Source organism: Rhodococcus sp. NPDC056743 (assembly GCF_042790355.1).
Classification (GTDB): Bacteria; Actinomycetota; Actinomycetes; order Mycobacteriales; family Mycobacteriaceae; genus Rhodococcus_F.
Genome location: NZ_JBHTZI010000008.1, coordinates 226,965 through 283,810, shown reverse-complemented (window position 1 = coordinate 283,810; position 56,846 = coordinate 226,965). Strand labels below are relative to the sequence as shown.

The following is a 56,846-nucleotide window of genomic DNA, read 5'->3' as shown; positions in this document are numbered from 1 at the left end:
ACCGACGGCGCGGGTGAGGCTGTTCCCGTCGAAGGTGTTGCCCGCCAAGAAGGTCGGAGCGGCGAACAGAGCGAGGAGGAGCACGGCGGCAAGAACGCCGAGGGCAAGTACGCGCAGGCCTGCGGATCGCGGTGGGGATGCGGTGTGATGCACGGAAATTCCTTCCATCGAGCGTGCCTGTGGCGGCTCGTCGGCCGTGCACCAAGCCTAGAAATCCGCGCTCGCGCCCACATCGGGCGACGGGAGGAACTTCCCTCGGTTCGATCTCCACCTTTGGTCGGAGAACTTCCTCCTCACGAAGGAGTGCCGAGCCCAGCAGAAACAGCCACCTCCACCGGGTAAGGGTGGAGGTGGCTGGCGATGAAGCTGCGAAACTTACAGAACTTCGGTACCGACGGTGAAACGCTCCATGACGTCCTCGCGCGGCGTCACTCCGAAGCCGGGGCCCTGTGGCACGGCGATATGGCCGTCTTCGATGACAAACGGCTCGGTGATGTCTTCCTTGTAGAAGCGATCGGACGCCGAGATGTCGCCGGGCAGCGTGAAGCCGTCCAGGGCCGCGAGTGCGGCGTTGGCGGCGCGGCCGATTCCGGTCTCGAGCATTCCGCCGCACCACACCGCAATACCGTGGGCCGAGGCGAGATCGTGAATGCGCTTGGCCTCCAGATATCCACCGACCCGGCTCGGCTTGATGTTGATGACCGAAGCGGCGCCCAGTGTGATCGCGTCCGCCGCGTCCTTTGCCGATTCGACAGATTCGTCGAGGCAGATCGGAGTCGACAGAGACTGGGCAAGCTTGGCATGCTGCACCAGATCGTCCTCAGCCAACGGCTGTTCGATGAGGAGCAGTGCGAATTCGTCCAGGCGACGCAGCAGCTGCGCGTCGACGAGGGTGTACGCGGCATTTGCGTCGACCTGCAAGGGGACGTCGTAGCCGAACTCCTTGCGCACCGCCGCCACGGGAGCGATGTCCCAGCCCGGCTTTATCTTCAGCTTGATTCGCACGTAACCCTGCGACAGATAGTTGCCGACGGTCTCGAGTAGCTGCGGAATGCTGTCCTGGATGCCGACGGACACTCCCGAAGGAACCCGGGTGCGGGTGGCACCGAGGTACCGCGCGAACGACTGTCCGCGAGCACGCAATTCCGCGTCGAGGATTGCCATTTCGATGGCCGACTTCGACATCTGATGGCCCACGATGTGGTGAAGCGCGCTGCCGACGGTCTCGGCCGAGAGTGGCCGATCCGACTGCGCCTTACGCAGCGTCGGAACGAGATACTCGCGCAGCATCGCGCGCGCTCCGGCGGTGTACTCCGAGTTGTAGTACGGATCGCTCAGCGAGCCGCACTCGCCCCAGCCGACAGTTTCGACCGGTCCGTTGGGGCCGTCGGTGCTGCCACTCACCTTCAGAACGAGAGTGTTGCGCTCGAGCTGAGTGCTGAAGGACGTGGTGAAAGGGGAGACGAGAGGGATGCGCAGCTCGCGCAATTCGACGGACTCAATGTGCATGGACGTGCTCTTCTCCGGTTGTCTCGCAGATTTTCGTGAACGTGTAATAGCCGCTGGGGTCGAAGCCGGTCGATTGCCACTGTTTCGAGGCGATCAGTGGCTCGAGGTACTCGCGAAGCGCGTGTCGCCAGGCAAAGGCGCAGGCGCGGTCGACGGTTCTCAGATGCTCTATGTCTCGGGGGATTCCGACTGCTATATCGACGCAGTCGGGTGGGATCGGGACCATCCGAGGCGTACCGCTTTCGGCAGGGTGAAGCACTTTCACTGTATCACTAACGGCCACAGCAGAACTGGGCGCCGCATCGCTGTCGAGATCCCAACTGACCAGCATGCGGTCGCTGGCGTCGCCGGCGTTGATGCCGTCCGCCATGGAACCGTAGAAATCGGGATTGTATTCTGTCGGCTCGGCTCCGAGGCGCTGGATGTTGAAGTAGGCATTTCGTGCGACGAGTGGATCGAACGTCCACCGGATCGTCCGCACGCCGCGCTCGATGCACCAGTCTCGCTGATGATGCTTGAGAGCGCGTCCGATTCCCTGGCCGGCGTGCTCCGGTAGAACCCCGGCGATGTGTGAGTGCAGAACCTCCCCGAGAGGCTCGACGAAGAATCCGACACAACCGCCGATCATGTCGCCGTCGGAGAAGGCTCCCACCACGTAGTGGCCACCGTGATGTAGTGCAACAAGCATCGCCGTGCCGAAATGAGCCGGCCCGGGACTGGTAGCCCAGATCTCGTCGAAAATTGCAGACAGTTCGGCTATCTCGCGGGTATCGACCAGTTCTCGAAACTCAACCGCTTTGCTTTTCGACACGAGGGCCCCCTTCAGACGTGATCGAACGAATAAGGCCCGCAACCAGTGCCGTTCTCGGAGCGATTGCGGACACGAGCGCGTGCTCGGTCTCGGCGTGTGCACCGCCGCCGACGCCACCGAGGCCGTCGAGGGTGGGGATACCGATGCCGGCTGTGAAGTTTCCGTCCGAGGCACCGCCGACGGCGAGGCCGACGGGAGGATCCAGATCATGCTCGAGCGCAACACGTTCCGCCATAGCCAGCAACGGTGCGGACATCGATGCTTCAAGAGGTGGCCGGTTGACGCCACCCGAGACCGTGACTATTGCTTCGGGGTGGATGGCCTGCAGTGCTCGGATATTCGAATCGACCCGCTCCTGCTCGGCGGCGCTGGTCGCGCGCACATCCACGTCGACAAACGCTTCTGCGGGAACCGTGTTGGTGGTGGTTCCGGCCGACATGACCGTCGGCGTGACGGTGGTTGCCTGCGCCGGTGAGGACAAGTCGTTGATTGCGATCACGAGACGAGCCAGTTCGACTGCCGAGTTGATGCCCTTGTCCGGTTCCAGCCCCGCATGCGCGGCGCGGCCGGCAACGTGGATTCGATACAGCGACACTCCCTTGCGGACGGTCTTGAGTTCGCCGCCGTCGCCACCGGCTTCGAGGACGAGTACCGCGCCTGCCGCGTGTTCTTCGATGAGGGATCGAGACGTGGGTGAACCGATTTCTTCGTCACCGGTCACCAGAAGAGTGATTCCGTCTAGTGCGTCGTCGCCGTACAACCCCTGCACGATGGCGAGGGCGTGAATTGCCTGAACGACACCAAGTTTCATGTCCAGGCCACCCGGACCACGAAGCGCTCCGTCGGCGACGGCCGCGGGTAGGCGTATCAGGGTGCCGATCGGCCAGACAGTGTCGTGGTGGCCGAGCAGCATCAGCCGCGTCGGTGAACTACCGAAACGGGTCACCAGATGGGTTCGTCCTTCCCGCACTATCGACTCCGGTGTAACGCCGAGTCGTTCGTGGACAAGGTCTGACGTCCATTTCGCGCTGCGGGCAACAGCGTCGAGATCGTGAGACGGTGACTCGACTTCGATGAGCGCGATGGCGTCCGCGAGGATCTGCGGAAGATGGCGGTCGGCCAGATCGCGGAGAGCGGTCATCGGTTGTCCACCCGCGGATAGGCGCGGCTTCCGGCGTGGAGCAATCGTGTACTCCCGTTGCCGGAGAATGTGATCCGGGTCCAACTCGATGTTCGAGGCAGTCGGGTCGCGAACACTCCGGGGTGAACTTCGATCAGGCTCAGAGAGACGGACTCTACGGTTTCGGCGTCGACGGAAGGGTCGATGTGATCGGTGCGGCGAGCGGTCAGGGAACTGCCGGTCCGTTCCAGGACGAAGTCGGCGGCAGCATCACGGTAGAGGCCGCACAGCGCATCGAGTTCCTCCGGCGAGGACGTGGTGCGGGTGTGCGGGGCGCCAGGGGAAAACGCCGGTGGCACGGCGACCCCGCCGACGGAACCGATTACTTCAGCCAGAAGATCGCCTGACAGAGCGTCCATAGCTCCGCCGTTGGCCATCAGGACCACAGCCAGACCGCGGGACGGGACCACCCGCAAGAACGACTGCTGGCCGAGAGTTCCGCCGTTGTGGCCGTGCGCTGGTACCCCACCCCAATTGTGCAGCAGCCATGTCATTCCCATCGCGTCTGCAGACGACACGTCACCGATCTGGAGGCGCTCTTCGAGCATGGCCAGATGAGTGGACCGTTCGAGCAGAATCGGGTCCACGCGTATCGAATCCTGAGCGAACCGGAGTAGATCTTCGGCTGTGCTGTTGATGAGACCGGCGGGTCCCATGGAACGAGTGATGAGGAACTGTGGTGTCTGTTCGAGTCTGTCGGTACCGCCGACGTGCCCGACTGCGGCGCGATGGAGAGCCGTCTCCTCGGGTAACGTCGTGGTCCCGGTCAGGCCGAGCGGCTCGAAGATTCGCTCACGCAGAACCGCGTCCCAACTCTTACCGCGCAGAACCTCGACGATGCGTCCGGCGATGACGAAGCCGGTGTTGCAGTAGGACCAATCGGTGCCGGGGGCGAAGAGTTGCGCTGTCGACGTCAGGGCGGCGACGTAGCGCTCGACGGCGTCGTCGCCGCGTCCGCCGTCGATGAAGACGTCACCGTCGATGCCACTGGTATGCGTCAACAGGTGACGAGTCGTGACCGTGTCGGTGGCCACCGCGTCGGCAACTGCGAAGTCCGGCAGAACATTCCGGACCGGTGAGTCGAGGTCCAGCAACCCCTCTTCGACGAGCTGCATGATCAGTGTGGCCGTCCAGACCTTGCTGATCGACCCCATCTGGAACAGCGTGTCCGGTATCGCCGCGACACCGGTGCGGGTGCTCACGACGCCGGAGGTCACCACCGTCCGCTGGAATCCACTGCGGTCTGTGGTCAGAATTCCCAGTGCGGCCCCGGGAACCCCGTACTTCGCGCTCAGGGTGTCGAGTCGGTACTGCCAGTAGTCGCGATCGACCGTGGTGCGTGCCGGTGTGGGCGAGAGGTGGCGTTCGATCCAGTCGACGAGCCGAGTGCTGTAGTCGCGGCGGTGTGATGGCCGCCCTGCCGCGAGAAAGCCATGCGACGCCCCCGGATAGATCACGAGTTCGGTGGGGGTACCGGCCAATCGCAGTCCGCCGAACCACTGTTCGGCTTGATTGACCGGGCACCGGACGTCGCTACCACCGTGAAGTATCAGCGTCGGTGTTGTCACCTTCGAGACTCGCGCCAGCGGCGACATCTCGTGTATCCGAGATGACTGCGGGTCGAATTCGAGCGTCTGCAGCAGAATGCCTTCGTCCGAGGGGCCGGCCGTATTCGCGACGTCGCACACGAGGCCGCCGGCGACGGCAACGGCAAATCGGTCGGTGACGGACGTCAAGGCACACGTCATGAATCCGCCGTAGCTGTAGCCCGTGAGTACAAGTTGCTTCGGATCGGCTATTCCCTCGGCAACAAGGGTTTCGACCGGTTCGAGGAGATCAGCGCGGTCCGCGTCGCCCCAACCGTCGCGCACACCGTCGAAGAACTCGTTTCCGTATCCGTCACTTCCGCGCGGATTGATCGTCAAGACCGTGTATCCGAGCGCAACCAGTTCCGCGTGATACGCGCGCATCACGGTGGGCGTACCGGTCCAGGCATTGTGAGGTCCGCCGTGGACGTCCAAAACCAGAGGTCCGGCACCAGTGACGTTCGGGTCGCGCAGGACCCAACCCTGAACACGGGTGCCGTCGCTGATGTCGAACCACCGCTCGGTGGCGACGGGAAACTCGACGGACGTGGCCAGTTCCGTGTTCAATTCGGTGACGGTCTCGACGGCACGGGTCTCGAGGTCGATCACGGCGACTTCACCGAAGGTCGTCGCGGTTGCCAGCGTGACGACGGCGCGCCCCGCGGTCACGGCAAGCCCGGAGACCACTATCTGTTGACCGGTGAGAAGCGGTGAGACAGTGCCCGAGGTGACATCGACCTTGTGTACTTCGGTGGAGCCGTGGTTGCGAGCACAGAAGACGAGGTCTCCGTCAGTGGTGAAACTCGGTGCGCCACCGGGATAACCCGTCCCACCCGGCATGACGTTGCGGTCGAGCTTGGCAGTCAGGCTGCGATCGTCCACTCGCCGGTCGCGGTGCAGGACAAGAAGTTCGTTGTTGTGGACGATCGGGGTGTGCCAGCCGACCCCCACGACGGCGTCGCCGGCAGGTGTCCAGGCAAGGGGACCGCCGATGTTGCGTGCGTGCCCCACCCTCTGCGGCGCGGAGGCGAGATCGGTCAACGACACGGTCCAGGCGGAACGCGCCCGAGTCACATCGGCGTCGTCCTCCATCGCCGCTGTGAATGCCAATTCGGAGCCGTCGGGACTGTACGCGGGATGCACAGCGTCCCAATCGCCGTCCGTCAATTGTCGAAGCGAACCGGTTGCCAGATCGAATTCGAACAGGTGCGAACGAATGCTGCCGCGGACGCCGGGCCCGTCGATCTTGTAGTTGAGGCGTTTCGTCACCAGGAGTTGTGACGAGCCTGCGGCGGTGCGGTCAACCGGAGCGCTGAAGGCGATCCGGGTGCCGTCCGGAGAGAACACCGGCGCCCCCGCGCCGAGCGGCAATTGCTGCGACGTGGTCATCGCAAGCGCAGGCCCGCCGCCGGCGTCGACCTTCCACAATTGCGGTGTGCCCGCGGAATCCGGCCGTACGAAGACCATCAGCGTGGATACGGGATGCCACGCGGGGGAGGTGTCGGCAGGGCCCTCGGTGAGCTGTCGTTGCGGGCACGCCAACCAGATCGAGTGCTCGTTGGTGTCTGCAGCGGGGTTCGACTCCGTACGTACGTAGGCGATTCGCCCGGACGCGGACACCGCGATGCCGGTCGGTGTGACCACGGACAAGTAATCCTGTATGCCCGCCGACCGACGTTCTTCGGTACGGCGGCTGGCGACAGGCGATTCGAGAGTGGTCGGTGTTGTCATCGGAACATCGGCTCCCCGAATGTTGGAATTGCGGACAAGAGTTTGACCGTGTAGTCCTCACGCGGAGAATCGATCACGTCGAGAATCGGTCCGTGCTCGACGATCTCACCGCCCAGCATGACCGCGACGTGGTCACAGACGTAGCGGATCACCGCGAGATTGTGACTGACGAAGAGAACGGTCAGACCGAGTTGTTTCTGTAGATCCACCAGGAGATTCAAGACTGCGCCCTGCACGGACACGTCCAGTGCCGAGGTGATCTCGTCGGCGAGCAACACGGACGGCGCAGCGGCGAGTGCCCGGGCCAGCGCGACACGCTGACGCTGACCGCCGGACAGCGAACTCGGGTAGTCGTGGGCCTTCTCGGTGGGGAGCTGGACAGTGGTGAGCAACCGGGCCACTTCGGTGTTTCGCGCCGATCGGCTGCGCCCGGATTTGTCGCGGCGTTCGGTGGAACGTAGCGCCTCGGCCAGGGACTGGCCGATCGTCATGCGGGGGTCGAGGCACGAGTACGGATCCTGGAACACCATCTGGATCGTGTGGCGCAGGCGGGCCGTCGCCCCGCGGGCGTGCGCCACGTCGACGCCGTCGAGGAGGATCTGCCCGGAACTCGGCTCGGCCAGCCCGACCGTCGCGCGGGCCAGAGTGGACTTGCCTGAACCGGATTCACCGACCAGCCCGACGATCGATCCCGACGGAATATCGAGATTGATGTTCTTGACGGCGTGGAATCGTTTCGTGCCGTTTCCGAGATGGACGTTGACGTCGCGAAATTCGAGTCTGCTCATCGGATCTCCTCTGCCGCTGCGACCAGCACTGCCAGCTCGGCATCAACGGTGCTTGCCGATGATCCGAGGCTTTCGACCTGCCAGGCTTCGTCGACAGTGGCGAGCGGCTTGTCACGATCGGTTGTCATGGTGGGGACCGCGGCGATCAGCGCGCGGGTATACGGGTGCTGTGCACGACCGGCGACCAGATCGTCGACGGCGATGTCCTCGACGATGTTGCCGGCGAACATGACCAGGACGCGTGTGCACATTCCGGTGATGACCGCCATGTCGTGCGAGATGAGAAGGATTGCGGCGCCGGTCTCTTCGCGAACCTCGTGCAGCAGTCCCAGAACCTCACGCTGGACGGTGACGTCGAGGGCGGTGGTGGGTTCGTCCGCGATGATCAGCGCGGGCTTGCCCATCAGACCCATGGCGATCATGGCTCGCTGACGCATACCGCCGGAAAACTCGTGTGGATACTGCTTTGCACGACGAGGCGCGTCGGGGATCTTCACTGCAGTGAGACGGTCGACGGCAGCCTTCTTGGCTTCCGCCTTGCTCATGCCCTCGTGCAGCCAACCTATCTCTGCGACTTGGTATCCGACCTTGAGGGACGGATTCATCGAGGACATGGGATCCTGGAAAACCATCGACATGCGCGTTCCGAGTTGGCGCGCGATTTTGCGTGCGGCAGAACCTTCCGGGCGTTGTCCGTTCTTCATCAGAACTGTGCCGTCGAATTCGATCAGGCCGGCGTCGACGACTGTCGGATAGTCGGTCAACTGCGAGATCGCCATGCAGCTCAGGGACTTTCCGGAACCGGATTCGCCGACGATACCGACGGTTTCACCGCGCTGGACAGTGAAGCTGATGTTGTCGACCGGTCGACGCCAGGTATTGCCCGCAGGAACTGCGACGGACATGTTGCGGACAGTGAGAACTGCGTTGTCGTCGACCGGCGCCGACTGTGTATGACCGTCGACGGGAACCGACTGCGCAGCGCTCTCGGGCTCGTTGAGCGGTTTCCACTTGGGTAGCTTGCTGCTGATGGGACTGCGAACACCTGCGCCGCGGGCAATGGCCTCACCGAGCAATGTGAAGGTCAGACCGGAGAGAACGACGGCGATGCCGGGTGCCAGTGCGGTGGCGGGGTTGACGAAAATCTTCGACAGTCCCTCGTTGAGCATGCGGCCCCAGTCGAAAGCCGGCGGTTGGATACCCAGGCCGAGGAACGACAGACCGGCGAAGACGACGAGTCCGCCGCCGACAGCGATACTGGCATTGACGATGAGAGGCTCGCGGATATTGGGGAGGATGTGGCGAAAGAGTAAGCCGGGCTTCGTTACTCCGAGAATCCGTGCGGCATCGATGAAGTCACGGCCGTTGACCGAAGACGACAGGGCGTACGTCAACCGCGCGAACGGAGATGCCATGGCGAGACCGATCGCGATCACGGCACTACTCGAGCCCTGCCCGAGAATGACCAGCAGGAAGATGGCGAGAAGCAGTCCGGGAAAGGCGATGGCGAAGTTGAGGAACGCCACGACGAGTCGGCCGATCCAGCGGGGGGCCAGCATCGGAAGTGTCCCCAGGAACAAGCCCAGCGCCACGCCGAGGCCCACGGCGCTCAGTGCCATGAGCACGGACAACCTGGCGGCGGTCATGGTGCGGGCGAAGACGTCACGCCCGCCCGCGTCGGTGCCGAAGATGTGCTCGGAACTCGGCCCCTGCGAGAGTGCCTTGGGGTTGCCGACTACCGCGGCTTCGCCCCAGATGATCGGTCCGAAGATCACCAGTGCGATCAGGGCCGTCAGAAAGGTGAGCGCCAGCATGCCCAGAGGAGTGCGGAAAGTCTGGACCAGCCAGTGCTGACGAAGAGGCGCCGTTGCGGCTGTTTCGACTGTAGGTGAGGTGCTCAACTCAGTTCTCCCGGATGGTGGATCGTGGGTCGATCAGAGCGAGCACCACGTCGACGATGAAATTGATGAGCAGGACGAGGCTGCCGTAGATCACGACGAGCGTCTGGGCGAGCGGGTAGTCCTTCTCGGTGATGGCCTTGACCAGCGCCATGCCCATGCCGGGCCACGCGAAGATGCTCTCGATGAGCACGGTGCCGGCAATCAGGCCACCCAAGAGGAGACCGGCCAGCGTCAGCGTCGACGTCAAGAGGTTGGGCATTGCGTGACGGAAGTACATGCGCGCCGCGGACATTCGCTTGGCGCGTGCCGTGCGGATGTAGTCCATGTCCAGCACGCTCAGAGCCTCGGCCCGAACGATGCGTGACATGGAGGCGATGGCGCCGATGGACATGGCGGCAACCGGAAGGATGTAGCTTTCCGGCCCACCCCGTCCGGCGACCGGAAGAACCGGGAACGTGACGGCAAACAGGTACACCAGAGCCGTACCGAACATGAACTCCGGAATGACGGCGATGGTGCCCGACGTTGCGGTGTAACCGATCTCGACTCCGCGGCGACGGCCACCTCGGGTCAGCGCGGCGAAGACGAGCCCGATCGGGATGCCGATGACCAGCACCGTGATAACCGTCAGGAAGGCAAGTTCGAGAGTTGCCGGTAGGCGGGACGAGATCACCTCGAGGACCGGAGTCCTCAAGGTGATCGAGTCACCCGGATTCCCGCTCAGCAGACCACCGATGAAGTGGAAGTACTGCTGCCACACGGGAAGGTCGTAACCGAGCTGAGACCTCGTTGTCTCGACCAGTTCGACCGGGGCGTTCAGTCCGAGCGCCAACCGCACCGGGTCACCCGGAATCAGTTGGAGCATCAGGAACGCAGCCGTCACCAGCGCCCAGAGCGAAATCACGAAGGTGCCGAAACGGCGCAACAGATATGCAGGCCAGCTGTCGGACTCGAACCACTTTGCTCGAGCTCGAGGCGCCGCTTCTGGTGTCGCGGCTTCAATAGTTTGACTCATGGGCTGTCTTTCCGGAGGGCAGGATGCTGGGCGGGAAGAGATGCGGTGATCGGCTTACTGATAGAGGCGCAACGCAGGACCGTTCATCGACTTACCGAATGAGAGTCCGGCCTTGTTGAAGTACACCTTCATGACGGAATCCGAGAAGGGCACAGCGGAGATCGTTTTGGTGAGTTCCGACTCGGCGTCGGCCCAGGCATCACAGGCGGCTTCGCCGGTCAGGCCGGAGGCTTTGGTTACCGCTGCTTCGTACGCTGGGTTGTTGGTCGAACCGAAGTTCTTGCCTGCAGCCGGAACCGGTCCGCTGAAGTAGGCAGTGAATGTGCTGGGGAGCGAGGAATTGATCTGGATCCACGCGATATCCCAGGCTGTGTTGTCCTTACCGCTGAGGATGACGTCGATGATCTTGTTCGAGTCACCACCGGTCAACTCGACGTGTGCGCCGAGTTCGGACCACGCAGTCTGAGCAAGTTCGGCTGCCGCATTGCGCGGATCGTCGGTGCCGTCGTACACGAGGCGAAGATTCAGCGGCTTTCCGTCCTTGCTTCGCTTGCCGTCAGCGCCGGCGGTCCACCCTGCAGCGTCCAGTGTTGCCTTCGCGGCAGTGAGGTCGAAGTCCGGAATGTTGCCTGCGACAGAGTCGTAGACGCACGCGCGTGGTTCGACTGCGACGAGGCTGGTTGCGCGGACTCCGTTTCCTGCGGTGAGAACCTGAGTGAGGTCGTCGAGATTGACTGCCTGGACAAGGGCTTTTCGAACGGCGGGATCGCTGGTGGGGTTGCTCGCGATCTGATTGAAGTACATCTGACCGGAAGGAAGCGGGCGCAAGACCGAGTTCAGATTGGCTGCTTCGATACGTGTCCGGTCCGGGCCGCTGATCGGGGCGGCGTTGAGTTCGCCCGAGAGAAGCTGATTTGTGGCCGTACTGACATTGGGTGTCAAAGCGGCGATGACTGTCTTGGGGACTCCTGGTGTGTCGGAAGTGGTGTCGTCAGGACCCCAGTGGTAACCCTCACGTCGCTCGAACGTGTAATGGTCGTTGGCTGCGACTTCGGTGACTTCGAACATGCCGGTACCGAGCGACTTCTTGTTCGACGCGGTCGGATCTTTCAGTCCGGCGTCGCACAGGATCGGCAGGCGGCCGATGTTGAGAAGCAGGAACGGACTCGGTGCCACAGTGGTCACCGTGATGGTGCGCGTTGCAGGATCGGCAGTTGCAGCGGCGCCGGTCGGGACAGAAGATCCGCGTAACTGCGAACCGTTGGCCGGATCGGCAACGAAGTTGATGTTGTCCGCCACGGTTTGGGAAGTCAGCACGGATCCGTCGGTACAGATGACCCCGTCGCGGATGGTGAAGGACGCAGACGTCGGGGTCTCCTCCCACTTTTCCGCCAACCACGGTCCGACTTCACTGGTGTCGGGATCCTGGTAGATCAGGTAGTCGTAGGCCAAACGTGACAACTCGGCGGTTGCCTGGGATGCCGACATGATCGGGTTGAGTGCGCCCGGATCGGCCTGCAGAGCGAAACGGAAGGTCCCGTCCGTGGCCGGTTCACCACCACCGGGGCCCGAGGACGCGCCTCCCGACCCGCAAGCAGACAACGCAAGCGTGAGCCCTGCGGCCGCCGCGAGTGTCGGATACAACCGGTTCTTCATACTGCCTCCACGAAAATGCTTGGGTCCGAACGATAATCGGTTGAACGGGGATCAGTTGCCGACTGTGTCATCTTGACGGTTCGACGTGACGCGTGTCTCGGTGGATCCGCACAAAGATCACGCCGCTTTTCGTTCAGTTCCACCAAACCCGAATGTCGTCCATCGCCGGCCTCGGCCAGGCACCCAGATTCTGCGTCTGATCACCGGAAATCGGCTACGAAGTTCGAGCCGAAATCGAGAACCGAGTGCCTGGGGCTACGGGGCACATGTGGGTAGGGCTTCGGAACTGCCCGAGACAACGAGACCTTACTGATGGTCCTTCAGGCTTGGTGGCCTGGACGAAAAGCGCCCCAAATTTTGTGAGGATCGACCGAGACAGCCACCACGTCACCTGTCAAGATCTAATGGTCGAAACCCAGGCGAGTGCAGGCTGATTATCGCTCGGGCTCAAGTACTTTCGTGGAGGCAGTATGAGACACCGGACCTGCTCCGACGGTACTGTGCTGCACCTTCCCGGAGGTGGGGCATCCGGATGCAGGTCGGTCAGTACCGGCCGAGCTGTGGACAGGCCGCCGGCGTACACAGCTCAATTCCACTGATTCTGAATTCCTCCGATTCTCAATTCCTCCGATTCGAAGGGTATCCATGACCGACCGACCTTTGGTCTCCGAGGGCCATCATCTCAAATCCACGCCGACTGCAGAGTCCGCACCACGAAACGCCAGCGAACTCGAGGAATCAAAGATGCAGGAACAGTTGCAGGAACTGGTCGATCAGTGGAGGGTCGAGGCGAACATCCCCGGCGTCTCGGTCGGCATCGTGCACGGCGATAAGGACATCGTCGTCACCAGCGGCATCGAGAGTGTTGACACGCAGCTTCCGGTCACTGACAAGACAATGTTCATGATCGGTTCCACCACAAAGGTGTTTGCTGCAACAGCCGCGATGGCGCTCGTCGAGGACGGCCTACTCGATCTCGACACCCCGTTGGTCGAGTACGTCCCCGAACTGAGCTTCGCCGACGAAACAGCCACGCGCACAGTCACGATGCGTCATCTCCTCACCCACACCGGCGGATTCACCGGCGACGCCGGCCTCTCGGCAGGCTGGGGCGAAGACGCACTGGGACGCTCGGTGTCACGGCTGAACGAGCTGCGACAAGAATTCCCGGTCGGTGAGGTCTTCTCGTACAGCAACTCCGGATTCGTTCTCGCCGGACACGTCGTGGCCAAGATCAGCGGACTGACCTTCGAAGAGCTGGTCAAGCAACGCGTTCTAGACCCCCTCGAAATGAAGAACTCGGCGTTCCTGCCCTGGGATGTGATGACCCACCGGTTTGCACTCGGCCACTACATCCGCGACGGTGTGCCGTTCGTATCCAACGAAACCGGACTGGACCGCGGCATGATCCCTTGCGGCGGAATGTGGTCCTCGGTGCGCGATCAACTGGTCTGGGCACGCTACGCACTGTCCGGCGAACACCCCGGCGAGGGCCGGCCACTCGACGAGTCCACCCGGTTGCTGATGCAGAAGCCTCAGCGTCCGGCAGCGATGATGTTCGAGGAAGTCGGCCTGGGATGGCTGCTGACTCGGTACGGAACCACGCAGGTCGTCCGGCACGGCGGAAACGTCAGCAATCTCCAGGTCTCCGAGTTCATGACGGTGCCCGAGAAGAACTTCGCCGTCACCGTGCTCACCAACGCCCTCGGCGGCGGAATCGGCAAGAAGATCGTCGACTGGTCCATGGCCAACCTCACTGAACTTCCCACCCCGGTTTCCCTCGGCGTGGTCGAACCCGAAGCCGCTGCCGTCGACGCAGTCCTGGGGAAGTATCAGGCCGGCTCGCTGACGATGACCGTCGCCTCCGGTGACGAAGGAATCGGCATCCGGATGGGCAGCGCGCAAGACCTCGGTGAATACGAGGACATCGTCTGGCCGCCGGCGATCCCGATCGCCTTCGTCAACGACCGTGACTTCGCGGCGCAGGCGGACACCACTCGGGCATTGGGACGCTTTGTCACCGATGAGACCGGACGGGCTGTGATGCTGGAATTCGGTGGCCGTACCGCCAAACGAGTGGCGTGATCCTCTAGACGGGTGGCGTAGCCGAGTAGATGCCGGGGCCAATCCCATTGTGGAGCAGTCTGATTGTGTGGAGCAGTCTGATTGTTTCGGCGGAAGCGGGTAGCGTGGAGGACACCGAGGGCATTTCGAACATGCGCTGCCGCGCCATGTCGTCCTCGGTGTCCACATCGGTCGGAAGTCGAACGGCCGAGAATGGAGAACCGTCATGGCTTCGAACCCGACTGATATGTCGAATTCCGCCGACGTTTCTCGGTCACATGCCTCGCAGCAGGCCGCAAGATCGACAGACTCGACGCCATCCTGCCCGGCCTGCGGGCACAGTCTGGATTCCCACGATGCGCTCGGAATTCGATTCTGCGGCGTGACCTCGGACCGGAACCTCGACCGAAAATGCATCTGCCCCGAGGAGCATGCGAGCACGCATCACTACACCCGGTACTGAATAAACGGCTACTCGGCTGTTGGGTTTGCGCGTGAAAACACAGCGACCAAGAAGCCGGAATCGTTGGTGAACGGTCGTAGATCCCACGTGGAGAGCAGCAGATCAGCCGCAAGTCCGCTGTCTGAGGCGTCGGCCAGGAAGTCCGAGAATTCGTAATCGCGGCCGGCGCCGAAACCGATGACGACTCGGCCGGTCGGACCGAGGTGGCGGGCAAAGCCGGCGAGCACTGTCTTCCGGGTGGACGGTGCGAGGAAGGCCACCACATTGCCGGCGCAGACAATGACGTCGAAATCGGCCGCAATCCCGCGTGATGGCAGATCCAATTCGGCGAGGTCTCCCACAAGCCACGTCGGGCCCGGGTAGTCCTCCTGCGCCGCAGCGATCAGCACCGGGTCGACGTCAACACCGACAACCTCGTGACCGGCTTTGTGCAGGTGACCACCCAGTCGGCCGGGGCCACACCCCGCGTCGAGAACACGACCGCCGCGGCCGAGCATTGCATCGATCAGGCGGGCTTCACCGACGATGTCGTTTCCCTCTGCCGCCATCGTGCGGAACCGCTCCACATAGCGCGACGAATGTGTCGGGTCAGCCGCGGTGATCTCTTCCCACTGGCTGGGGGTGCGCTCGCTGGGAGTCGGTGTAGTCATCTCCGGATGGTACCGAGAGATCAACCGGTGTCGACGAGGGTCCCGGTCAGCGGCGCGGGGTCAGTGTCAGCGGACCACACGGGGTCAGTGTCAGCGGACCACCAGGTCGTGGTCGGTGGCGCTGAGGGTGATTGCCGCAATGTGCCGCTCGCGCATCCAGTCCCGAACGAACGCGTCCAGGGCGGGATTCGATCCCCGGGCTGCGTACGCGTCTTCGGGGATCTCGATCGCCCCGACGAGGTGGCGTGGATTGTCGTCGAGGCCGGGTCCGCGGGGTGTCATCCGGAGCCCGTCGGCGGTGTGCAGAATGACCGGAATGTCAGTGCCGTCCGGTGCGGTCACCGTCGCGGTCCGGGTGGTGGCGACCGGGTCGAAGTGGTCCACGTCCAGTCGGTAACCGGACGGCTGGGCATGCTGGCCGATCGCATCCAGCAGGCGCGGGTCCAGCACCGTGTACGGAAATCCGATGTCGATCAAGGCCTGACCGTCGATGGCGCCGTCGCGGGCCGGCAGGGTCGTGGACAAGTGCCAGGGGGCGGCCGGGGCCAGGGTGTCGGTAGAGCGGTTGGTCGGCGCGTTTTCGATCGGCGAGCCGAGGAAGGCTGCATCGGTGGGTGTGAACTCCCACGCGTCGCCCACGAGATCCTTGTGCCAGAAACCGGATTCGGCATCGCGGCGGCCCTCCACCCGCAATTCGCGCCGATTCGGCCCGGGGCCGAGGGAGTGCACGCTGATCGCAGACGTGATCTCGCCGGGAATCTTGGGTTGGTACACCCAATCCGGGGCCGGCAGCTGGATCGCGGCGGTGCTGCGGTCGAGCGTCTCGACGACGAGGTTGGGTGCGCTCGGCTTGTCCGACTGGTCATCCCAGCTGTAGCGGAAAAAGATCGAGTCCGATCCCGACGAGTCGAAATCGAAGGTGCGGGTGTACATGTCGCCGTACTTGTTCATCACGAACGTGGTCGATCCGGCCGCAGACAGCGATTCGGCCTGGAACCGTCCGCCGAGCGGCCCGCCGATCTCGTAGCTGTCGTCGTTCGGCAGCCACGGGTCCGCGTAAGTGATGCGGCTGCCGTCCCCGGTCAATGCGGGGAGCATCGTCATCTTGCCGAATCCTACGAAGTGGATTCGTCCCCCGATGTCCGTGAACGTCTGGGTGTCCCACGGCGACGACACACTCAGTGCCCATCCATTCGGCCGATCACCTGGCAGTTGCCGGCCCGGGCCGGCCCACAGGGGTGCTCCCCACGCGGAGGTCCAGTTCCACACCAGCGGATGCTGGGACGCGTTGTCCATCGTGTAGATCCAGCCGTTGTCGTCGACTGCGACGAGTTCGTCGTCGTCGAGCGATATCCCGACCAGTCGGCCGCGCAGGCACTCTGGCATCGGTACGAAACGCCAGGGCTCGGCCGTCGGCGCACCGGCATCCCGTGGCCGGGTGAGCAGGTCGTGGCCTACGAGCGCGAAGTCCCAGAACCGATTGAATTGGGTGGTTGGCGTGCGAACTTCGACGGACACCGGGGCGGCGTCGCCGGTGAACGCCGGCAGGAGATCCAGCCCGGCGCGGCCACCCCCGGAGGGCACCCCAGGCGGCAGCTGCGCGGTCCCGAACGGTACACAGCCCGCCGGTGCGGTCGGCGCTGGCGTGGCCGCGGCGAGAGGGGTGGGCAACATCAGAGCTGCGGCGACGAGGATGCCGACGCGCAGCAAACGCGGTCGGAACGGGTGCAGGTTTTTACGGCTGGCGTCGTTCACTGTCCGAGTCTCGCACGATTCTGCGCGTCGACCGCGTTGATGGGCGATGTTCGGCGTTCGCGGCTCAGGATGCCGACCGTCAGGAGGAGCAGCGCCAGGATGTACGACGCCATGATCCAGATATCGGTGGGCTCGGGCTGCCACTTGTCTGCCTGACCGAGCAGAATGACGGCGTCCGAGAAGAGGAAGAGCGCGCCACCCGATCCGGCGATCTTGTTGTAAGCCAACGACGTTGCCGCAGTGCCGACCAGGATGGCAGCGTAGATCGGGACGGGAATCTGGAGATCGCCCAGGCCGGACCAGGTGTAGACGACAAGGACGACAGCCGCGGCTACGTAGGCGAGGAGAACCCACGGGTTCTTACGGATCCCGTGCAATGCACCGCGGGAGATGAAGAATCGGATGAAGCAGAGGTGGCCGATCGCGAAGGCTGCCATCCCGACGATGAAGGTGGCGTCCCAGAGGAGAAACAGATCACCGAAGGCGCACGCGACCAGAGCAGCGGCAACGATCTTCGGTCCGTGGTCCGCGAGAACCCAGGCGGCCAGGAGGGGAGCGAGCATTACTTTGGTGATGCCGTCCCACGGCGCCACGTCAGCGCCGTTGAGGATGAGGTGCGCGGCGGCAACAATCGCGAAGGCGATGAACCACGGATTCCGCACGATGAGTTTCTCCACTGTCATCGATCCACCGTATCGGGAGTTAACGGACGAACTCCGCTGCACGCTCGGCAAGGTCGAGTGCCGGCTGCGGCAAGACTCCGAGAATCAGGGTGACTCCGGCGCCGAGGCCGATGACACTGCTGGTGAGCGCACTCGGAACAACGACGGTGGGGGCGTCGTCAACAGGATCGGTGAAGAACATCAACACGATGACCCGCACGTAGAAGTACGCCGCAATTGCGCTGCACAGAACACCCACAATCACGAGCGGGGCGGCGCCGCCCTCCGCGGCGGCTTGGAACACCGCGAACTTGCCGATGAAACCACTGGTCAAGGGAATCCCGGCAAAGGCCAGAAGGAACAGGGCGAACACCACGCCGATCAGCGGGGAGCGTCGACCCAATCCTGCCCAGCGATTCAATGTGGCAACTTCGCCGTCAGCGTCACGCACCAGAGTGACAACGGCAAACGCGCCCAGGGTACTGAATCCGTAGGCAAGGAGGTAGAACATCGTCGCGGACAGACCCGCATCCGAGTCGGCGACCACTCCCGTCAGGATGAAACCGGTGTGCGCAATAGCCGAGTACGCCAGCATTCGTTTCATGTCGGTCTGCGTCAGAGCGACAACCGATCCGACAACCATCGTTGCGATCGCAACGCCCCACATCAGTGGACGCCAATTCACGTACTCGTTGGGCAGCGCTACGTAGAAGACTCGCAGAATCGCCCCGAAGCCGGCGATTTTGGTGGCGGTTGCCATGAAACTGGTGATGGGGGTGGGTGCACCCTGATACACGTCGGGAATCCACGAATGGAAGGGCACCGCACCGACTTTGAACAACAGACCCACCGCGAGCAGTGCGGTGCCGAGCCACAGGAAGGAATCGTTCTCCGTTCCGATCCGTGCCGCGTCCGCGATACCGGAGAGTGTGACCGTACCGGCATAGCCGTAGAGCAGTGCAATACCGAAGATGAAGAACGCCGACGAAAAGGCGCCGAGCAGAAAGTACTTCATTGCGGCTTCCTGCGACAGGAGACGGCGTCGTCGCGCCAATCCACACAGCAAGTACAACGGAAGCGAGAAGACCTCGAGCGCAACAAACATCGTGAGGAGGTCGTTGGAAGCGGGGAAGAGGAGCATTCCGCCCACCGCAAACAGGGTGAGTGGGAACACTTCTGTCTGTGCAACACCGGCTTTGGTTGCTTCTTGTTCGGCAACGCTGCCGGGAACGCTCGACGCTTGAGGCGTGAAACTCCCCAGTGCGTCGTCGTGATTCTCCGCTGGCACGGTATCGCCTGATCCGCGTTCGCCGATCAGCAACACTGCCGGAATCGCAACGAGCAGAATCGTGCCCTGCAGAAACAGTGTGGGACCGTCGACGGCGACAGATCCCGCCATGGCCAGCGATCGGGTGCCCGCGAGCGCGATGACAGCCACAAATGCTGCAGCCAATCCGCCGATACCGAGAACCAATTGGACGGGGTAGCGCACCGCGCGAGGTGCAAAGGCTTCGACCAACACTCCGACCACCGCAACCCCGAACACGATCAGCATCGGTGAGAGCAAGCCGTATTCGACACTTGTGGAATGGGTTGCCGGCTCCGCTAGGAGAGTCAATCCGTCGAAGGAACTCATGGGTGGGCACCTTCCTCGGCGTGGGGATCGGCGATCACGGGTGTGGGCACTTCATCGACAACGGTGTGGTTGACCGCCGGTGTGATGATGTCGAGAGCAGGTTTGGGGTAGATTCCCAGAAAGAGCAGGAGCGCAATCAACGGCGCCACCACGACAAGTTCACGGCGCACCAAATCCCGGATCTTGTCGGAGCCTTCCTTCTCGGGACCACCCATCACCCGTTGGTAGAGCCACAGGATGTAGATCGCGGACAGGACCAGTGCACTTGTCGCGACAATGGCAGCGACGTGATAGCGCGTGTACGTGCCGATCAGGACCAGGAATTCGCTGATGAACGGCGCCAGGCCGGGAAGCGAGAGAGTGGCTAGCCCGGCAATCAGGAAGGTGCCGGCCAGAACGGGCGCAACTTTCTGCACACCGCCGTACGCCGCGATGGCCCGTGTACCACGCTGCGAGACAAGGAAACCCGCGATCAGGAACAGGGCAGCCGTCGAGATTCCGTGGTTGACCATGTACAGAGCGGACCCGGCCTGGCTCTGACTGGTCATCGCGAAGATCCCGAGAATGATGAATCCGAAGTGCGAAATCGACGTGTAGGCGATCAGGCGCATGATGTCGGTCTGCCCGATCGCGAGAATCGCGCCGTAGACGATGCCGATCACGGCGAGCGTGATGATCCACGGTGCAAACGTCGCCGACGACTCCGGAAACAGTTGCAGGCAGTAGCGAATCATCGCGAAGGTGCCCACCTTGTCGACGACGGCCATCATCAGAACAGCCGTCGACGGTGTGGACTCCACCGCCGAATCAGGCAGCCAGCTGTGCAACGGCCACAGCGGTGCCTTGACGGCAAACGCGAACATGAAGCCCAGGAACAACGCGTTGAGGACGCCGGGTCCGACCCCCAGGTCACCGTTCGCGGCTGCGGCGGCGATGGCTTGGAAGTCGAAAGTTCCTGAGGTGAAGGGACTTTCCGCACGAGCGGTCACAACGTAGAGGCCAACGACCGCTGCCAGCATGACCAACCCGCCGAGCAGGTTGTACAGCAGAAATTTGACGGCTGCGCGCGAGCGGTTGGCGCCACCGAAACCGCCGATCAGGAAGTACATCGGTATCAGCATCGCCTCGAAGAAAATGTAGAAGAGCAGAACGTCGAGCGCGCTGAACGAGAGCAGCACCATCGACTCGACTACGAGGATCAACGCAAAGTACGTGTGTGGCAGGCGTCGTGGTGGCTCGTCCGAGGTCTCTGGGGTCTCCAGGGTCTCTGGGTTCTCCGACGGCACCGCGGGGACGTCGTTCCATCCGGCAATCAGCAGCAGCGGCACCAGAACGGCCGTCAATAGAACGAGAACCAGCGCAATGCCGTCAAGCCCCAGGCTGTAGCTGGCCCCGAATGCGGGTATCCAACTGTGCCTTTCGACGAATTGGAACTGCTGCCCGCCGCGGTCGAACGTGATGCCGAGAACTACAGCGATCACGAGGACACCCAACGACACTGCAAGCGCAACGGATTTGGCGACGTGAGACATCCGGGCCGGAAGCGCGACCACCACGGCGGCGCCAACCAGGGGGAGTAGCCACAGGATCGTCAGAGCGGGGAAACCGGTGTTTGCCATGGTTTCGTTCACCAGATTTTCGGTCACCACAGTGTCACCGCCATCATCGTCGCGACCACCAGCGCTGCACCCACGAACATCACCAGGGCGTAGGAGCGTACAAAGCCTGTCTGCAGCTTGCGCACCAGGGCCGAGATTCCGCTGACCGCCCCGGCGAAGCCGTTGACCGCGCCGTCGATGCCTTTGGTGTCGACTACCTCCAGAGTCTCGGTGAGTTGCTGTCCGGGCCTCATTAACACCGCTTCGTTGAATGCGTCGCCGTACAGATCACGACGGGCCGCGGTGGTCAGCGCAGATACGGTTGTCGGCGCCTCCACCGGTATCTCCCGAGTTGCATACTCGCGATAGGCAACTCCGACGCCCAGTGCGACCACAACCAGGGCCATCAGGGTGATGCTCCACGCGGGTATCGGCGGCTCCACGTGATGGGCCCCGACAACGGGTTCGAGCCAGTTCTGCAAGCTGGAGCCGATCGTCAGGAGCATGCCGGCGCCGACGGATCCCACCGCGAGCACAATCATCGGAGACGTCATCACCGAAGGGGATTCGTGTGGATTCTGGTTGTCCCACCGAGGTTTACCGAAGAACGTCATGAGCATCACGCGGGTCATGTAGAACGCGGTGAGCGCGGCGCCCAGCAACGTGACCACGCCGAGGACTATGCCCTTGACCCCGCCCTCGCCGATGGCAACCTCGATGATCTTGTCCTTGGAGAAGAAGCCCGCGAACGGCGGAACACCGATGATGGCAAGGTAGCCGAGTCCGAAGGTGACAAACGTCAACGGCATGAATGCGCGCAGTCCGCCGTAGCGTCGCATGTCGGTTTCGTCGTTCATTGCGTGCATCACCGAACCGGCGCCGAGGAAGAGGCCGGCCTTGAAGAATCCGTGGGTGATGAGATGCAGGATCGCAAACGCGTATCCGGCGGGTCCCAAACCGGCTGCGAGAACCATGTATCCGATCTGACTCATGGTCGACGCGGCGAGGGCTTTCTTGATGTCGTCCTTCGCGCAACCGATGATCGCGCCGAACAGGAGCGTGACCGCGCCGACAATCACCACCACCGTCTGGGCGTCGGGTGCCAGGTCGAAGATCGGATTGGAACGCACGATCAGGTATACACCCGCGGTGACCATGGTTGCCGCGTGAATCAGCGCCGACACCGGTGTGGGGCCTTCCATTGCGTCGCCCAGCCAGGACTGCAACGGCACCTGAGCGGACTTCGCGCACGCCGCGAGCAACAGCATGAGGCCGATCGCCGTCAGAACTCCTTCACTTGCCCCCGAAGCGTTGCCGAAAACCGTGGTGAACGAGAGGGATCCGAAAGTGTTGAACATCAACATCATTGCGATCATCAGGCCGATATCGCCGACTCGGTTGACCACAAACGCTTTTTTGGCCGCGGTTGCTGCTGTCGGCTTGTGCTGCCAAAAACCGATGAGCAGGTACGACGCCAATCCGACGCCTTCCCAGCCGACGTACAGGCCGAGGAAATTGTCGGCCAGGACCAGGAGCAGCATCGCCGCCAGGAACAGGTTGAGGTAGGCAAAGAACTTGCGGCGCTCGGGGTCGTGATCCATGTACCCGACCGAGTAGATGTGGATCAGCGAGCCCACGCCGGTGATGAGGAGAACAAAGCACATGGAGAGTTGGTCCAGTTCAAGGCCGAACTGGACCTGCAGACTGTCAACGGGTACCCAGCTGAACAGGTGATCGTTGATGCTCCGATCAGCGGTGTCGCGGCCGAGCATGCTGATGAAGAACACCACTCCGACGGCAAACGACGCCAGCGCCATGACACACGCGAACAGATGCCCCCACGCGTTGGTGCGACGACCGGCAACGAGTAGGACGGCAGCGCCGCACAGCGGCAGTGCAGGCAGTAACCAGATGGCGGACGTGATTCCTCCTGACATATCAGTACTTCAGCAGGTCTACGTCGTCGACGGATACAGAACGCCGAGATCGGAAGATAATCATGATGATTGCCAGGCCCACAACCACTTCCGCAGCGGCGACAACCATCGTGAAGAAGGCAAAGATCTGGCCGTCGAGGTTGCCGTGCATCCGCGCGAACGTGACAAACGCGAGGTTGGCGGCGTTGAGCATCAGCTCGATGCACATGAACACGACAATGGCGTTGCGTCGTAGGAGAACTCCGGCCGCGCCGATAGTGAACAGCAGAACCGACAGATACAGATAGTTCTCGGGATTCATCGATTGTTCTCCTCTCTGCTTGCCTGATCCTGTGCGCGCGGCGTGAGGGCGCTCGAGACCGAGATGTCCGACGGCGAACCGTCGGGAAGCCGCGCCGGTATGTCGACAGCGTTGTTCCGGGCGTAGACGCCGGGACTGGGCAGTGGTGTGGCCGAGCCTTTTTCGGGATTGTGCTCGTCGCTGCCCAAATACTTGAAACGCTGTTGTGAGAGTTCGCGTTGACTCATCGACGCCGCGATCTTCTCCCGATGTGCCAGCATCATCGCGCCCAGTGTGGCCGTGATCAGCAGCGCGCCGGTCAACTCGAAAGCCCAGACGTAGCGAATGAAGATCAGATCCGCGAGCGCATCGATGTTGCCCTGCTCCAGGTTGGTGAACCCGGTGAATCCCGAGATCGACGCGTTGCCTAGTCCGCCGATCAACAGCAGACCGAAACCGAGACCGATCACTATTGCGCTGACACGTTGCCCCCGCAAGGTTTCGACCAGTGAGTCCGAGGAGTCCACGCCGACCAGCATCAGGACGAACAGGAACAGCATCATCACCGCACCCGTGTACACGACAACCTGGACAACTCCGAGGAACAAGGCGCCTTGAACTATGTAGAACACGGCCAGGATGATCATCGTCATCGCCAGGAACAGCGCTGAATACACAGCTTTCGGGGCCGCAACAACTCCGAGCGCGCTGATCACGGCGAGAGTGCCGAGAATCCAGAACTGCACGGCCTCACCCGTCGACGTCGACGTCAGTGTCTCCTGTGCGAGAACCGTCAGTGTTCCTTGTGCAACAACGTCAGTGGCCAGCGCGCCGATCATTGTTCCGGCTCCTGGCCGGCCGCTGTGATATCGCCGCGGTAGTAGTTGTCCTGGGTGGTTCCCGGGCGCAACGAGTGCGGGGGCGCATCCATGTCGGACTGCAGGGGGGCGAGCAATCGGTCCTTCTCGTAGATCAAACCGGAGCGATTGTCATCTGCCATCTCGTATTCGTTGGTCATGGTCAGCGCGCGGGTAGGGCATGCCTCCACGCACAGACCGCAACCGATGCACCGTAAGTAGTTGATCTGGTACACCCGGCCGTACCGTTCACCGGGGGAATAGCGCTCGTCTTCGGTGTTGTCCGCGCCTTCGACGTAGATCGCATCGGCGGGGCACGCCCACGCGCAGAGTTCGCAACCGATGCATTTCTCGAGTCCGTCGGCATACCGGTTGAGTTGGTGGCGACCGTGATAACCAGGCGCAGTCGGCCGCTTCTCTTCCGGGTAGAACTCGGTTTCCGGCTTCTTGAACATTGTCGAGAGCGTCACGCCGAATCCGGCAAGGGGTCCGAGGAATTCAGGCATGGGAGTCCTCCGATGTTTCGGTGGGTACAACTGTTTCAGTGGATGCATCCCGGGTTCGGCTGAATGCGGAAACCGTTTGCCCGGGCATCGGCGGAACGGGGAAGCCGCCGGCCATAGGGTCGAAAGGTGCGGGTTCGAAATGTGCGGGCGTTGCAGGTGGTTGCTCGAGGTCACGTCGACGGCCCCGGTAGAGACCGCCCAATGCAACAAGAAGCACGCCGGCCAGAACCACGCCGACGCACAGCAGCACCAGCCAAGTGTTGTAACCCGCGTTGCGGAAGGCGCGGACCGAGGCGATTGCCATGACCCACACCAAGGCTGCCGGAATGAGGATCTTCCATCCCAGATTCATGAACTGGTCGTAGCGCAACCTGGGAAGTGTGCTGCGGAGCCAGATGAAGACGAAGAGGAAGAACCAGACCTTGGCAACGAACCACAGCACCGGCCACCACCCCGAATTTGCGCCGTCCCAGAGATTGAACGGGAACGGTGCGTGCCAGCCACCGAGGAAAAGCGTGGTGGCGAGGGCCGAGACCGTCACCATGTTCACGTATTCCGCGAGCATGAACATCGCGAATTTGAGTGACGAGTACTCGGTGTGGAATCCGCCCACCAGTTCGCCTTCGGCTTCGGGCAGATCGAACGGTGCACGGTTGGTTTCACCGACCATGGCAACCACGTAGATGAGGAACGAGGGCAGGAGCAGGAAGACGTACCAGGATCCTTCCTGGGCGCTGACGATTCCGGACGTGGACATGGTTCCGGCGTAAAGGAATACAGCGGCAAACGACAAGCCCATCGCCACTTCGTACGAAATGACCTGCGCCGTCGATCGAAGAGCGCCGAGCAGCGGATAGGTCGATCCGGACGACCACCCGGCAAGAACAATTCCGTACACCCCCACGGAGGTGACGGCGAGGATGTACAGAACGCCGACGGGAAGGTCCGTGAGTTGCAGCGGCGACCACGTTCCGAAGATCGACACTTCGGGGCCGAACGGGACGACCGCAAACGCCATGAACGCGGGAACGACGGCGATAATCGGAGCCAGCATGTAAATCGGTTTGTCGACGCCGGACGGTGTGATGCCTTCCTTCAGAGCCAGTTTCACGCCGTCGGCCAGGCTCTGCAGCAATCCACGCGGTCCCACCCGGTTGGGGCCGACACGCATCTGCATTCGGGCCATGACCTTGCGCTCGACATAGATCGCGATCAGCGTCGTGAGCAACAGGAACACGAAAATCACCAAGGCTTTGGCGATCACCAGCCACAGCGGATCGTGCCCGAACGCCGAAAGGTCCACGGGTTCAGCGATATGCGTGACGGTGCTCATTGCGGTACCTGATTCGAGATCGTGACTGTGTCACCCGGAGATACTCCCAGCGTTCGGTTGACCTCGCTGCCGGTCGAATTGAGGGGGAGCCAGACAACCCGCGGCGGAAGATCTGCAATGACCAGCGGCAACGTGATCGTTCCACGATCCGAGCTGACCGATACCGGTTGGCCGTCCGATGCTCCGATTTCCCCGGCGGTATCCGCGCACAGTCGCACAACAGGTGGGTGGGCTGTTCCCGCCAGGTTGGGATCACCGTCCTGAAGTCGCCCTCGGTCGAGGAGCAGGTGCCAACTCGCCAGGACGGCTTGACCGGGTTGCGGTTCGGGACGGACCGGCGCGGGCGAGTGAGGTGCGGGAACCCGCTTGCCCGACCATGTTCCGAGCGCCCGGATCTCGGCCCGCGCGGCATCGGCGTCGGGAAGTCCGAGATCGATACCCATCTCCGCTGCAATCGCCTGGAGAACGCGCTGATCGGGCATCACACCGGTAGTGCGCAGTGCGGTCTCGAAAGGACGTTCGCGGCTCTCCCAATTGACAAACGTGCCCGGTTTCTCGGCGACGGGCGAGACCGGGAACACCACGTCGGCCAGTTCGGTGACGCTGCTGTGCCGAATCTCGAGACTGACGACAAAGCCTGCGGAGTGGACGGCGCTGCGGGCCGCGTCGGGGTCCGGCATGTCGGCAAGATCAACCCCACCGACCAGCAGAGCGCTCAGCGGCGAGTCCGATCCCAACATCTGTTGTGCACTCAGACCATGCTCGGTCGGAAGTTCCGCCGACCAGATCGAGGAAATATCCTCTCGTGCAGCAGGATCGGATGTCGGTCTGCCACCGGGAAGTAGTCCTGGCGCAGCGCCGGCTTCGACGGCGGCTCGATCTCCGGCGCGACGCGGAATCCACGCGAGCCGGGCGCCGGTGATGTCAGCCAATTGCAGTGCTGCCGACAGTCCGCCGTCGATTGCGCCCAGTCTTTCGCCGACCAGAATGATTGCGCCGGGTTGTCGTAGAAGCCGGCCGACCTCGCTGGTGGGATCAGCCAGTGAATCCAGAAGGGTGGGCTCGTCACCCGGTGCCGCGCGCAGCAGTGTGCCTGCCATTTTCTCCAGACCGCGGGTGGTAAACGGAGCGAGAGACAGAATCCGCGTCCGGTGCGTCCGCGCAGCCTTGCGAAGGCGGAGGAAGACGATGGGCGACTCTTCCTCCGGTTCAAGTGCCACGAGAAGGGTGACCGGCGCGGCCTCGAGGTCCGCGTGTGTGACAGATTCATCGAGTGATCGTCCGGCCACCTGAGCGCCGAGAAATGCGGACTCCTCCGCAGACTGTGCGCGAATCCGGAAGTCGATGTTGTTGGTATCCAGCGCGATACGCGCGAACTTACTGTAGGCGTACGAGTCTTCCAGCGTCGATCGTCCACCCACGAGGACACCCGCATCGCCGCGCGATTCGGCGAACTTTCGGGCCACCAGGTCGAGTGCGAATGGCCACGACGCGGGAACCAGTGCACCCTCACGGTCGCGAATCAGGGGAGTGGTGATGCGATCACGTTGCGTTGCATACGAGAAGGCGAATCGGCCCTTGTCGCAGTTCCACTCCTCGTTGACCTCCGGATCGTCCCCGGCGAGGCGCCGCAGCACCTTCCCGCGGCGATGATCGGTCCGCTGGGCGCATCCGTCGGCGCAGTGTTCGCAGACGCTCGGACTGGACACCAGATCGAAGGGACGAGCGCGGAAGCGATACGACGTGTTGGTGAGAGCGCCAACCGGGCAGACCTGAATGGTGTTTCCGGAGAAGTACGACTCGAAGGGTTCGTTGGCATAGATTCCGACCTGCTGCAAAGCGCCGCGCTCGAGGAGATCGATGAACGGGTCGCCGGCGATCTGCTGCGAAAACCGGGTGCACCGCGCGCACAGAACACACCGCTCCCGATCGAGCAGAACTTCGGACGAGAGGGGAATCGGCTTCGGGTACGTCCGCTTCTCCTCGCCGAACCGTGATTCCGTCCGGCCCGTCGACATCGCCTGATTTTGCAGCGGACACTCTCCGCCTTTGTCGCATACCGGGCAGTCGAGAGGGTGATTGATGAGGAGTAGTTCCATTACTCCACGCTGAGCCTTCTCGGCAACGGGCGAGGTGAGTTGGGTGTTGACCACCATTCCATCCGCGACCGTCGTGGTGCAGGATGCAAGCGGCTTGCGCTGGCCCTCGACCTCGACGATGCATTGGCGGCAGGCACCCACCGGATCGAGTAGGGGATGATCGCAGAATCGGGGAATGACGGTACCGATCATCTCGGCGGCGCGAATGATCAATGTGCCCTTGGGAACTTGAACGGTGGTGCCGTCGATGGTGAGGGTGACGAGGTCTGATGGCACCACGTCGCCGGTTTCCACATCAGCCGCTGCAGTCATGAGGTATACGCTCCTGTCGCCAGAACAGACCGCGCGGGATCGAACGGGCAGCCATCTTGATCGAAATGCTGCAGGTACTCGTCGCGGAAGTACTTCAGCGACGACATGATCGGGCTGGTCGCACCGTCACCCAAGGCACAGAAGGACTTTCCGAGAATGGTGTCGGAGATGTCGAGCAGTTTCGTCAGGTCGGATTCTGTGCCGCCACCACTTTCGAGGCGACGCAGAATCTGTACGAGCCAGTACGTGCCTTCGCGACAAGGCGTGCATTTTCCGCATGATTCGTGGGCGTAGAACTCTGTCCACCGCAGCACCGCCCGGACAACGCACGTGGTGTCGTCGAAGATCTGCAGAGCCTTGGTTCCCAGCATCGATCCGGCGGCGCCGACACCCTCGTAATCCAGTGGCACGTCCAGGTGTTCATCGGTGAAGATCGGTGTCGACGAACCGCCGGGAGTCCAGAACTTGAGAGTGTGGCCTTCCCGGACGCCGCCCGCGTAACCGAGCAGCTCGCGCAACGTGATGCCGAGAGGTGCCTCGTACTGCCCGGGAGTTGTCACATGGCCGGACAACGAGTACAGCGTGAATCCGGGCGATTTTTCCGTGCCCATCGACTTGAACCATTCAGGGCCGCCCCGGATGATGGCCGGGACGCTCGCGATGGATTCGACGTTGTTGACCACTGTCGGACACGCATACAGGCCCGCCACCGCCGGAAACGGTGGACGCAATCGCGGTTGCCCGCGGCGGCCTTCCAGCGAATCGAGCAACGCGGTTTCTTCACCACAGATGTACGCACCCGCGCCCGCGTGCACCACCAGATCGAGATCGAAACCGCTGCCCTGGATATCGCGCCCCAGGTAACCGGCCGCGTAGGCCTCCGACACGGCAGTCTGTAGGCGTCGTAGTACCGGGACAACCTCGCCGCGCACGTAGATGAACGCCTTGGCCGCGCGAATTGCGTACGCCGCAATGATGACTCCCTCGACCAAGGTGTGGGGAGTTGCCATCATCAACGGCATGTCCTTGCACGTACCCGGTTCGGACTCGTCGGCATTGACCACGAGGTAGTGCGGCTTGTTGTCGCCCTGCGGAATGAAACTCCACTTCAAACCGGTAGGGAATCCGGCGCCACCACGGCCACGGAGGCCCGCGTCCTTGACGGTTGCGATCACGTCGTCGGCGGTGCCCGCGAGTGCCTTGCACAACCCCTGATAACCGTCGTGCCGCAGATAGGCGTCGAGAGTCCACGAATTGGGTTCGTCCCAGTACCGACTCAGTACAGGCGCAAGTGCCATGTCATTTCCCTTCGCCGGAGCTGGGATTGCCGGTGGACTCCGCCGCAGCCACTTTCAGCCCTGCGACACTGGCGGCGCCACTGGTCTGAGCCTCGGCCGCTTCGACGCGAGAATCCGCGAAACCGGCCAGGGTGCGGGCAGTTTCGCGGAACGAACACAGCGTGGCACCGCGGCTGGGAGTGACAGGTTCGCCGCCACGGAGTGCATCGACCAACGTGCGTGCCGACTCCGGAGTCTGATTGTCGAAGAACTCCCAATTCACCATCACCACCGGTGCGTAGTCGCAGGCGGCATTGCACTCGATGTGTTCGAGAGTGACCTTGCCGTCCGACGTGGAGAGTGAATGTGACGCTTCGTCACGGGAGCCCGCCGATTCGAGGTGCTCCTCGAGAGCCTCGAAGATGGCATCGCCGCCCATGACCGCGCACAGAGTGTTGGTGCAGACGCCCACCAGATACTCACCGGTGGGTCCGCGCCGATACATGGAATAGAAGGTGGACACAGCCGCGACTTCGGCACCGGTCAACCCGAGTTTGCGTGAGCAGAAGTCGATTCCGGCCGGCGTGATGTAGCCGTCTTCGGATTGCACAAGATGCAGCAGCGGCAACAGAGCGGACCTGCTGGTAATGGTCCCTTGACCTGCCGAGTCGTCACGGTATCGCGCAACGACGGCCTCGGCGTCGGCGTCGAGTCGCGCCAGGACGTCGGCGGGGTAGCTGCTTCGAGCCCCTGGCCGCACCAACTGCGTCGGCTCATCGGGCCGTGGACCGAGTTCGAGGAAGACGCGGGTACCACCGTTCGTCGTGGAGTCTGTCATCGGTCCACTCCGCCCATGACTGGATCGATGCTGGCCACCGACGCGATCACATCGGACACCATGCCTCCCTCGCACATTGCCGCCACCGCTTGGAGATTCGTGAACGACGGATCCCGGAAATGGACCCGGTAAGGACGGGTGCCGCCGTCTGACACCATGTGGACGCCGAGTTCTCCGCGCGGTGACTCGACAGCGGTGTATACCTGTCCGGCCGGAACGCGGATACCCTCGGTCACCAACTTGAAGTGGTGGATGAGGCCTTCCATCGACGACTCCATGATCTTGCCGACGTGCTTCTGCGAATTGCCGAGCCCGTCCGCACCCACCTGGAGATCTGCCGGCCACGCAATCTTTCGGTCGTCGACCATGATCGGCCCCGGCGCCAGCTTGTCGAGGCATTGTTCGACAATCTTCAAGGACTCCTTCATCTCCTCCACCCGAATGAAGTACCTTCCGTAACAATCGGACCCGGTATGCGTGATGACGTCGAACTCGTAGTTCTCGTAACCGCAGTACGGCTGCGCGCGACGTTGATCGTGGGGGAGCCCAGTAGCCCGAAGAACCGGACCGGTAATGCCGAGCGCCATGCATCCGGTGAGGTCCAGATACCCGATGCCGCTGGTGCGCGCTTTCCAGATCGTGTTGTCGGTGAGCATCAACTCCATGTCGCGCAAGCGATTCGGCAAAACCTTCAGCAGTTCGCGGATCTTCGGGATCGCACCGGCCGGGAGGTCCTGAGCCAGTCCACCCGGACGGATGAACGCATGATTCATCCGAAGTCCGGTGACGGTCTCGAAGACGTCGAGAATCAGTTCGCGCTCGCGGAACCCGAACAACATAGCGGTGACCGCGCCCAGCTCCATGCCGCCCGTAGCCAACGCAACAAGGTGCGAGGAGATCCGGTTGAGTTCCATCAACATCACGCGCACAACGGTGGCGCGTTCCGGTACGTCCTCGGTGATGCCGAGCAACTTCTCGACGCCCAGGCAGTATGCGGTTTCGTTGAAGAACGGCGACAGGTAATCCATGCGGGTCACAAAAGTGACGCCCTGAGTCCAGTTCCGGTATTCGAGGTTCTTCTCGATTCCGGTGTGCAGGTAACCGATTCCGCATCGCGCCTCGATGACAGTCTCACCCTCGATTTCGAGAATGAGACGGAGAACGCCGTGCGTTGACGGGTGCTGCGGACCCATGTTGACGACGATGCGTTCGGCACCGGCATCGGATCGACCCGCTGCCGCCGCGGCGACAATCTGGTCCCAGTCCTGCCCCGAGGCGGTGTAAACCGTCTCCTGCGATGGTGTGTCAGCCGTGTTGTTCATCAGATGTACGACCTGCGCTCGTCGGGTGGCGGGATATGTGCTCCCTTGTATTCGACAGGGATTCCGCCCAGTGGGTAGTCCTTGCGCTGGGGGTGGCCTCGCCAGTCGTCCGGCATCTCGATGCGAGTGAGCGACGGATGGCCGTCGAAGACGATGCCGAAGAAGTCGTAGGTTTCGCGCTCGTGCCAGTCGTTGGCCGGGTAGGTGCCCACCAGTGAGGGGATGTGCGGATCGGAATCCGGTACCGACACCTCCAATCGGAGGCGTCGATTGTGGGTGATCGACGAGAACGGATACACCGCGTGCAGTTCGCGACCGGCGTCCTCGGGGTAGTGAACGCCGTTGACGCCGAGACACAATTCGAACCGCAAGTCCGGTTCGTCGCGAAGACGGCGTGCCACCTGGGGCAGGTACGAGCGTTCGATGTGCAACGTCATCTCGTCGCGGAAGATCACCACCTTCTCGATCGCATCGTCGAAGGCAGTTCCGTTGTCCGACAGTGCGGCCGACAATCCGTCCGCGACCTCGTCGAAATATCGGCCGTACGGCCGTGTCGCAGCGTCCGGTGCAACGGCGGCGCGGGCCAACCGGTTGTATCCGGAGGTATCGCCGCTGCCACGGGCGCCGAACATTCCGCGGCGGTCGAAGGGCTCCCCGGTCATCGCAGCAGCCCTTTGATGTCGATCAGGGGAGTGGACGCCAGGGCGGCGCGCTCGGCGGCAGCGCGCGCTTCTTCGCGGTTGACGCCCAGTGGCATGTCCTGAATCTTTTTGTGCAGTTCGATAATTGCGTTGAGCAGCATCTCCGGACGTGGCGGGCATCCAGGCAAGTAGATGTCGACCGGCACGATGTGATCGACGCCCTGGACTATCGCGTAGTTGTTGAACATTCCGCCTGACGACGCGCAGACACCCATGGAGAGCACCCATTTGGGTTCAGCCATCTGGTCGTACACCTGCCGCAGGACCGGCGCCATCTTCTGACTGACCCGGCCGGCGACGATCATCAGGTCTGCCTGCCGCGGCGACGCGCGGAACGCCTCCATGCCGAAGCGCGCCAAGTCGAATCGTCCGGATGTGGTCGACATCATCTCGATGGCACAACAGGCAAGTCCGAACGTTGCCGGCCACAGCGACCCTTTGCGAAAGTACCCGGCCAGACCCTCGACAGTTGTCAGGAGAAAACCGCTTGGAAGCTTTTCTTCAAGACCCATATTCGACTCGATTCGGTCGTAAGCGTTTTCGTCGTGCGAGAAATCAGGTCAATCCCAACTCAATCCGCCTCGTCTCCACTCGTAGGCGTACGCAACCGAGACATTGACGATGAACAAACCCATGGCTGCCAATCCGAACAAACCGAGCGAATCGAAATGGACTGCCCAGGGATAGAGGAAGACGATTTCGATATCGAAGATGATGAACAGCATGGCTGTCAGATAGAACTTGACGGGAAACCGCCCACCACCGGCGGCGCGGGGTGCCGGTTCGATTCCACACTCGTAGGCTTCGAGTTTCGCGCGGTTGTATCGGCGGGGTCCGACGACAGAGGCAAGGACGACGGACACCACGGCAAAGGCCATCGCGATGGCACCCAGAACGAGAATTGGCACATACGCGTTCATGTCCGCACCGAACCCCTCTCCGTTTAGCGTGACGCCGGTGAATGGCGCTGCCCCAGAAGACTCTGCTGTTCCTGCCAGATCGATACTGCCAGCATCTCGCCGATCGTGTGACCTGTGACACTTACCCTAGGTGGTGCCCCCGACATTGGGGCTGATTTTCGAACTGCGGAGTTTTGCTCCCCAGATGCCGAAGTGCTCGCCGCCGCAACGGAACTGTGTGCCCGTAACCGATCAGAGGTTCAGGCGAACGCGGAGCAAACGAATGACAGCCGACGCCAGTTCGATCGGGTCCAGCGGTTGGGAAACGGCAGCTTCCGCGCGTGACCACGACGCGAGCCACGCGTCATCGGGTCGACCGGTCAGAATCACGATCGGCGGGCAGTCGGCGATCTCGTCTTTGAGCTGCTTCGCGACGCCCATGCCCCCGGCGGGGCTGGCCTCGCCGTCGAGAATGGCGAGGTCGATGCCGCCGCGGTCGAGTCGATCGATCACCACCGGTGCGGTGGCCACCTCGACGTAATCGATCGGCGGGAGATCAGGATGCGGGCGCTCGCCGAGGGCGAGGCGGACCTGTTCGCGTGTGTGGGCGTCGTCGCTGAAGACGAGTACACGCACGGCGGGTGGGGTGCGAGGAGGAGCTGCCGCGTCGGACACGAGGCCGACGTTACCCCGCGACTATCCACTGCGGCGGTGAATCATGAACTTCACCAAGGACTTTCCATCGAACGCGATGATCGCCGGGCGCCCGTGAAAAGCCGCAACCCTCGCGTCCGAGCTGGCCGGAGGCGAGGGTTGCGTGCGAATGGTACTGGCGCTCAGAAATTTTCGACGAACTTCGTCAATCCCTTGCTGGCGGTCTCGAGTGCAGTCTTCTGGGCCTTCTTCACCAGGAACCCCGGCAGCGGGATCTTGGGGTCGATGGTCAGTTCGAAACTGATCTTGGTTCCGCCATCGGTCGGGGTCAGGGTGTACGAGCCGTCCTGCTGGTTCTGCTGCCCGCTCTCGACCAGCGTCCAGCTCACCTTCTCGTCGCCGTCGAAGGTGTAGTCCACAACCTGCTCGTCGTTGATGCCGAGAATCGACACGGCCATCCGGACGCGATGCGGCCGACCGTCGTCATGTGTGGTTTCGATCGTGATCTTCTTGTGCGCCGACGACCATTCGGGCAACCGGTCCACCGCCGCTACCGCTGCCATGACCGTGGCCGGATCGGCCTTGATCTCGAATTCCTTGACGCCCGAAACGGCCATACGACTTACTCCTCCATGCCTGACGGCAACAATCTTGTGGACTTGCTCGGACGCAATTAGATCAGTCCATGCCGTTCTTACGCATCTGATCCCGCAAAGCGCCTTGCACGGCTTGCGACACCCATGAATTCAAGGAGACGCCGTTCTGATTTGCAGCTTCTTCGGCGCGGGCCTTGATCTGCTCCATCATGCGCAGGGTGACCCGGCTGATGTCGCCGCTGACGTCGTCGAACGAGTAGGTGGATTCCGTGACGCCTTCCGCGGTTGTCGAATCCTTCGTTACCTTCTGGACGTCGACCAGAATGTTGTTGCCGTCGAGATGGACCTTGACGTCGCGGTCCTCGATCTCGGCGCCGATTTCCTTGGCGAGCTCGGTTGCCGCGGCCAGCAGAACGAGGCGTATCGACGGTTCCATGGCCGCCGCGAGGGACGCCGCGATGCGACGGGTGTGGTCGTCGCCGAGTTCGGCTGCGGTGACGAGGTCATCATGCAGCTTTGCGGTGTACTCCGAAATATCCATGACACCACAGTGACGTCAAATCTGACGTCAGTCAAGGTGTCATCTGGCGTCAGGGACGCCCAGGTGGTTTCTGCCTATAGAGTTGCCGCGCAGCAAGGCCGGAAGCGCCCGGTTGGCCTGATCAGGTTTCTCGAGGAGTAGTAGTGCCGCACACGGTGTCACTGAAAGTGCAGATGGTGGCTAAGTCCGAGTTCTTCCCGCCGGACGACATCGACTGGGAAACCGATGCCGACGGCGGTGAGGCACTTGCGGAATTCGCCGGCCGCGCCTGCTATCAGAGTTGGTCCAAGCCCAATCCCCGGACAGCCACCAACGCCGGATACATTCGCCATCTGCTCGAGGTCGGGCACTCGTCTGTCCTCGAACATGCGACCGTCAGCTTCTACATCACCGGGATCTCACGCTCCTGCACCCACGAATTGATCCGTCACCGCCACTTCTCGTACTCACAGCTTTCCCAGCGGTTCGTTCGGGAGAACGATGCCAATGTCGTCGTCCCACCGGCCGTCGAAGGCGATCCTGAACTCGAAGCGCTGTTCCTGGCTGCGACCGAGGAAAGTCGACGGGCATACGGCGAACTGCTCGCAGCGCTGGAAGGAAAACTGCAGTCCGTCCCCGGCGCGCCGGTGCGCGGGAAGCAAGCGCGTCAAGCCGCCCGCTCGGTCCTGCCCAACGCCACGGAAACTCGACTCGTCGTGAGCGGAAACTACCGCGCCTGGCGGCACTTCGTGGATATGCGCGCGACCGAACATGCAGACGTCGAGATCAGGCGCGTCGCGATCGAATGCTTACGGCAACTTCAAACCGCCGCACCAAATGTGTTCGGAGACTACGAGATTGTGCGCAGAAGTGACGGAACGGAAGTTGCCGTCAGCTCGTTCGCTGCCGAGTGAAGTTACGTTCGCGACTCGACGGAAGACTCGTGTGCAGAAGTAAGCGACTGACCGGGTAACCTTCTGACCATGACCTACGGTGATTCCGCTTCTCTCGTCGAGCGTCCGTTCGGCACCATTTCCGTTGCGATGGTGACCCCGTTCACTGCCGACGGGAAGTTGGACGTCGACTCGGGTGTGCGCCTTGCAGCCCATCTCGTCGACAACGGCTGCGACGGCCTTGTCCTTGCCGGCACAACCGGTGAGTCTCCGACCACCACCGAATCGGAGAAGCTCGACCTGCTCCGCGCGGTGATCGACGCCGTTGGTGACCGCGCCAAGATCGTTGCCGGAGCCGGCAGCAACGACACTGCGCACAGTGTCGAACTCGCCCGCGACGCGGCCCGCGTCGGCGCTCACGGCCTTCTCGTTGTCACTCCGTACTACTCACGTCCCCCGCAGGCCGGGCTCTACGCGCATTTCACTGCAGTTGCCGACGCCACCGACCTGCCCGTCATGCTCTACGACATTCCGCCCCGCTCCGTTGTCCCCATCGAGACGGAGACAATCCGTCGCCTTGCCGAGCATCCCCGCATCAAGGCCGTCAAAGACGCCAAGGGTGATCTCAACGCGGGTGCAGAATTGATCGGCACCACCGAACTTCAGTTCTTCTCCGGCGACGACCCGTTGAACCTTCCGTGGCTGGCAGTCGGAGCCACCGGCTTCGTCAGCGTCATCGGACACCTGGTTCCTGGTCGGTTGCGTGAGCTTCACACCGCATTTGTCACCGGCGACATCGCCCGTGCCCGCGAAATAAACCTCAGTTTGATCCCTGTGATCCGTTCCGTCGCCCGTCTGGGTGGCGTCAGCGCGTCGAAGGCGGGTCTGCGACTCATCGGTATCGATGTCGGAGAACCGCGCCTTCCGCAGGTTGCACCCACTAAAGAGCAGATCGACGGTTTGGCCGCCGATCTGCATGCGGCAGGAGTTCTGTAAATGACCCGTCCCCCCCGACGTCGTAGCGCCAGTCGCCAAGCCGGACCGCCTACGGTTCCGGCGCCCGAATCAGCTACGCCGGCGACCCCGCCGGCAGCTCCGGCTCCGGTAGCAGCTGAGCCTGCTGCCGCGGCGTCGGCCCCGAAGAAGGCCGCAACGCAAAAAGCTGCACCACAAAAAGCTGCACCTCAGAAGCAAGCTCGTAAGAGCGCTGCAGGCAACCGGCCGTCGGCCGGTAAGTCCGGTAGCTCGCGGTCCGGGAACAAGCGTCCCGAAAATCGTCCGCAGCTGGACCCGACCGCGCGTCTGGGCATGCCGCCCAAGGCGCCGGCCAGCGGACTTCGTGTTGTTGCGCTGGGCGGTATCGGCGAAATCGGCCGAAACATGACCGTGTTCGAGCACAAGGGCAAGTTGCTGATCGTCGACTGCGGCGTTCTCTTTCCCGAGGACCAGCAGCCCGGTGTCGACCTCATCCTCCCGGACTTCCGCTACATCGAAGACCGCATGGACGACGTCGAAGCAGTCATCCTCACGCACGGTCACGAAGACCACATCGGCGCACTGCCGTTCCTGCTGCGTCTACGCGCAGACATACCTGTCATCGGTGCCAAGTTCACACTCGCACTCGTGGCAGCGAAGTGCCGTGAGCATCGCCTGCGCCCCAACCTCGTCGAGGTTGTGGAAGGCGACTCCACCACGCACGGTCCGTTCGACTGCGAGTACTTCGCCGTCAACCACTCCATCCCCGACGCGCTGGCAATTGCCATCCGCACCGACGCCGGTGTTGTACTGCACACCGGTGACATCAAGCTCGATCAGCTTCCGCTCGACGGGCGTCTGACCGACCTCGCCGGATTCTCCCGGCTCGGTGACGAGGGCGTCGACCTGTTCCTCGTCGACTCCACCAATGCCGAGGTGCCGGGATTCGTCACGCCCGAACGCGAAATCGGCGGCGTGCTCGACAACGTCATCGGCAAGGCCAAACAGCGCGTCATCGTGGCGTCGTTCGCCAGCCACGTGCACCGCATCCAGCAGGTCGTCGACGTAGCGGCACGGTACAACCGTCGCATCGTGTTCGTCGGCCGGTCCATGGTGCGGAACATGCAGATCGCCCAGGATCTCGGTTACCTGCGGGTGCCGGACGGTCTTGTCGTCGACATCGACACCGCAGCCACACTTCCCGACGATCGACTGGTTCTCATCTCCACGGGATCACAGGGTGAGCCGCTCGCAGCGCTCTCGCGGATGGCTCGCGGTGAGCACCGCCAGATCAACATCCGTGCGAACGACCTCGTCGTTCTCGCGTCCTCGTTGATCCCGGGCAACGAGAACTCCGTCTTTGCCGTGGTCAACGGCTTGGCCAAGCGTGGCGCCACCGTCGTCACTCAGCAAAGCGCCAAGGTTCACGTGTCGGGTCACGCGTCGGCCGGTGAGCTGCTGTACCTGTACAACGCGGTTCGCCCCACCAATGCCATGCCTGTGCACGGTGAATGGCGCCACCTGCGCGCCAACGCCGCACTGGCGAAAGCAACAGGTGTTCCGGAAGAGCGCATCGTATTGGCCGAGGACGGCGTTGTCGTCGACATGGTCGACGGTCTCGCCGAGATCGTCGGACGAGTTCCGGTCGGACACGTCTACGTCGACGGGCTTTCCGTGGGCGATGTCGGCGAGCCGACGCTTTCGGATCGTCTTGTGCTCGGTGAGGGTGGCTTCATTGCCATCACCATTGTCATCAACGAGTCGACGGGACGTGCGGTCAGCACCCCCGAGGTCTCCGGACGCGGATTCTCCGACGACCCGACTGCTCTCAAGGATGCTGCACAACTCGTGGAAGCGGATCTCCTGCGCCTCGCGGGCGAAGGAATCACCGACACACACCGCATCGCGCAGTCGGTGCGCCGTGTGGTCGGTCGTTGGGTTGCGGACAAGTACCGTCGCCGCCCGATGATCATTCCGACGGTTATCGCGGTTTCCTGACCGACTTTTCGCGGTCCGCGGGACGCAGTCGCGTACGTTGGCGAAGGTGACCTTCGCACATGACGAACGACTCGCCCTGGTGGACAGCATGGTCGAATTCGGCCCGGACGCTCCCACCCTGTGTGGGGACTGGACGAACCGTGACCTCGCAGCACATCTGATCGTCCGGGAGCGGCGTCTCGACGCCGCTCCCGGAATCATGATCAGTGCCTTGGCCGGGCACACGGAAAGTGTCCGAAAAGCGGCCGCATCGCGCCCGTGGGAAGAATTACTGCACGACGTCCGTAGTGGGCCGCCGCAGTGGTCGCCGATGTACTGGCTCGATTCTCAGGTCAACACCACCGAAATGTTCGTCCACCACGAGGATGTGCGTCGGGCGCATCAGCATTGGGTGGCCAGGCCGCTGCCACAAGCTCGTCAAGCGGAGTTGTGGAAGTACGCACGCCAGGTAGCCAAGCTGGGGTACCGGAAGGCAGCCGTCGAAGTGATCTTCGAATTGCCGTCGGGTGAAAGTGCCGTTGTGCACAAAGCGGATACCCGGACGGTAGTTCTGCAGGGGGAGCCCGCCGAGTTGTTGCTGCATGCTTTCGGACGCAGCGAAGTGTTGATCGAAGCCAAGGGTGAACTGGCCGACGTCCAATCCGTCATGGGCATGGACCGAAGTTTCTAAAGCGCTGTGCCGCGCGTTGCGAACATCACGATTCGCACGTATGAACGGTGTTGCTGGTGTTGCGGATGGTCCGGATGGGGTTGCACCGACTAGCCTGAACGTCATGGCAGGTAAGTCGAGCGCCCGAGGATCCGGTACAGGTTCGAGTACAAGCACGTCCGCGTCCAGGGCATCGACCGGGTCGTCAGCGTCAACTCCCGCGGCAAAGTCGCGAACACGAACGGTCTCCACCCCCCGCAATGTCACGACGGCGTCGCACGCCGGTGGCCGCGCGGGAGCGGGTAAGGGAGCCAAATCCACCCCACGGAAAGCGCCGGCGAAGAAGGCAGCACCCCGGAAGGCATCCGGTGCGTCGTCGGCCGCCAGGCGTCCGGTCGCAAAATCGAAGCAGAGTGCAAGCCCGCTGGACGTTGTCGGCAAAGGCATCGCGGCCGGGTGGTCGCTGGCTGCGCGCGGCGTCGGCGCAACCACTCGCACGGTGAGCAAAGTCGGCGATATCGAGGCCGGACACCGGCGCGACGGAATTGCCCTCGGGCTCATTGCTTTCAGTGTTGTCGTCGCGGGCAGTGTGTGGTTCGCGGCAGGTGGTCCGATCGGCGGCGGAATCGAGACGGCGGTTCGAGCCGTGTTCGGCGCTGTGTCGGCCGTTCTGCCTATCTTGTGTGTCGGTATCGCAATCCTGCTGATGCGCACGGAACCACGCCCCGAGATCCGAACCCGCCTCATCATGGGTTCGCTGCTGGTGGGGCTACCCGCACTGGGCTTGTGGCACATCGGTTCCGGTGCGCAGACAACTGCGGACACCCGTGAAATCGGAGCCGGATTTGTCGGCTCTGTTGTCGGTGGACCATTGACCAACGGTCTGACGGCGTGGCTGTCGGTTCCGTTGCTCGTGATTGCCGTAGGGTTCGGAATCTTGTTGTTGACCGGAACCACCCTGCGCCAGGTCCCCGGCAAGTTTCAGTCGTTCTTCGGATCCCCGTCCGGCGACGACGACGAATTCGAGGACTACGGTAGCGAATTCGACGACGACAGCTACGGTCGCGACTACGGCGGAAGCTCGTACGAATCATCGGAGTTCGACGCCGACGGTTATCCCGTGGACACATACGCGGAGCCTCCGCTGCAGCCGTCGAAGCGGTCCAGCCGCCGGGCGCCGATCGACAATTACCCGACGGACGAATTCCAATCCAGCGACAAGAAGACCGAGATCCTCGACCTGTGGTCAGCGGACCCCGACGAGGTTGCCCCGGCAGCAGACGACACCGCCGCAGCCGCAGAAGTACCGGTCGCCGAAAAGCCGGTGACCCGGACCAGGCCTGCTGCGCGATCGGTTCCGGTGGCAAAGCCGGTACCCAAGCCAGAACCGGAACCCGAAGAGGCCGAAAGCTTTGTTACCGATCGTGTGACGGACGGCGATTACAACCTGCCACCCACGTCGCTGCTGATCGACGGCGATCCGCCGAAACTGCGCAGTTCCGCGAACGACGCGATGATCGAGGCGATCAGCGAGGTTCTCGAACAGTTCAAGATCGATGCTGCCGTCACCGGATTCACGCGCGGCCCGACAGTGACGCGATACGAGGTGGAACTCGGCCCCGGCGTCAAGGTCGAGAAGATCACAGCGCTCGCGCGAAACATCGCGTATGCGGTGGCCACCGACAACGTGCGCCTTCTCGCCCCGATTCCGGGCAAGTCGGCTGTGGGCATCGAGGTGCCTAACTCGGACCGCGAACTGGTCCGCTTGGCTGACGTGCTGACGGCGCCGAGCATGCGACGCGAACACCACCCGCTCGTGATCGGACTCGGGAAGGACATCGAGGGCGACTTCGTCCATGCGAACCTCGCGAAGATGCCGCACTTGCTGGTCGCCGGTTCCACTGGATCAGGTAAGTCGAGCTTCGTGAACTCGATGCTGGTCTCTTTGCTGACCCGCGCGACTCCCGACGAAGTACGCATGATCCTAATCGACCCCAAGATGGTCGAGTTGACGCCGTACGAGGGCATACCGCACTTGATCACGCCCATCATCACCCAACCGAAGAAGGCGGCGGCCGCGCTTGCCTGGCTGGTCGAGGAGATGGAGCAGCGATACCAGGATATGCAGGTCAACCGGGTTCGCCACATCGACGACTTCAACTCGAAGGTGAAATCCGGCGAGATCACCGCCCCGCTGGGCAGCGAACGGATCTATCGGCCGTACCCGTACATCCTGGCGATCGTCGACGAGTTGGCAGACCTCATGATGACCGCCCCGCGCGACGTCGAAGAGGCCATCGTGCGCATTACGCAGAAGGCACGCGCCGCGGGAATTCACTTGGTGCTCGCGACACAGCGTCCGTCCGTCGATGTTGTCACCGGGCTCATCAAGACGAACGTGCCGTCCCGATTGGCGTTCGCGACGTCGTCCCTGACGGACTCGCGAGTCATCCTCGATCAGCCGGGAGCCGAGAAGCTCATCGGTATGGGTGACGGACTGTTCCTTCCCATGGGTGCCGGTAAGCCGACGCGTATGCAAGGCGCATTCATCACGGACGAAGAAATCAATGCGGTCGTGGATTTTGCCAAGAACCAGGCAGAACCCGAGTACACCGAAGGGGTCACCGCCGCGAAGGCCGGCGAGAAGAAGGACGTCGACCCCGACATCGGGGACGACATGGACGTGCTGCTGCAAGCTGTCGAATTGGTGGTGACCAGCCAGTTCGGTTCCACATCGATGCTGCAACGCAAACTGCGCGTCGGGTTCGCGAAGGCCGGGCGACTCATCGACCTCATGGAGAACCGTGGAATCGTGGGGCCGAGTGAAGGGTCCAAGGCTCGCGAGGTGCTCGTGAAGCCCGACGAGTTGGACGGATTGCTGTGGTCTATTCGCGGCGGCGATCCGGAGGACAGTTCATCCGACGACTAGTGACGGGGGTCGGCGGGTAACCGTCGGCAGACGACCGGAGGTTGCTCGTGCATGTGACACCGTTGACGTGGGTTATCACGATAGTGGTGATACTCGGCCTGTTTGTCTTCGATTTCTTCGCGCACGTCCGGACGCCTCATGCACCCACATTTCGTGAGTCGGCATTCTGGTCGACGGTCTACATCTCGATCGCGATAATTTTCGGTCTGATCGTGATGTGGATCTGGGGGACGACGTACGGCGGCGAGTACTTTGCCGGCTACGTCACGGAGAAAGCGCTGTCGGTCGACAACCTGTTTGTGTTTGTCATCATCATGTCGACGTTTGCGGTGCCGCCCCAGTACCAGCAGAAGGTCCTGCTGATCGGCATTGTGCTCGCATTGGTGATGCGAGGGATTTTCATCGCGGTGGGCGCTGCGGCAATCAATGCCTACAGCTGGGTGTTCTACCTCTTCGGAGCTTTCCTGATCTACACCGCATACACGTTGGTCCGCGACCACGGGCATGAGAAGGAAGCCGAAGAGAAACGAGACAGCCGCATCATCAGCATCGTGAAGCGGGTGCTGCCCACCACCGAGGAGTACGACGGCGACAAATTGGTCACCAGGATCGACGGGAAGCGTGTTGTCACGCCGTTGATGCTGGCGCTCATCGCAATCGGATTTGCGGACGTGCTGTTCGCGCTGGATTCCATCCCGGCAATCTACGGTCTGACCCAGGAACCGTACATTGTGTTCGCCGCCAACGCCTTTGCGTTGATGGGCCTGCGCCAGCTGTATTTCCTCATCGGCGGACTGCTCGAACGATTGGTCTACCTCTCGTACGGACTGTCGATCATCCTCGCGTTCATCGGCGTCAAACTGGTCCTGCACGCTTTGCACGAGAACACGTTGCCGTTTGTCAACGATGGGGAACATGTCAGCGTGCCCGAGATTTCGACGGCGTTGTCGCTGTCCGTCATCATCGGTGTGTTGGTGGTGACCACGGTCGCGAGCCTGTTGAAGACCCGCGACCGGGCTTGAAGTCGGTCAGGCCAACTGACCCAGCACCGGTACCCACTCGGTGATCCTTACATTCGCGACCAGGTCGGCTTTGGCAAACGGATCGTGCGTGAACAGCAGTGCCACGGTGTCGGCGTCCGCCGTGTCGACGATGATGAGTGCTCCCGAACCGTCGGCGAACGGGCCGGACGACACCACGATGTCACGCCCCAGAAGATCGCCGAGCCACGCTCGGTGATCGGGGCGAAGGGCGTCGCGCTCGGCGTTCGTTTCGGGATCGTAGGTGTATTCGACGAGGAACAACGACATCGGGACCGCTTTCGGGATGTGAGTGACCAGATCAGAGCGTCAGAAGCATACGAGTATTTCCGAGGGTGTTGGGTTTGACGTAACTGAGATCGAGGAACTCGGCGACACCGGCATCGTATGACCGGCACATCTCGGTATAGACCTCGGCAGTGACCGGAGTTCCCTCGATTTCGACAAACCCGTGGCGGTGGAAGAAATCGGTCTCGAAGGTCAACACGAACAGCCGCTCCAATTCCAGTTCACGAGCAACCTCGATCAGTTTGTCGACGACTTGGAAGCCGGCACCTTGCCCCTTGACTGTGGGATCTACTGCCACAGTGCGAATCTCACCGAGGTCAGCCCACAGGACGTGCATCGCCCCGCAGCCAAGGATTCGGCCGTCCTTTTCGGCAACCCAGAACTCCTGCACAGCCTCGTACAACGTCACCAGGTTCTTTTCGAGCAGGATTTTGCCGGCATAGATGTCGATGAGGCGTTTGATTTCCGGGACATCGGATGTTCGTGCCCGCCGCACGATCAAGTGGCTCTCGGTATCGTTCGGCGCGGTGGAAGTCATGTGGTGCACATTAGTCAATGGGTCTACCGATATTCTGAGTCGCGTGCCTGTCCGCTCCACGAAATACCCCGCCCGCCCGGTTACCGTCCGGGTTCGGCCCGCCTTCCGCGCGGTGATCCGATGAGTTCCCCGCGTGATCAAGCAGATGCCCATCGGGCTGCTGTAGGGCCAACTGCTGTCGGGCCGGGAGGAACTCCGGCGGACAAACCCGTCCCACTGTTCAACATCGCGAACATCTTGACGATGATTCGGATCATTCTCGTTCCGGTCTTTCTCGTTGTGCTTTTCATAGACCACGGTCAGACAACGTCGTGGCGTTTGGGCGCGATGGCGATCTTCATCGTCGCGGCGGTGACCGACCGGATCGACGGCCAGCTGGCCAGAAAATACGGTCTGGTCACCGACTTCGGCAAGCTGATGGATCCCATCGCGGACAAGGCGCTGATCGGCGCTGCGCTTATCGGGTTGTCGATGCTCGGTGACCTGTCGTGGTGGGTGACCGGGGTGATCATCGCCCGCGAACTCGGAATCACACTGCTCCGTTTTGCCGTGCTCCGTCATGCTGTGATTCCCGCCGGCAAGGGCGGCAAGCTCAAGACCCTCGTCCAGGCCGTAGCGATCGGTTTCTACCTGTGCCCCTTGCCGGGCAGCTGGGACGTGGTCAGCTGGCTCCTGATGGCCGCGGCGGTTGTGCTGACCGTCGTCACCGGCCTCGAATATGTCGTTCAAGCCATCAGATTGCGGGCCGGCGTCCGGTTCGCCGAACGAGACGGACACTGAGCCGATGCGCGATCCGCTGCTGGACCTCGGTGTCGCCGAGCTGGTGGCCGCGTTGGCGGTTGCGGGGGAGAGCGTCGCTGCTGCGGAGTCGCTGACGGCCGGTTTGTTCACGGCTGCGCTGGCATCAGTTCCCGGATCGAGCCAAGTCCTGCGCGGCGGCCTCGTGGTGTACGCAACTGATCTGAAAGCGACGCTGGCAGGCGTAGACCCAGATGCTTTGGCGCTCGACGGCCCGGTGTCCGCGTCCACGGCGATTGCTCTGGCCGACGGTGCCCGCACTCGATGTGTCGCCGATTGGGGCGTCGGATTGACCGGTGTGGCGGGCCCGACCGAACAGGACGGGAACCCCGTCGGCACGGTTTTCCTGGGGATTGCCGGGCCCGACGGAACTCTGTGCGAGCGTCTGTCGTTGACAGGAGAACGCTGGGAGATTCGAATCGCTGCAGTCGCGGCAGCCGTGTCGCGGTTATGTGATCGTGTTGAAGAGCGCCGGGCACGATAGGCTCGGGAACCAATCGGTCGAGTTCGGACGTTGACTGTTGTGAAGGTGTGCAACAGCCAAGGTGTCACGGCGGTATCGATGTGGTCAGTGACGGTGCGGACCTGTGAGATGACAGGCCCGGCACGACGGATGAAGGAGGAGCGAGATGGCGCTGCTATTGCGTGAGGCAATCGGTGACAGTCTCCGGCGTACGCGCGTTTCGCAGAGTCGCACGCTACGTGAGGTGTCGAACAGTGCGCGCGTGAGCTTGGGCTACCTGTCCGAGGTGGAACGTGGACGCAAGGAAGCGTCGAGTGAACTGCTGGCCGCGATTTGCGATGCGCTTGCCGTACCGCTGTCCGACGTGTTGGTCGACGTCAGTGAAACTCTGGCCACCAAGAAGTCCAACTCTGGGCTCGGTCGTCCGGTCTCCGGTGCCGCGACAGCCGGTGCAACTGCTGCTGTGTCGGCGCAGGTGTCTGGTTCGCCGTCCATCGCCCGGGATACCCGAGTGGTGATTCCGGCGCCCAACGCGCGCAGTTTGGCTGCTGCGTAGCTACTGGCCGGTTGAACCCGATAGATTCTGTAGATATACCGGTATGGCAGTGCAGGGTCAGGGCAGTTGGAGCGCAGCCCTGATGTATTGGTGAGTTTCGGTGTGCGACGGTCGTTCACCGGGTCGCGTAGCGCGCGGCGCATCAGATGGAGGCAGGATCAAACCCATGGCTAATCCTTTCGTCAAGGGCTGGAAGTACCTGATGGCGCTCTTCAATTCGAAGATCGACGAGAACGCCGACCCGAAGATCCAGATCCAGCAGGCGATCGAGGACGCGCAGCGTCAGCACCAGGCGCTCTCGCAGCAGGCCGCGTCGGTGATCGGTAACCAGCGTCAGCTTGAAATGAAGCTCAGCCGTCAGCTCGACGAGGTCGAAAAGCTCAACGCCAACGCGCGTCAGGCCGTCAACCTCGCTGATCAGGCCGCAGCTGCCGGCGACAACGACAAGGCGATCCAGTACACGAATGCCGCCGAGGCTTTCGCCGCTCAGCTCGTCACCGCCGAGCAGGGTGTCGAGGATCTCAAGGCACTGCATGATCAGTCTTTGCAGGCTGCTGCCCAGGCGAAGAAGGCCGTCGAACAGAACGCGATGACGCTTCAGGCCAAGGTTGCCGAGCGTACGAAGCTGCTCAGCCAGCTCGAGCAGGCCAAGATGCAGGAACGCGTCAGCGAATCGCTACGATCCATGGACAGCACATTGTCGGCACCCGGCAACACGCCCAGCCTCGACGCCGTTCGCGACAAGATCGAGCGTCGCTACGCCAATGCCCTCGGTTCGGCCGAACTTGCCCAGAACTCGGTTCAGGGTCGGATGATGGAGGTCCAGCAGGCTTCTGTGCAGATGGCCGGGCACAGCCGACTCGAGCAGATTCGCGCATCCATGAAGGGCGAGGCATTGCCCTCTGGTGGGACGCAAGCTGGGACACAAGCGGCACCTGCGCCCACATCCATCGAAAAGCAGCCGCCTGCTGCCGGAACAACCGGGCAGTAGAAAAGACGGTCTGCAGTTTCCAGAGATACACGATTCGACACACTGATGTTTTCTTCACGAGGTGGCCGGCCTGAGCGAGAGCCCAGGTCGGCCGCTCCTGTTTCCATGTCCGGCGCATTCGGCGCTCTGGGCCGTACTGCGGATTCGCTCCGCGAAGTGACGGCGTCCGCCGCCGAAGCAGCACGGCGGTGGCAGGATCCGCGGGCGAAGTTCGAGCGCAAACGAGCCCGAGCCAGGCGACGGGCTCAGCGCTGGGGTTTCATCTCGGGCGGAACCGTGATCGGCACTGCCGGGCTTGCCGTGGCGTCGGCGCCGGACTGGTCCGTTGTTGTCGCCGGTGGGGGAGCCGCACTGTTCGCGGTACCCGCGGTTGTTGCAGTCGGGCGCTACCGGTCGATGAATGCCGGGCCGCCGCCTGCTCCGATCCGACGGCGACTGCCACCATCGTCGTCGCAGGCATTTATTCCGATGTCGCGACTAGTCGGGGCAGAAACGTCGCTGTTCGAAATTCTTGGTGTGCTGCGCCGCGCAGACACCATCGATCCCGGCGAACTCGACGAGATCACTGTGACAGCAGATTCTGCGTTGCGCGCGATGTTTGCGGTGTCGTCCGACATTGCGTCGATGGAACGGGCCGTGACATCGACCCCCAAGGTTGCCGAAACGCTCGAACCGACTATCGCGGGCGCAGTACGTGAACTACATGCCGGACTGGGTCAGTACGAGGATCTGGTCAATGCAGCCGCCACCTTGACGGCGCCGCACACACCGTCCGCCCTGGTGGGATTCAACCGTGAACTGTCGGCACTGCATTCGGCTGCGGAACGTCTGTCCAGCCTGGCCGACGCGATCGGTGAGGTCGACGAGATCACTCGGAAGTATCGCTGAACTGGTTCCGGTTCAGTCGTCGGCTCCACGCGCGGCCAGTGCCTCACCCATCGCGTCGGCGGTCATGAGGGTTCCGATGATCACGGGAACGGCAAAAGACCGAAGCGAGAAACCGAGGCCGCGAGCTTTTCGGGCTTCGGACACCTGAGTGATGACCTCGAACATCAACGGGATGCACCGGATGGTCATGGCTAATAGGAGTGCGATTCTTTCGGGATTGACCCCGAAGCGGCGAAGTGGAGTGAGGAAGGCTGTGATCGCGTCGAGCATTTCCGAAATGCGGGTTGTCAGACCCATGAGCGCGGCGAGTGCGATCGAGAGAATCAGAACTCCGCACACTACCGCCGCGCGTTCCCAGCCGGCGACGAGAATCTGGAAGCCGCCGATGAACAGCAGCATCCACAGCGCCGGGCGTAGATGGGCGATCGCGGTGCGCAGCGGAATCCGCGCGGCCACGTAGAGCGCAACGACAACAACGGTGGGTGGCACCAATTGCCAAGGACTGCGCACGGATACCGATACCGTGACAATCGCGATGACGAGCGCGAGAAGTTTGTAGCCCGGTCGGGCCCGATGCAGGATCGAGGTTCCGGGGCGGTAGTGGCCGAGTGTGGTCACGAGACGAGGGAGCGGTAGAAGTCGACGGAATCCGCCGGCGCACCGTCGGCAACGACACGCCCGCGATCGATCACCAGAACCCGGTCGAACGAGGCCAGTAGATCAAGTTGGTGGGTGACCACGATCAACTGTTGTTCGAGTGAAGCGAAGACAGAGCTGATGAGCTGTGAGTTACGCAGGTCGAGCAACGTTGTCGGTTCGTCTGCCACCAGTACCTTCGGCTCGGTCACCATGATGGCGGCGAGGGCAAGAAGTTGTTTCTGACCACCGGAAAGCTGATGGGTGGGATGGTCGCTGTGCGACGCCAGTCCAAACCGCTCCAGAACGGACGTGACTTTCCCGGCCCGTTCAGCCTTGCCCAATCCGCTTCTCCGCAGGGAAAACTCGATGTCCTCGGCGACGGTGGGCATGACGATCTGATGATTGGGATCAGTGAAGACAAAGCCGACGTGCTTGCGCACGTCGCGCCCCTTCTTGGCGGTATCCAAACCGTCGATCCTCACGGAACCTGTTGCCGGAATCACCAACCCGTTGATCATGCGGGCAAGCGTCGACTTACCGCTGCCGTTTGCGCCGACGATCCCGATGCGCTGCTCGGTCAGTACCAGGTCGACACGATCGAGCACGGTGCGTTCGCCGAAACTGTGTCCGACGCCTTCGAAGATAATCTCGCTCATCGAATAATCAGTTCGCCACTACTGTTTTTGCGCGTGCGGCGACGCTGTCACGTAGCAGCGCCGGATACGCACGATGGACCTGAGCCGCGACTACTGCGGTGACAACGGCTTTGGCGGCATCGAGGGGGATGAACGCGGCGTTGGCGGTCCACGCGGCGAGGAAGGTCATATGTCCCCGGATCATCATGCCGACGATGCCGAACAGGTAGAGAACGACAACACCGCCGAGAAGGTTGATGCCGATTCCGGGAACGATTCGGTACTTCGGGAGCATCTTCGTCGTCAGCCATCCGATGACAAACGCCGTAGGTATCCAGCCGATCAAGAATCCGGCTGTGGGACTCGACAATGCAAACAATGCAGTCCGCCCGCCGGCGAGGACCGGTAGCCCGACCAAGCCGAGCGCGATCACGGTGAGTACCGCCAATACCGCCTTACGAGGCCCGAGAAGCGCGCCGGCCATCATCACGCCGAGTGATTGAAGGGTGATCGGCACGCCGGAGATCCCGATGTTGATCGCCCCCGGCAGACCTAATGCGATGATGAGGGCCGCGAACACTGCAACGTGCGCGAGATCGCGGGCCGGAATTCGGGTGGTAGACACGGCGAACGTGCTCCTTAGGGCGTACTGGATGGAACTTCGCGAGTCTACGTCAGCGCCGCGCCACGGCGGTTTGGATGCATGCCCAGTCTGATCATGGTTGATCAGGGTGAACCCTGATCTTTACCTGATCTTGCCGGTGAGCTGCTGCTTTGTCCGGCTTAACGTGTCAGGCTGGTGTCACGGGCAGTCCCGAATACGAAGTTACGGTAAGCGGAGGTACGTCATGTTCTGGAAAATCGTGTTGGCTGTGGTCCTCGTGTGGATCGCGCTCGCAGTGGTCGGTGCGTTGATCAAGGGTCTGTTCTGGATTCTGGTGGTCGGCGCGCTGGGTGTCGGCATCTACTTCCTTGTGAAGGCGATGTCGAGCAACGATGAAAACTCACCCGTTTCCCGGATGTGACAGGCACAATCGTGCGGTATGGAACCACTTCCCGAGGACTGGCAGCGTGCGGTTGTAATCGTTGCCCATCCGGATGACGTCGAGTACGGAGCGGCTGCTGCGGTGGCCCGATGGACCGATCAAGGCAAGGACGTCAGATACGTACTCGCGACGAGCGGGGAAGCCGGGATCGCGGGACTGCCACCGAAGGAGTCCGGGCCCATCCGAGAGGAAGAAGAGCGCCGAAGCGCCGCTGTCGTCGGGGTGACCGAGGTCGAATTCCTGGGTCTTCCGGATGGTCGGCTGACTGCCGGACTCGAACTGCGGGCGGTATTGGCAGCCGCGATCAGGCGGCACCAACCGGAACTGGTGGTGACGATGAACTTCTCGAACACCTGGGGCCCTGGTTATCTCAACAGCGCCGATCATCGAGCACTGGGAATCAGCGTCCTCGACGCGACCTCGGATGCGGCCAACGAGTGGATCTTTCCGGAACTGTCGGACGGTCCGGCACCGTGGACCGGAGTTCGGTGGGTTGCTGTGAGCTCGATGACACCGACTCATGGCGTCGATGTGAGCACTGCGGTGACGCGTGCAGTGGATTCCCTCGCAGAGCATTCACGGTATCTTGCGGCACTGAGTGAGATTCCGGTTCGTGAGCAGTCGCAGGCTCAGATAGACATGGTGTCGGGGCGGATACCGGGCTTCGCGGCCGACCGTGCGGTCGGGTTCGAGTTGTACTATTTCTGATAGTCCGAACACACCGTGTCCTAGTCGCACTGCCCGGCGGAACGTCAGGTAGCGTGTTACACACGATGGCAATCCGTAACGCAGATGATCAAGTCCTGCCGCGAAAGGGCGACGGTCAGCGCACTCCAAACCTCGCGATCGACAATCTCATTCTTGATGCCGCGCGATCATGCGTGCTCGACTTCGGTATGCAGCGCACCACGTTGGCCGAGATCGCTCGACGCGCCGGTGTTTCTCGGCCGACCGTCTATCGTCGTTGGACAGACACGCGGGCTGTAGTTGCCGACCTCCTGACACGCGAAATTCGGGCCGTCCTCCCCGAAATCGAGACGACCGGTTCGGCTCGGGACCTTCTTCTCACTGCCGTGGTGGACGTTGTCGCCGAGATTCGTGATCACCCGCTGTTCGTGAAGATTCGATCGACCGACCAGGAATTGCTGACCACCTACATCGTTGATCGAATTGGTGCCAGTCAGAAGTCGATCCTCGAATTGATGACGGTTGTGGTCACCGCCGGGCAGCAAGACGGATCGATCCGTCACGGAAATGCCGACGAGATAGCGTCGATGTTGTTGCTGATGGCCCAGTCGGTGGTGTTCTCGGCACCGACGCTGCTGGAGCGGCTCTCCGCCGACGCAGCAGTGCAGCAGTTGAGAATTGCAGTCTCGGCGTATCTGACGCCGACTGCGGGAAGCGACGGATAGCGTCATGGCCGACAGTGATCGCACTGCACCGAATGCAGATCCGTCGGCGCTCAACGCCGCCCGTCGGACCCGCGAATGGGACGAACTCTCGGGCGGAAGTTCCGTGGATCTTCTGGTCATCGGCGGCGGAATCACCGGTGTCGGTGTGGCATTGGATGCCGTGACGCGTGGCCTGAGCGTGGTGTTGGTGGACAAGCACGACCTGGCCTTCGGCACCAGTCGGTGGAGCTCGAAGCTCGCTCACGGCGGGCTTCGGTATCTTGCGTCGGGGAATGTCGGTATCGCCCGTGAGAGTGCGGTCGAACGCGGAATTCTCATGACACGAACGGCACCGCATCTCGTGCGGGCGATGCCGCAACTCGTGCCGTTGTTACCGCAGACGTCGTTCTTCGGAAAGTCCTTGGTACGTACCGGATTTATTGCCGGTGACGTCTTGCGGGCAACGGCTCGGACACCGTCGTCGGTATTGCCTCGCTCGCGCGCGGTGAGCGCGTCTCGGGCGCGGGAGTTGGTGCCGGCAGTGCGGCAGGCGGACCTGCGCGGTGCGCTGACGGCCTACGACGGTCAGTTGATCGACGACGCTCGGCTGGTTGTGAACATCGCCCGCACAGCGGCATCCTTCGGTGCTCGGATTCTGACCAGGGTGGGTGCCTACGAGGTATCCGGTACGTCCGCGACGCTGCGGGACGAGTTGACCGGAACCGAGTTCCTGTTGCGTGCTCGGACAGTGGTGAACGCGACGGGCGTGTGGGCCGATCAGGTAGATCCCAGCATCACCCTGCGACCGAGTCGCGGCACGCATCTGGTGCTCGACGCGAAATCACTGGGCAATCCCACTGCGGCCCTGACGGTTCCGATTCCAGGTGAGACCAATCGATTTGTCTTTGCGTTACCGGCGCAACTCGGCCGGATCTATCTCGGCTTGACCGACGAAGCGGCGCCCGGACCCGTTCCCGACGTGCCGCAGGCGTCGGACGCGGAAGTGGATTTCCTTCTCGATACCGTCAATACGGCTTTGGAAGTCCCGTTGACCCGGGCCGATGTGCTTGGCACTTTTGCGGGGTTGCGACCTTTGCTGGACACCGGAGGCGGATCGACTGCCGACCTGTCCCGTAATCACGCGGTGGTCCGGTCGGCAACCGATGTGATCACCGTTGTCGGTGGCAAGCTCACGACGTACCGCAAGATGGCGGAAGACGCCGTCGACTGCGCCGTCGAAGCCGGAGGATTGAACGCGGGTCCGTGCCGAACGCGCAACGTGCCGTTGGTCGGTGCCGCGTCGCGCGCCGTGCTGGACAAAGTTCGAGCGCCCGCCGGGTTGGTGGCGCGGTACGGCACCGAAGCCGAAGCGATTGCCGGGGTGGGCAGTGACGGACTTCGGCAGGTAGCCGGTCTGGATATCTGCGCCGCGGAACTCGCTTTCGCGGTCTCTCACGAGGGTGCACTCGACGCGTCCGACATCCTGGATCGTCGGACGCGTATCGGCCTGGTGGCTTCCGACCGTGAGCGTGCGTTGCCGGAGGCGGAGCGGGCCTTCCGGGCGGTATGACCGGTCGTTGTGGCGTGTGACACGCTGATGCGGTGCGAGTAGCCGTTGTTGCCGGGCCGGACCCGGGTCATGCTTTTCCCGCAATAGCGTTGTCGCTGGCGCTGATCGCCGCGGGCGACGAGCCGATCCTGTTCACCGGGTCGAGATGGGTGGAGAAGGCACGTGCCGCGGGAGTGAACACCGAACCTCTCAAAGGTTTGGCGCCGAGGCCCGGCGACGACGACCTTGATGCCGGCGCGCGGATTCATTCGCGGGCGGCATACATCTCGACGGAACTCGTACCCGATCTGAAAGCAGTAGCCCCGGATCTGGTGGTCTCGGACATCCTCACTGCCGGTGGCGGATTGGCGGCCGAGCGGCTGGGAATTCCGTGGGTGGAGCTCTCGCCCCATCCGCTGTATTCGCCGTCCCGTGGCCTGCCGCCCATCGGTAGCGGGTTGGCTCCCGGCGTCGGGCTGCGTGGACGCCTGCGTGACACCGTGATGCGAGCGGCAACGGGTCGTTCGATCAAGCAGGGGTTGGCCCAGCGATCCGACGCACGAGTCGGGGTCGGGCTCCCCGCAGTGGATCCGGGTCCTCATGCGCGATTGATCGCGACGATTCCCGCATTGGAAGTTCCGCGGCCGGACTGGCCTGCCCACGCCCACGTCGTCGGTCCGTTGTTGTGGGAACCGACAACGGAGACACTGGAGGCGCCCCCTGGTTCGCAGCCGCTGGTCATGGTGGCGCCGTCTACCGCGCACACCGGTGCGGTGGGAATGCTCGAGCAAACCGTCGACGGCTTGGAAGGGGCCGGGCTGCGACTGATCGCGTCGGTTCTCGACGGTTCGGACGCTCGGTATCCGGACTGGGTTCGTGCGGGACTCGGCCGTCAGGATGTGATGCTGCGCGATGCTTCGGTTCTGGTGTGCGGAGGTGGGCACGGAATGCTGGCCAAAGCTCTGTCGGCCGGCGTGCCGACGGTGATTGTTCCCGGCGGCGGAGATCAGTGGGAGTTGGCGAATCGTGCTGCTCGCGCCGGTGGCGCGGTGATCGTGCGACCGGCCGATGCGGGGTCCATCAGGGACGCCGTGCTGCGGGTTCTCTCCGAGCCCAGCTTCGCCGAGGCGGCCGGGGCTGCCGCGGCGACGGCTACCGACGTCCGCGACCCGGTGGCGGTGTGTCGGGAAGTTGTGGCCGGGGGAGCGGCGGCCTGACCGGTACGGAGTGTGCACAGATGCCTGTGTGGACTACCGTGGCGCCCGTGCGATTGACCGAGTTTCACGAATTGGTACGAGAAGAGTTCGGGCAGGTACGAGGTGACTCGATGCTGCTCGATCACGTCATGCTGAGCCTGGGCGGGCTGACGGCGGCAGAGGCTATCGAGGCAGGCCAGGACCCTCGCGAGGTGTGGCGCGCGTTGTGCGCGGAATTCGACGTGCCCCCGTCGCGCCGCTAGTTTATTTCGGCAATGTTCGATCCTTGCCTGTGTTTCGAACAGATGTTCGTCTATGCTGAGTGTGTTCGGTGGTAACTGCCGCTTCCGCAATGCAGGGTTCGGGTAGGTCGACACGATGAATCAAAAGTTTGTCGGTAGCCGGATCTACTCTGATCGCAACATCACTGAAGAGACTTGAGAATGGGGATCACGATGGCACCACAGGCACCAGATCGGGACAAGGCGCTCGACCTCGCGTTGGCGCAGATCGACAAGAATTTCGGCAAGGGTTCGGTGATGCGCTTGGGTGAAGGCGTTCGCCAGCCCATCGCGGTGATCCCCACGGGTTCCATCGCACTCGATGTCGCGCTGGGTATCGGCGGCTTGCCTCGTGGCCGAGTCATCGAGATCTACGGCCCGGAATCTTCGGGTAAGACCACTGTTGCACTGCATGCGGTTGCCAATGCGCAGGCCAACGGCGGTATCGCTGCGTTCATCGACGCGGAGCACGCACTCGATCCGGACTACGCGGCCAAGTTGGGCGTTGATACCGACGCACTGCTGGTCTCTCAGCCCGATACCGGTGAGCAGGCGCTCGAGATCACCGATATGCTGATCCGCTCCGGCGCTCTCGACATCATCGTCGTCGACTCCGTGGCCGCACTTGTTCCACGCGCCGAGATCGAAGGCGAAATGGGAGACAGCCACGTCGGTCTCCAGGCTCGTCTCATGAGCCAGGCACTGCGAAAGATCACCGGTGCCATGAACAACTCGGGCACCACCGTCATCTTCATCAACCAGCTTCGCGAGAAGATCGGTGTGATGTTCGGTTCACCTGAAACCACCACCGGTGGTAAGGCATTGAAGTTCTACGCGTCGGTCCGTCTGGACATCCGCCGTATCGAGACGCTCAAGGACGGCACCGACGCAGTCGGTAACCGCACCCGCGTCAAGGTGGTCAAGAACAAGGTCGCTCCGCCGTTCAAGCAGGCCGAGTTCGACATTCTTTACGGCCAGGGCATCAGCAAGGAAGGCTCGCTCATCGACATGGGTGTCGAGCACGGGTTCATCCGCAAGTCCGGCTCCTGGTACACCTACGAAGGCGACCAGTTGGGCCAGGGCAAGGAGAATGCCCGAAAGTTCTTGCTGGAGAACACCGACATCCGTGACGAGATCGAGAAGAAGATCAAGGAAAAGCTGGGTATCGGTGCTGATGTCACCGCTACCGACGAAGCATCTGCCGACTTCTGAGCCCTGTCATGGAGTACATCGACGATGACGGTGGCAACGACACCGGTTATCGACGGTCACGCTCGCGGTCCGATCGGACAGGGAGCCGTGGTGGTAGCGACCAGCACGGTGAAGGCAGACAGCACGGTGGACGCAGACAGCGTGGTGAAGGTGCACGCGCTGAAGGCGGCACGGAGGCGCAGGCAAAAGATGCTTGCCTGCGCCTCCTGACAGACCGCGCGCGCAGTCGGTCCGAGTTGGAGAAGAAGCTGATCAGTCGGGGATTCGAAACCGACATTATTTCTCGGGCGCTCGATCGTCTCCAGGAGATCGGCCTCATCGACGACGCGGATTTTGCCAACCAGTGGGTGCATTCACGTCATACCTATTCCGGCAAGGGCAAGAAGGCGTTGGCCGTCGAGCTTCGACTCAAGGGCGTTGATCAGGACGTGGCAACAGAAGCGTTGTCGCAGATCGAGCCCGAAGACGAGCGTGAGCGCGCAGCAGACCTCGTTCGAAGGAAGTTGCGCAACAAGCCGGTCGACGATCGCGACAAGGTGATGCGACGTCTGGTAGCGATGCTTGCGCGTAAGGGCTACTCGGCGAGCATGTCCTACGAGGTGGTCAAATCTGAGATGGCTGCCGCAGAGTCGTAGACAATACAAACGTGAAGCGGGGTGTGTCACCGAATTCGGTGACACACCCCCCCCCAAGTATAAAGGTTGGACAGTGAAAAAAATATAAAGACAGGTGGAGAAAAAAAAACGAAACCACAA

The 56,846-nt window shown here is 62.5% G+C and carries 55 protein-coding genes (1 of these 55 only partly in view); 21 read left to right on the top strand and 34 right to left on the bottom strand.

The window, feature by feature from the left end:
- The 9 genes from ACFRFQ_RS20090 to ACFRFQ_RS20050 all read right to left on the bottom strand — a co-directional run.
- A protein-coding gene (locus ACFRFQ_RS20090) for a hypothetical protein (protein WP_378661268.1) crosses the window boundary here: on the bottom strand, window positions 1-153 show its 5' portion. Its footprint begins 675 nt before the window's first position; 153 of the gene's 828 nt are visible here — the first part of the coding sequence; the start codon lies at window positions 151-153; its stop codon lies off the left edge, out of view.
- Window positions 154-375: 222 nt separating this feature from the next.
- The gene (menC, locus tag ACFRFQ_RS20085; RefSeq protein WP_378661265.1) at window positions 376-1,509 is read right to left on the bottom strand and encodes an o-succinylbenzoate synthase; all 1,134 of its coding nucleotides are present in this window, start codon (window positions 1,507-1,509) and stop codon (window positions 376-378) included.
- Complete coding sequence (locus ACFRFQ_RS20080) at window positions 1,499-2,320, bottom strand: GNAT family N-acetyltransferase (RefSeq protein ID WP_378661262.1); 822 nt, start codon at window positions 2,318-2,320, stop codon at window positions 1,499-1,501. The genes menC and ACFRFQ_RS20080 overlap by 11 nt, the downstream gene beginning before the upstream one ends.
- Window positions 2,298-3,461 (bottom strand): M20/M25/M40 family metallo-hydrolase, encoded by a 1,164-nt coding sequence (locus ACFRFQ_RS20075; RefSeq protein WP_378661260.1) that lies wholly within the window; start codon window positions 3,459-3,461, stop codon window positions 2,298-2,300. Before ACFRFQ_RS20075 ends, ACFRFQ_RS20080 begins: the two co-directional genes overlap by 23 nt.
- Complete coding sequence (locus tag ACFRFQ_RS20070) at window positions 3,458-6,817, bottom strand: serine hydrolase (protein WP_378661257.1); 3,360 nt, start codon at window positions 6,815-6,817, stop codon at window positions 3,458-3,460. The genes ACFRFQ_RS20075 and ACFRFQ_RS20070 overlap by 4 nt, the downstream gene beginning before the upstream one ends.
- Window positions 6,814-7,605 (bottom strand): ABC transporter ATP-binding protein, encoded by a 792-nt coding sequence (locus ACFRFQ_RS20065; protein ID WP_378661254.1) that lies wholly within the window; start codon window positions 7,603-7,605, stop codon window positions 6,814-6,816. Before ACFRFQ_RS20065 ends, ACFRFQ_RS20070 begins: the two co-directional genes overlap by 4 nt.
- Complete coding sequence (locus tag ACFRFQ_RS20060) at window positions 7,602-9,506, bottom strand: dipeptide/oligopeptide/nickel ABC transporter permease/ATP-binding protein (RefSeq protein WP_378661251.1); 1,905 nt, start codon at window positions 9,504-9,506, stop codon at window positions 7,602-7,604. Before ACFRFQ_RS20060 ends, ACFRFQ_RS20065 begins: the two co-directional genes overlap by 4 nt.
- A 1-nt stretch (window position 9,507) precedes the next feature.
- Entirely contained in the window at window positions 9,508-10,521 is a 1,014-nt protein-coding gene (locus tag ACFRFQ_RS20055; RefSeq protein ID WP_378661248.1) for an ABC transporter permease, read from the bottom strand.
- Window positions 10,522-10,575: 54 nt separating this feature from the next.
- Entirely contained in the window at window positions 10,576-12,177 is a 1,602-nt protein-coding gene (locus tag ACFRFQ_RS20050) for an ABC transporter substrate-binding protein (protein ID WP_378661246.1), read from the bottom strand.
- Between the two features lie 645 nt (window positions 12,178-12,822).
- Here ACFRFQ_RS20050 and ACFRFQ_RS20045 point away from each other — a divergent pair.
- Both ACFRFQ_RS20045 and ACFRFQ_RS20040 read left to right on the top strand, forming a co-directional pair.
- Window positions 12,823-14,262, top strand: a complete 1,440-nt coding sequence (locus ACFRFQ_RS20045; protein WP_378661243.1) for a serine hydrolase domain-containing protein — start codon at window positions 12,823-12,825, stop codon at window positions 14,260-14,262.
- 205 nt (window positions 14,263-14,467) lie between these two features.
- Window positions 14,468-14,704 (top strand): RGCVC family protein, encoded by a 237-nt coding sequence (locus tag ACFRFQ_RS20040; protein WP_378661240.1) that lies wholly within the window; start codon window positions 14,468-14,470, stop codon window positions 14,702-14,704.
- A gap of 8 nt (window positions 14,705-14,712) precedes the next feature.
- Here the strand turns inward: ACFRFQ_RS20040 and ACFRFQ_RS20035 are convergent, their stop codons facing one another.
- The 20 genes from ACFRFQ_RS20035 to ACFRFQ_RS19940 form a co-directional block, all read right to left on the bottom strand.
- On the bottom strand, window positions 14,713-15,354 hold the full coding sequence (locus tag ACFRFQ_RS20035) for a class I SAM-dependent methyltransferase (protein ID WP_378661238.1): 642 nt from the start codon (window positions 15,352-15,354) through the stop codon (window positions 14,713-14,715).
- Between the two features lie 90 nt (window positions 15,355-15,444).
- Window positions 15,445-17,028, bottom strand: coding sequence for a hypothetical protein (locus ACFRFQ_RS20030; protein WP_378661599.1), 1,584 nt, complete (start codon window positions 17,026-17,028; stop codon window positions 15,445-15,447).
- A 77-nt stretch (window positions 17,029-17,105) separates the two neighbouring features.
- Window positions 17,106-17,792 carry a lysoplasmalogenase gene (locus ACFRFQ_RS20025; protein WP_378661235.1) on the bottom strand — a complete coding sequence of 229 codons (687 nt, stop codon included), beginning with the start codon at window positions 17,790-17,792 and terminating at the stop codon, window positions 17,106-17,108.
- Between the two features lie 19 nt (window positions 17,793-17,811).
- A complete protein-coding gene (nuoN, locus tag ACFRFQ_RS20020; protein ID WP_378661232.1) occupies window positions 17,812-19,407 on the bottom strand; it encodes an NADH-quinone oxidoreductase subunit NuoN in 1,596 nt (531 codons plus the stop codon).
- Complete coding sequence (locus ACFRFQ_RS20015) at window positions 19,404-21,026, bottom strand: NADH-quinone oxidoreductase subunit M (protein WP_378661596.1); 1,623 nt, start codon at window positions 21,024-21,026, stop codon at window positions 19,404-19,406. Before ACFRFQ_RS20015 ends, nuoN begins: the two co-directional genes overlap by 4 nt.
- Window positions 21,027-21,049: 23 nt before the next feature.
- Entirely contained in the window at window positions 21,050-22,942 is a 1,893-nt protein-coding gene (nuoL, locus tag ACFRFQ_RS20010) for an NADH-quinone oxidoreductase subunit L (protein WP_378661230.1), read from the bottom strand.
- 1 nt (window position 22,943) lies between these two features.
- Window positions 22,944-23,243 (bottom strand): NADH-quinone oxidoreductase subunit NuoK, encoded by a 300-nt coding sequence (gene nuoK, locus ACFRFQ_RS20005; RefSeq protein ID WP_033234863.1) that lies wholly within the window; start codon window positions 23,241-23,243, stop codon window positions 22,944-22,946.
- Complete coding sequence (locus ACFRFQ_RS20000) at window positions 23,240-24,061, bottom strand: NADH-quinone oxidoreductase subunit J (RefSeq protein ID WP_378661227.1); 822 nt, start codon at window positions 24,059-24,061, stop codon at window positions 23,240-23,242. The genes nuoK and ACFRFQ_RS20000 overlap by 4 nt, the downstream gene beginning before the upstream one ends.
- Window positions 24,058-24,585: an NADH-quinone oxidoreductase subunit NuoI gene (gene nuoI, locus ACFRFQ_RS19995; protein WP_378661224.1), complete on the bottom strand. Its 528-nt coding sequence runs from the start codon at window positions 24,583-24,585 to the stop codon at window positions 24,058-24,060. Before nuoI ends, ACFRFQ_RS20000 begins: the two co-directional genes overlap by 4 nt.
- Window positions 24,578-25,918: an NADH-quinone oxidoreductase subunit NuoH gene (gene nuoH, locus ACFRFQ_RS19990; RefSeq protein WP_378661221.1), complete on the bottom strand. Its 1,341-nt coding sequence runs from the start codon at window positions 25,916-25,918 to the stop codon at window positions 24,578-24,580. The genes nuoI and nuoH overlap by 8 nt, the downstream gene beginning before the upstream one ends.
- Window positions 25,915-28,329, bottom strand: a complete 2,415-nt coding sequence (locus tag ACFRFQ_RS19985; protein ID WP_378661218.1) for an NADH-quinone oxidoreductase subunit G — start codon at window positions 28,327-28,329, stop codon at window positions 25,915-25,917. The genes nuoH and ACFRFQ_RS19985 overlap by 4 nt, the downstream gene beginning before the upstream one ends.
- On the bottom strand, window positions 28,326-29,627 hold the full coding sequence (nuoF, locus tag ACFRFQ_RS19980; protein WP_378661216.1) for an NADH-quinone oxidoreductase subunit NuoF: 1,302 nt from the start codon (window positions 29,625-29,627) through the stop codon (window positions 28,326-28,328). The genes ACFRFQ_RS19985 and nuoF overlap by 4 nt, the downstream gene beginning before the upstream one ends.
- 1 nt (window position 29,628) lies before the next feature.
- A complete protein-coding gene (gene nuoE, locus ACFRFQ_RS19975) occupies window positions 29,629-30,444 on the bottom strand; it encodes an NADH-quinone oxidoreductase subunit NuoE (protein WP_378661213.1) in 816 nt (271 codons plus the stop codon).
- Window positions 30,441-31,766, bottom strand: coding sequence for an NADH dehydrogenase (quinone) subunit D (gene nuoD, locus ACFRFQ_RS19970; RefSeq protein WP_378661210.1), 1,326 nt, complete (start codon window positions 31,764-31,766; stop codon window positions 30,441-30,443). Before nuoD ends, nuoE begins: the two co-directional genes overlap by 4 nt.
- A complete protein-coding gene (locus ACFRFQ_RS19965; protein WP_378661207.1) occupies window positions 31,766-32,428 on the bottom strand; it encodes an NADH-quinone oxidoreductase subunit C in 663 nt (220 codons plus the stop codon). The genes nuoD and ACFRFQ_RS19965 overlap by 1 nt, the downstream gene beginning before the upstream one ends.
- A complete protein-coding gene (locus ACFRFQ_RS19960; protein ID WP_033234854.1) occupies window positions 32,425-32,979 on the bottom strand; it encodes an NADH-quinone oxidoreductase subunit B family protein in 555 nt (184 codons plus the stop codon). Before ACFRFQ_RS19960 ends, ACFRFQ_RS19965 begins: the two co-directional genes overlap by 4 nt.
- A 48-nt stretch (window positions 32,980-33,027) precedes the next feature.
- Window positions 33,028-33,387 (bottom strand): NADH-quinone oxidoreductase subunit A, encoded by a 360-nt coding sequence (locus tag ACFRFQ_RS19955; RefSeq protein ID WP_045067371.1) that lies wholly within the window; start codon window positions 33,385-33,387, stop codon window positions 33,028-33,030.
- Window positions 33,388-33,618: 231 nt separating this feature from the next.
- Window positions 33,619-34,041: a hypothetical protein gene (locus ACFRFQ_RS19950; protein WP_378661202.1), complete on the bottom strand. Its 423-nt coding sequence runs from the start codon at window positions 34,039-34,041 to the stop codon at window positions 33,619-33,621.
- Window positions 34,042-34,202: 161 nt separating this feature from the next.
- Window positions 34,203-34,637, bottom strand: coding sequence for an SRPBCC family protein (locus ACFRFQ_RS19945; RefSeq protein WP_033234851.1), 435 nt, complete (start codon window positions 34,635-34,637; stop codon window positions 34,203-34,205).
- A 61-nt stretch (window positions 34,638-34,698) separates the two neighbouring features.
- Window positions 34,699-35,157: a toxin-antitoxin system HicB family antitoxin gene (locus tag ACFRFQ_RS19940; protein WP_378661199.1), complete on the bottom strand. Its 459-nt coding sequence runs from the start codon at window positions 35,155-35,157 to the stop codon at window positions 34,699-34,701.
- A 143-nt stretch (window positions 35,158-35,300) separates the two neighbouring features.
- On the opposite strand from ACFRFQ_RS19940, the gene thyX reads away from it, so the two are divergent.
- From thyX to ACFRFQ_RS19910, 6 genes are all read left to right on the top strand, one after another.
- On the top strand, window positions 35,301-36,050 hold the full coding sequence (gene thyX / locus ACFRFQ_RS19935; RefSeq protein WP_378661198.1) for an FAD-dependent thymidylate synthase: 750 nt from the start codon (window positions 35,301-35,303) through the stop codon (window positions 36,048-36,050).
- A 69-nt stretch (window positions 36,051-36,119) separates the two neighbouring features.
- Window positions 36,120-37,025, top strand: a complete 906-nt coding sequence (gene dapA / locus ACFRFQ_RS19930; protein ID WP_378661197.1) for a 4-hydroxy-tetrahydrodipicolinate synthase — start codon at window positions 36,120-36,122, stop codon at window positions 37,023-37,025.
- Window positions 37,026-39,002, top strand: coding sequence for a ribonuclease J (locus tag ACFRFQ_RS19925; protein WP_378661195.1), 1,977 nt, complete (start codon window positions 37,026-37,028; stop codon window positions 39,000-39,002). It abuts the gene before it with no gap.
- A gap of 46 nt (window positions 39,003-39,048) precedes the next feature.
- Window positions 39,049-39,672 carry a TIGR03085 family metal-binding protein gene (locus ACFRFQ_RS19920; RefSeq protein WP_378661193.1) on the top strand — a complete coding sequence of 208 codons (624 nt, stop codon included), beginning with the start codon at window positions 39,049-39,051 and terminating at the stop codon, window positions 39,670-39,672.
- A 103-nt stretch (window positions 39,673-39,775) separates the two neighbouring features.
- Window positions 39,776-42,580, top strand: coding sequence for a DNA translocase FtsK (locus ACFRFQ_RS19915; protein ID WP_378661593.1), 2,805 nt, complete (start codon window positions 39,776-39,778; stop codon window positions 42,578-42,580).
- Between the two features lie 47 nt (window positions 42,581-42,627).
- Window positions 42,628-43,602: a TerC family protein gene (locus ACFRFQ_RS19910; protein ID WP_378661191.1), complete on the top strand. Its 975-nt coding sequence runs from the start codon at window positions 42,628-42,630 to the stop codon at window positions 43,600-43,602.
- A 6-nt stretch (window positions 43,603-43,608) separates the two neighbouring features.
- On the opposite strand, the gene ACFRFQ_RS19905 is transcribed toward ACFRFQ_RS19910, so the two are convergent.
- Together ACFRFQ_RS19905 and ACFRFQ_RS19900 are read right to left on the bottom strand one after the other, a co-directional pair.
- Window positions 43,609-43,890 carry a YciI family protein gene (locus ACFRFQ_RS19905; RefSeq protein ID WP_378661188.1) on the bottom strand — a complete coding sequence of 94 codons (282 nt, stop codon included), beginning with the start codon at window positions 43,888-43,890 and terminating at the stop codon, window positions 43,609-43,611.
- Window positions 43,891-43,921: 31 nt separating this feature from the next.
- Window positions 43,922-44,446 carry an amino-acid N-acetyltransferase gene (locus ACFRFQ_RS19900; protein ID WP_378661185.1) on the bottom strand — a complete coding sequence of 175 codons (525 nt, stop codon included), beginning with the start codon at window positions 44,444-44,446 and terminating at the stop codon, window positions 43,922-43,924.
- Between the two features lie 120 nt (window positions 44,447-44,566).
- Here ACFRFQ_RS19900 and pgsA point away from each other — a divergent pair, with 120 nt between their 5' ends.
- From pgsA to ACFRFQ_RS19875, 5 genes are all read left to right on the top strand, one after another.
- A complete protein-coding gene (gene pgsA, locus ACFRFQ_RS19895) occupies window positions 44,567-45,226 on the top strand; it encodes a CDP-diacylglycerol--glycerol-3-phosphate 3-phosphatidyltransferase (protein ID WP_378661183.1) in 660 nt (219 codons plus the stop codon).
- Between the two features lie 4 nt (window positions 45,227-45,230).
- On the top strand, window positions 45,231-45,728 hold the full coding sequence (locus ACFRFQ_RS19890) for a CinA family protein (protein WP_378661180.1): 498 nt from the start codon (window positions 45,231-45,233) through the stop codon (window positions 45,726-45,728).
- A gap of 145 nt (window positions 45,729-45,873) precedes the next feature.
- On the top strand, window positions 45,874-46,263 hold the full coding sequence (locus ACFRFQ_RS19885; protein ID WP_378661177.1) for a helix-turn-helix domain-containing protein: 390 nt from the start codon (window positions 45,874-45,876) through the stop codon (window positions 46,261-46,263).
- A gap of 166 nt (window positions 46,264-46,429) precedes the next feature.
- Window positions 46,430-47,254, top strand: a complete 825-nt coding sequence (locus ACFRFQ_RS19880) for a PspA/IM30 family protein (protein WP_378661175.1) — start codon at window positions 46,430-46,432, stop codon at window positions 47,252-47,254.
- Between the two features lie 105 nt (window positions 47,255-47,359).
- The gene (locus ACFRFQ_RS19875; protein ID WP_260684037.1) at window positions 47,360-48,142 is read left to right on the top strand and encodes a hypothetical protein; all 783 of its coding nucleotides are present in this window, start codon (window positions 47,360-47,362) and stop codon (window positions 48,140-48,142) included.
- 12 nt (window positions 48,143-48,154) lie between these two features.
- Here ACFRFQ_RS19875 and ACFRFQ_RS19870 read toward each other — a convergent pair whose 3' ends face one another.
- From ACFRFQ_RS19870 to ACFRFQ_RS19860, 3 genes are read right to left on the bottom strand one after another with little or no spacing between them, the layout of a single operon-like run.
- Entirely contained in the window at window positions 48,155-48,760 is a 606-nt protein-coding gene (locus ACFRFQ_RS19870; RefSeq protein WP_378661172.1) for an energy-coupling factor transporter transmembrane component T family protein, read from the bottom strand.
- Complete coding sequence (locus ACFRFQ_RS19865; RefSeq protein WP_378661169.1) at window positions 48,757-49,437, bottom strand: energy-coupling factor ABC transporter ATP-binding protein; 681 nt, start codon at window positions 49,435-49,437, stop codon at window positions 48,757-48,759. Before ACFRFQ_RS19865 ends, ACFRFQ_RS19870 begins: the two co-directional genes overlap by 4 nt.
- Before the next feature lie 7 nt (window positions 49,438-49,444).
- Window positions 49,445-50,041 (bottom strand): biotin transporter BioY, encoded by a 597-nt coding sequence (locus ACFRFQ_RS19860; RefSeq protein ID WP_378661167.1) that lies wholly within the window; start codon window positions 50,039-50,041, stop codon window positions 49,445-49,447.
- Window positions 50,042-50,264: 223 nt separating this feature from the next.
- On the opposite strand from ACFRFQ_RS19860, the gene ACFRFQ_RS19855 reads away from it, so the two are divergent.
- The 8 genes from ACFRFQ_RS19855 to recX all read left to right on the top strand — a co-directional run bounded on the left by ACFRFQ_RS19855 (window position 50,265) and on the right by recX (window position 56,726).
- Window positions 50,265-50,441 (top strand): hypothetical protein, encoded by a 177-nt coding sequence (locus tag ACFRFQ_RS19855; RefSeq protein ID WP_378661164.1) that lies wholly within the window; start codon window positions 50,265-50,267, stop codon window positions 50,439-50,441.
- Window positions 50,442-50,459: 18 nt separating this feature from the next.
- The gene (locus tag ACFRFQ_RS19850) at window positions 50,460-51,170 is read left to right on the top strand and encodes a PIG-L deacetylase family protein (RefSeq protein WP_378661161.1); all 711 of its coding nucleotides are present in this window, start codon (window positions 50,460-50,462) and stop codon (window positions 51,168-51,170) included.
- A 65-nt stretch (window positions 51,171-51,235) separates the two neighbouring features.
- On the top strand, window positions 51,236-51,874 hold the full coding sequence (locus ACFRFQ_RS19845; RefSeq protein ID WP_378661158.1) for a TetR/AcrR family transcriptional regulator: 639 nt from the start codon (window positions 51,236-51,238) through the stop codon (window positions 51,872-51,874).
- Window positions 51,875-51,878: 4 nt separating this feature from the next.
- Window positions 51,879-53,423 carry a glycerol-3-phosphate dehydrogenase/oxidase gene (locus ACFRFQ_RS19840; protein WP_378661155.1) on the top strand — a complete coding sequence of 515 codons (1,545 nt, stop codon included), beginning with the start codon at window positions 51,879-51,881 and terminating at the stop codon, window positions 53,421-53,423.
- Window positions 53,424-53,455: 32 nt separating this feature from the next.
- Window positions 53,456-54,619, top strand: a complete 1,164-nt coding sequence (locus ACFRFQ_RS19835; RefSeq protein ID WP_378661152.1) for a glycosyltransferase — start codon at window positions 53,456-53,458, stop codon at window positions 54,617-54,619.
- A 47-nt stretch (window positions 54,620-54,666) separates the two neighbouring features.
- Window positions 54,667-54,861: a DUF3046 domain-containing protein gene (locus tag ACFRFQ_RS19830; protein WP_378661590.1), complete on the top strand. Its 195-nt coding sequence runs from the start codon at window positions 54,667-54,669 to the stop codon at window positions 54,859-54,861.
- Between the two features lie 192 nt (window positions 54,862-55,053).
- A complete protein-coding gene (recA, locus tag ACFRFQ_RS19825; RefSeq protein ID WP_378661149.1) occupies window positions 55,054-56,091 on the top strand; it encodes a recombinase RecA in 1,038 nt (345 codons plus the stop codon).
- A gap of 8 nt (window positions 56,092-56,099) precedes the next feature.
- Entirely contained in the window at window positions 56,100-56,726 is a 627-nt protein-coding gene (gene recX / locus ACFRFQ_RS19820) for a recombination regulator RecX (protein ID WP_378661146.1), read from the top strand.
- Window positions 56,727-56,846: the final 120 nt, after the last annotated feature.

What these genes read in the sequence shown, in the direction of transcription:
- menC (WP_378661265.1), bottom strand. Translation starts at nt 1,509, where the DNA reads ATGCACATTGAGTCCGTCGAATTGCGCGAGCTGCGCATCCCTCTCGTC.
- ACFRFQ_RS20075 (WP_378661260.1), bottom strand. Translation starts at nt 3,461, where the DNA reads ATGACCGCTCTCCGCGATCTGGCCGACCGCCATCTTCCGCAGATCCTC.
- ACFRFQ_RS20070 (WP_378661257.1), bottom strand. Translation starts at nt 6,817, where the DNA reads ATGACAACACCGACCACTCTCGAATCGCCTGTCGCCAGCCGCCGTACC.
- ACFRFQ_RS20065 (WP_378661254.1), bottom strand. Translation starts at nt 7,605, where the DNA reads ATGAGCAGACTCGAATTTCGCGACGTCAACGTCCATCTCGGAAACGGC.
- ACFRFQ_RS20055 (WP_378661248.1), bottom strand. Translation starts at nt 10,521, where the DNA reads ATGAGTCAAACTATTGAAGCCGCGACACCAGAAGCGGCGCCTCGAGCT.
- ACFRFQ_RS20050 (WP_378661246.1), bottom strand. Translation starts at nt 12,177, where the DNA reads ATGAAGAACCGGTTGTATCCGACACTCGCGGCGGCCGCAGGGCTCACG.
- ACFRFQ_RS20045 (WP_378661243.1), top strand. Translation starts at nt 12,823, where the DNA reads ATGACCGACCGACCTTTGGTCTCCGAGGGCCATCATCTCAAATCCACG.
- ACFRFQ_RS20040 (WP_378661240.1), top strand. Translation starts at nt 14,468, where the DNA reads ATGGCTTCGAACCCGACTGATATGTCGAATTCCGCCGACGTTTCTCGG.
- ACFRFQ_RS20035 (WP_378661238.1), bottom strand. Translation starts at nt 15,354, where the DNA reads ATGACTACACCGACTCCCAGCGAGCGCACCCCCAGCCAGTGGGAAGAG.
- ACFRFQ_RS20030 (WP_378661599.1), bottom strand. Translation starts at nt 17,028, where the DNA reads ATGTTGCCCACCCCTCTCGCCGCGGCCACGCCAGCGCCGACCGCACCG.
- ACFRFQ_RS20025 (WP_378661235.1), bottom strand. Translation starts at nt 17,792, where the DNA reads ATGACAGTGGAGAAACTCATCGTGCGGAATCCGTGGTTCATCGCCTTC.
- nuoN (WP_378661232.1), bottom strand. Translation starts at nt 19,407, where the DNA reads ATGAGTTCCTTCGACGGATTGACTCTCCTAGCGGAGCCGGCAACCCAT.
- ACFRFQ_RS20015 (WP_378661596.1), bottom strand. Translation starts at nt 21,026, where the DNA reads ATGGCAAACACCGGTTTCCCCGCTCTGACGATCCTGTGGCTACTCCCC.
- nuoL (WP_378661230.1), bottom strand. Translation starts at nt 22,942, where the DNA reads ATGTCAGGAGGAATCACGTCCGCCATCTGGTTACTGCCTGCACTGCCG.
- nuoK (WP_033234863.1), bottom strand. Translation starts at nt 23,243, where the DNA reads ATGAATCCCGAGAACTATCTGTATCTGTCGGTTCTGCTGTTCACTATC.
- ACFRFQ_RS20000 (WP_378661227.1), bottom strand. Translation starts at nt 24,061, where the DNA reads ATGATCGGCGCGCTGGCCACTGACGTTGTTGCACAAGGAACACTGACG.
- nuoI (WP_378661224.1), bottom strand. Translation starts at nt 24,585, where the DNA reads ATGCCTGAATTCCTCGGACCCCTTGCCGGATTCGGCGTGACGCTCTCG.
- nuoH (WP_378661221.1), bottom strand. Translation starts at nt 25,918, where the DNA reads ATGAGCACCGTCACGCATATCGCTGAACCCGTGGACCTTTCGGCGTTC.
- ACFRFQ_RS19985 (WP_378661218.1), bottom strand. Translation starts at nt 28,329, where the DNA reads ATGACTGCAGCGGCTGATGTGGAAACCGGCGACGTGGTGCCATCAGAC.
- nuoF (WP_378661216.1), bottom strand. Translation starts at nt 29,627, where the DNA reads ATGGCACTTGCGCCTGTACTGAGTCGGTACTGGGACGAACCCAATTCG.
- nuoE (WP_378661213.1), bottom strand. Translation starts at nt 30,444, where the DNA reads ATGACAGACTCCACGACGAACGGTGGTACCCGCGTCTTCCTCGAACTC.
- nuoD (WP_378661210.1), bottom strand. Translation starts at nt 31,766, where the DNA reads ATGAACAACACGGCTGACACACCATCGCAGGAGACGGTTTACACCGCC.
- ACFRFQ_RS19965 (WP_378661207.1), bottom strand. Translation starts at nt 32,428, where the DNA reads ATGACCGGGGAGCCCTTCGACCGCCGCGGAATGTTCGGCGCCCGTGGC.
- ACFRFQ_RS19960 (WP_033234854.1), bottom strand. Translation starts at nt 32,979, where the DNA reads ATGGGTCTTGAAGAAAAGCTTCCAAGCGGTTTTCTCCTGACAACTGTC.
- ACFRFQ_RS19955 (WP_045067371.1), bottom strand. Translation starts at nt 33,387, where the DNA reads ATGAACGCGTATGTGCCAATTCTCGTTCTGGGTGCCATCGCGATGGCC.
- ACFRFQ_RS19945 (WP_033234851.1), bottom strand. Translation starts at nt 34,637, where the DNA reads ATGGCCGTTTCGGGCGTCAAGGAATTCGAGATCAAGGCCGATCCGGCC.
- ACFRFQ_RS19940 (WP_378661199.1), bottom strand. Translation starts at nt 35,157, where the DNA reads ATGGATATTTCGGAGTACACCGCAAAGCTGCATGATGACCTCGTCACC.
- dapA (WP_378661197.1), top strand. Translation starts at nt 36,120, where the DNA reads ATGACCTACGGTGATTCCGCTTCTCTCGTCGAGCGTCCGTTCGGCACC.
- ACFRFQ_RS19925 (WP_378661195.1), top strand. Translation starts at nt 37,026, where the DNA reads ATGACCCGTCCCCCCCGACGTCGTAGCGCCAGTCGCCAAGCCGGACCG.
- ACFRFQ_RS19915 (WP_378661593.1), top strand. Translation starts at nt 39,776, where the DNA reads ATGGCAGGTAAGTCGAGCGCCCGAGGATCCGGTACAGGTTCGAGTACA.
- ACFRFQ_RS19905 (WP_378661188.1), bottom strand. Translation starts at nt 43,890, where the DNA reads ATGTCGTTGTTCCTCGTCGAATACACCTACGATCCCGAAACGAACGCC.
- ACFRFQ_RS19900 (WP_378661185.1), bottom strand. Translation starts at nt 44,446, where the DNA reads ATGACTTCCACCGCGCCGAACGATACCGAGAGCCACTTGATCGTGCGG.
- pgsA (WP_378661183.1), top strand. Translation starts at nt 44,567, where the DNA reads ATGAGTTCCCCGCGTGATCAAGCAGATGCCCATCGGGCTGCTGTAGGG.
- ACFRFQ_RS19890 (WP_378661180.1), top strand. Translation starts at nt 45,231, where the DNA reads ATGCGCGATCCGCTGCTGGACCTCGGTGTCGCCGAGCTGGTGGCCGCG.
- ACFRFQ_RS19885 (WP_378661177.1), top strand. Translation starts at nt 45,874, where the DNA reads ATGGCGCTGCTATTGCGTGAGGCAATCGGTGACAGTCTCCGGCGTACG.
- ACFRFQ_RS19880 (WP_378661175.1), top strand. Translation starts at nt 46,430, where the DNA reads ATGGCTAATCCTTTCGTCAAGGGCTGGAAGTACCTGATGGCGCTCTTC.
- ACFRFQ_RS19875 (WP_260684037.1), top strand. Translation starts at nt 47,360, where the DNA reads ATGTCCGGCGCATTCGGCGCTCTGGGCCGTACTGCGGATTCGCTCCGC.
- ACFRFQ_RS19865 (WP_378661169.1), bottom strand. Translation starts at nt 49,437, where the DNA reads ATGAGCGAGATTATCTTCGAAGGCGTCGGACACAGTTTCGGCGAACGC.
- ACFRFQ_RS19855 (WP_378661164.1), top strand. Translation starts at nt 50,265, where the DNA reads ATGTTCTGGAAAATCGTGTTGGCTGTGGTCCTCGTGTGGATCGCGCTC.
- ACFRFQ_RS19850 (WP_378661161.1), top strand. Translation starts at nt 50,460, where the DNA reads ATGGAACCACTTCCCGAGGACTGGCAGCGTGCGGTTGTAATCGTTGCC.
- ACFRFQ_RS19845 (WP_378661158.1), top strand. Translation starts at nt 51,236, where the DNA reads ATGGCAATCCGTAACGCAGATGATCAAGTCCTGCCGCGAAAGGGCGAC.
- ACFRFQ_RS19840 (WP_378661155.1), top strand. Translation starts at nt 51,879, where the DNA reads ATGGCCGACAGTGATCGCACTGCACCGAATGCAGATCCGTCGGCGCTC.
- recA (WP_378661149.1), top strand. Translation starts at nt 55,054, where the DNA reads ATGGCACCACAGGCACCAGATCGGGACAAGGCGCTCGACCTCGCGTTG.
- recX (WP_378661146.1), top strand. Translation starts at nt 56,100, where the DNA reads ATGGAGTACATCGACGATGACGGTGGCAACGACACCGGTTATCGACGG.